This window comes from Vibrio penaeicida, from assembly GCF_002933855.1.
Lineage (GTDB): Bacteria > Pseudomonadota > Gammaproteobacteria > Enterobacterales > Vibrionaceae > Vibrio > Vibrio penaeicida_A.
Window position 1 is genome coordinate 57,672 of record NZ_BFAQ01000035.1, and the last position, 57,671, is coordinate 115,342.

Genomic DNA, 57,671 nt, shown 5'->3' on the forward strand with positions numbered 1-57,671 from the left:
ACTATGTATGGGACGAGAAGGTATGTCAGGATGACGAGCAACTGCTGATAATTAAAACTCAATCTAAACTTTACAAAAGAGTCGAGAATACAATTAAAAAGCTGCACAACTATGATGTTCCGCAAATTGTACAGCTTCCAATTCAATCTGGTTTGCCTGACTACCTAGAGTGGGTGAAAAATAATACCGTTGGTTAAGATTTGTTGAACTCAACTGAGTTATCCAAATTCTTGTAGTTGAATAAAAATACCCCCAAGGCGGTTATTGCTCCCAAGGTGTCGCACAGCATGTCACGTTGTGCATCCCATATGTCTCCTTGTGAACCTAGAAATGCGATCCCTTCATTCCCGCCTGCTAGATCCGCATACCACCACTCAATGATTTCGTAAGCAGCAGCCACGCTCATTAAGGCAAACAAGCCAAATAAAGATGAAACGACAAGAGAGGCGTGACCTTTTCTAAATAAGTATTCAGCAATTGGGTAAGCCCAAAATCCAATAGAGTAGTGTGCCACGCGGTCATAATGGTTGCGTTCAGAGCCGATTAGGTTGTTAAACCAATCGAAAGGAACCTCTGCAAAAGTATATTTCGCCCCAATGGTGTGCATGAATAGCCATACAAACATAAATAGATAAGCTGTGTTACTAAACTGGAATTGTTGATAGGTCAAAACAATAAGAAGAAATGCGAGTATTACCGGAATAATCTCTGCTGTCCAAACGGCCCAAGAAGCGGGATTGATCATAGAAAAGATAAGAATGGCGATATAATTGATGGACAAGAGAGCCAATAATCGGTTTTTTAAAATTAAGCGTATGGAATTCATTTTGTCACCTTAGAAACTGAATCAACGACACAATTATACATACAATCGAACACTGTGCAATTGTAGTATTTTAAAGGAAAACGGATAGAGGGTGGTAAGAGATTGTTTGATGTTTATACAAAGATGTTTCAAGGAAGGAGACTGATGTTACATCCACATTTGAGATTTTGATCCGAAAAAATAACTATAAACTGAACAAAACACTTAACTTATAACTACTTACGTAACTAAATTGTTTGCCTTTACCCCAAATTACATGAATCATCGCTTAAAAAATTATTACAAATGATAATTGCATCGCTTTTTATAAAGAAAGTACATTGAATGTCTATTTTGTGTATAAAATTCTGTGATAATCACAGGTTTGGGGTGAAGAAATCTAAAATTCACCTATAAATTCCGCACTTATCACTTAAGGAATAGAGCTTAATTAGAATTTCATAGATGGAATTCACTAACGGCTCAATATAAAGATATGGAGATTAATATGACGTTAAAGAAATCCGTATTGGCGCTTGCAGGTGCAACAGCATTGCTAGGCGGTCAAGCTTTCGCATCTAACGACAAACTGACTTTGGGCATTTCACAATTCCCTTCTACTCTTCACCCTGTTATCGATAGCATGGTTGCAAAAACTTACACTCATGGCTTTACACACCGTGGCACTATAGGATTTGATCAGCAATGGAAGCTGACATGTTTTCTTTGTGAAGAGGTTCCTACTTTTGAAAATGGTCTAGCAGTTGTTGTTGATCGCCCTCATGCGAAAGAGGGTGAAAGCAAGCAAGGCGTTAAGATGACCGTTAAATTCAAAAAAGATCTATTCTGGGGTGACGGTACGCCGATCACAACGAAAGATGTTGAGTTTTGGTACGAGGTTGCTACTTCACCAGATGTTCAAGGAAATGCTGGTCTTTCAACATATCAGCATATGGAAAAGCTTGAGATTGTCGACGACCACACGGTAAATGTTTATGTAGACCGCGTTTCTTACAAATATAACGCCTACTACATTCCTGATGCGTTACCACGTCACTTGGAAGAGTCTATCTTCCAGTCAAACCCGAAAGAATATCACCTAAATACAAAATACATTACCGAGCCGACTCACTCGGGTTTGTACAATGGCCCTTATACAATTAAAAACATCAAACAAGGGCAGTTTGTGCAGCTAGGTCTGAATGAGCACTGGAAAGGTAAACAACCACACTTCGGTAAAGTAACCATCAAAACCGTTTCAGATACGCAAGCACTCCAAGCAAACTTGCTGTCTGGCGATGTCGACTTTATTCCAGGTGAAATGGGTCTGACTCTTGACCAAGCGCTTCAATTTGAGAAGAAATTTGGTAACAAGTACAACGTAGATATTCGCCCAGCCGCGCTCTATGAGCACTTAGATGTTCAGCTTCAAAATGAACACCTGCAAGACGTACGAGTACGCCAGGCGCTGCTCTTTGGTCTAGATCGTGAATTGCTAACTAAAAAGTTATTCAATGGCAAAAACCAAGTAGCCAATTCAAGTGTAAGTCCGCTAGATTCTTCGTTTGACCCTAAAACTCTCTCATATAACTTCGATCCAGAGAAAGCTAAGGCACTCCTCAAAGAGGCCGGCTATAAATTGGTGAATGGCGTTCAAATGAAGAACGGCAAGCCTTTAGAAATCGAATTTATGACAACTTCCGGTAATAAGACACGTGAACTTGTACAGCAGTTTGCTCAGGGTCAATGGAAAAAGGTTGGTATTAAAGCTGTCATCAACAACCAAACAGCACGTGTTTACTTTGGTACAACGCTAAATGAACGTAAACACAAAGGTTTGGCGATGTTTGCATGGGGTTCTTCACCTGAGCAGCTACCAAGAACAACGCTTCATTCTGAATACATTCCAACGAAAGAGAATGGTTGGTCGGGTCAAAATTATGCGGGTTACCAAAGTGAAGAAATGGATAACCTAATTAATCTTATCGATGCTGAATTAAACTTTGAAAAACGTATGGAGTTATGGAAAAAATTCCAAAACCTATACGCGACAGACCTACCAGCATTGCCTCTTTACTACCGTTCAGACAGCTTCATTATGCCTAAATGGCTAAAAGGTGTGGCACCAACTGGTCATCAAACGTATTCAAGCTTCTGGGCTGAAAACTGGACTCGTGCAGAATAAGCGATTGGAATGTCTATGAGTGAAGTAATACTAGACGTTCGCAATATGAGTGTGGCCCTAGGGCCGCACTTAGCTGTAAAGGATGTCAATTATCAAATCAAAGCTGGTGAAATTCTAGGTATTGTTGGAGAGTCGGGCTGTGGCAAGTCTCTTACATCATTATCTGTTATGGGTTTACTGGATAAAAAATTAAAGCTATCTGGCGAAATTCTTTTCGAAGGTGAAAATCTTGTCGGAATGCCGGAAAAGCGATATCAACAAATCCGTGGTGAAGGTATTGGAATGATATTCCAAGAACCAATGACCGCACTAAACCCAGTGGTTACTGTGGGTGAGCAAGTGGCGGAAATGTTCATCATTCATGAAGGCGCTTCGAAACCAGAAGCGATGAACCGAGCAATTGAAATGCTCAAACAGGTTCATATTCCTTATCCGGAAAAGAGAGCCAAAGCATTTCCGCATGAGCTATCAGGCGGAATGCGCCAACGCGTAATGATTGCAATGGCGCTAGCGTGTAAGCCTAAAGTTCTCATTGCTGATGAACCAACAACGGCTTTGGATGTTACGGTTCAAGCTCAAGTGCTCGATTTGCTAGAAGAGTTACGTGAAACCACCGGAACGGCGATTCAGTTTATTAGCCATTCGCTTGGTGTTGTTTCTCAAATTTCGGACCGCGTTATGGTTATGTATGCCGGTCAAGTCGTTGAACTAGCAGACGTAAACGAAATTTTTGATAATCCTCAGCATCCGTATACACAAGCATTACTCGATACCATCCCACGTGTCGGCGTCAATGTAGACCGATTACCCGCAATTCCAGGCAGTGTACCTCCGTTGGATCAACGTGGTGATAACTATACGTTCCGCGACCGCTGTCCTGAACTATTCGACTATTACATTGATGTTGCAAAACAGCGTCAACTTAGCAAAGGAGGCGTATCCTGATGGCTCTTTTGGAAGTTAAAAATTTACAAAAACGCTATGTACTCGAAGCGGGGTCGATGTTTGGTGGTGAACCACAATATCTTCACGTGACAAAGAACATTTCTCTGAACCTTGAACCGGGTAAAACGCTTGCTGTTGTTGGCGAATCTGGTTCAGGTAAATCGACCTTGGGTCGAATGGTCAGTATGTTAGAAGTACCGGATTCCGGCGATATTTACCTATCAGGGCAAGAAATTTCGCGTCTTAGTGCGAGAGCCCAACGCCCGCTACGTCAACGCATTGGTTTGGTATTCCAAGACCCGTATTCTGCACTTAACCCACGTATGCCTATTCTTGCATCACTGATCGAACCTATGAAAGTGAACGGAATTGGCAACAAGGAAACTCAGCGCGCTCGTGCTTTGGAAGTGCTTGATTGGGTAGGGATGCGTGAAGATGTTTTGACCAAGTATCCTCATGAATTTTCTGGTGGACAAAGACAGCGTATCGCTATTGCGCGTGCACTGATGCTTAAACCAGAACTCATCATTGCAGATGAGCCCTTGTCTGCACTGGATGTATCTGTTCAGTCTCAAATCCTTAATTTGTTTAAAGATCTTCAAGAAGAACACGGTATCGCCTTTTTCTTCATTAGCCATGATATGGCGGTGGTTTACCACCTTGCACACGAAATTGTCGTTATGAAAGCTGGCGAAATTGTGGAGCAAGCTACAAAAGAAGAATTTTTTGCAAGTCCAAAACACCCTTACAGCCAAGAACTGCTGAACGCGGTACCGGACATTGGAAACGCTCGTCGTCGAAATCAATCGGAAAGGAAATCGGCGTAATATGGCAAGCAAGATTAAGAAGCTGAAAAAACAGCTCGGACGTTAATATGACTAGCTTTTTTATTTCACGGATACTGCAAATGCTATTGGTGCTTTTACTGGCCTCATTTGCAGCTTATAACCTTATGGGACTAATGCCAGGCGATCCTATTGATCTATTGGCCCAAAGTGACCCAAATATTACTTCTGAAGACATTGCTCGCCTGAAGGCAGAACAAGGGTTGGACAAACCTGTTTATGTTCGCTACTTCGTATGGCTGGGAGATGCTCTGCAGGGTGATCTAGGTTACTCACGTATGTTCTCACAACCAGCCATCGATGTTCTTTGGGACGCGATGAAAAACACCTTGATATTGGTGGGAAGTGGGACCTTACTGTCTATTTTTATTGCATTACCAATCGGTATCATTTGTGCAGTTAAGCAAAACAGAGCAACCGACTACATTATTAGCGGACTTACTTATGTTTTCCTTTCAACGCCAGCGGCTTGGTTAGCGCTTATGCTCATCATGATTTTCTCAGTCGTATTCCCAATCTTCCCTGCGGGAGGAACTGGTGAGGCTGACGGAGTAGAAGGTCTGGATAAATTAGAGTACATGATTCTGCCAATCTTGAGCTTAACACTGCTAAGCATTGCCTCTATTTCGCGTTTCATGCGATCCAGCATGCTTGAAGTGTTCAGACAAGATTTTGTTAGAACGGCAAAAGCAAAGGGTGCCTCTTCGACTCGAGTTTTGTTCAAGCATTGTATTAAGAACGGCATGCTTCCAATGATCACTGTTTTAGCTATGGATGTTGCAGCACTTATGAGTGGCGCTGTTCTTACAGAAACTATCTTTAGCTGGCCTGGAATTGGAAAGCTGACCGTTGATTCGATCAACGGCAGTGACTACAACGTTGCAATGTTGTGTTTCATGGTTGCTACCACGGCAATTCTCGTCATGAACTTCATTGCGGATATTCTTTATTCTAAAGTTGACCCACGTATCGACCTGACAAAAGGGGGTAATAAATGAGTCACGTTGCTAAACGCAGTCAAAACCCTTGGGTACAGGTGGCGCAACGCTTGTACCGTCACAAGCTAGCGATGGTTTCCATGGTTTTCTTAGCAGCTCTAACCATTGTTTGTTTCAGTGCAAACCCGATTGCAGGTTGGTTAGGTGTTGATCCGTACGCTGATGACCTCTTCAGCCGTTTTGAAGCTCCGGATGAAGATAATATTCTAGGAACGGACGAGTTGGGACGGGATATCTTCACACGTTTGCTTCTCGGTGGGCAGGTTTCTCTCACTTTCGCCTTTATGGCAGCAATTGCGACCTCCGTGATTGGCACTATATTAGGTGTTGTTGCTGGTTACCACGGTGGAAAAGTTGACGCATTCATTATGCGTGCAGCCGATTTCATTATCAGCCTTCCTGGTATCATGTTGTTGATTCTTATCCAAAGTATTGATATGACCAAGCTAGGTTTTTCAGAAGAACTTGTCCGTTCAGACAGCTTCAGTATTTACCGACTTGTTGTTGTACTTTCTTTACTGGGGTGGCCGTTTGCAGCTCGTCTTGTACGTTCGAATACGCTTTCTGTTAAGCACCGTGAGTATGTACAAGCAGCAATAGGTTACGGCGCGAGTAGCTGGTTTGTTATGACACGCCACATTGTGCCAAACGTAATTGCGCCAGTGATTACTGCAACCACACTGGGTATTGGTGGTGCAATTTTGACAGAAAGTGCACTTAGTTTTCTAGGTTTTGGTATTAATCCGCCAACTCCGTCATGGGGTAACATGCTTCAAAACGCTCGTGAAGCGATGTGGAGCTATCCAATGGCAGCGGTATACCCTGGCATCATGGTTTTATTTACCGTTATCACCATCAACTTTTTGGGTGATGGCTTACAAGAAGCTATTGATCCTAAATCGTAAAGCGCCAGTTTAGAAAATAATTCTTAACAAAATCCAAAGGCAGTCATTGTTGTGACTGCCTTTTTTGTTCTCTTACGAAGTTGTCTGAATTAAGGTAAAGCCAGAAGTTGAAATAAATGAGTCATTTGTCACATATATCAGTTAAACAAAGTGGGGTATGCATTCAAATGTTTGTCTTGAGTCACGTAGATGTCTAAACTTTTAACCTTCCAATAACCTTTATAACCAATAAAAGTAAAGACAGTCATGAAATTAGAAACTGTAGATTATCGTTCTCCAGATGCTGCTGAGCAATTCGTTAAATCCCTGCGTGAAACTGGTTTTGGCGTACTGAGCAATCATCCTATTCAAAAAGAGCTTGTAGAGTCGATTTACGACAACTGGTACAAGTTTTTTATGACAGATGAAAAAGCGCAATATCAATTTAATGTTGATACACAGGATGGCTATTTTCCGCCAAGCGTTTCAGAAATTGCAAAAGGGCACACAGTTAAAGACATCAAAGAGTACTTTCATGTCTACCCTTGGGGTCAAATCCCCCCTTCGCTAAAAGAGCAAATTTTAGATTACTACCAGCAAGCCAATGCTTTTGCACAAGAGTTATTGGGTTGGGTTGAAGCGCATGCCCCAGTTGATGTTCAAGAGAAATTCTCTATTCCATTGTCTGAGATGATCAACGGTAGCGAGCAAACTTTACTGCGCGTGCTTCATTACCCACCGATGACTGGTAGCGAAGAGCCGGGAGCGATACGCGCTGCAGCGCATGAAGACATCAACCTGCTCACCGTTTTACCCGCAGCAAACGAGCCGGGGCTGCAAGTCCAAGGTAAGGATGACGAGTGGCTAGATGTGCCTTGTGATTTTGGTAATTTGATCATTAACATTGGTGACATGCTTCAAGAAGCATCTGGTGGTTATTTCCCGTCGACAACGCATCGAGTGATCAACCCAACAGGTGAGCAACAAACCCATTCGCGCATTTCACTGCCACTTTTCCTGCATCCGAAGCCAGAGGTTGTTTTGTCAGATAGACACACTGCTGGAAGCTACCTAACGGAACGTTTACGCGAACTCGGTGTAATCTAAGAAATGTAGCCGAGCCATTTAACCTCAGCTTTGGATAGGCATTCTGTTATCCAGAACTGAGGTTACCTAAGATTCGTCGTAACCCAATACCTTTCAATCACTTCATTAAACACAGAAGAGTACACTTTAGAGTGATATTGCCCGCCATTCTTCTGGATCACTCGCTGTGAAGCAGTATTTTCTTCACTTGTTGTCAGCAACAACTCCGAGATTGAGAGCTGTGATGCAACGTCAATTGCCTTTGCCAGCATATCAGTAGCGTAGCCATAGCCACGAAAAGATGGCGCGATGTCAAAGCCGATGTGTCCTAGCTCGTTTCTATGAAAATCAGTGTCTAAACTGTGCCGAATTCTTATTGTTCCTACAATGTTTCCTTTTTTATTCAAGTACCATCGATGTGAGCAGGGAACGTATCCTTCTTTTAAATTGATGCCTTGTTCTTCATCTAACAGGTTTTTGATGTACTGACTGAAATCGTCAATGTTTTCACCGTAAAAGTCGCAGCTTAATGGGTCGTTAACTAAAATATCATCGTAAAATGCAACAAAGGCATCTAGGTAGGCTGTATCAGGCTGTACTAGCATAGGAATATAAGTGTCTGATTCGAAATCTTAAAGCAACATCTATCATAATACTGAGCTGTATACAAATTGAAATCTGTGATACTGGTTAACGTATAAAGAATGACAAAATCTTCTCTATAGCTTTGAATGTAAGTAGTAGATTAAATAAGAGTGCCTATGTCGAACAACGATTTAATTCATAGCCATGACCCACACATGGAAAACCCATTAGTGTGGCCGATTATGGAAGTGTTGAAAAAGAAACACGAAGGCTGGAAAGTCCATACTTTAGCCTCTCATCTATCCGAGTTGGGTATCATTCCTTTTTTGGACTCTTCACCAGAAAAAGACTTGTTTAAGCGTAACTTCCTAATGATGAACGCATTATACCAATTACAAGAAACGCTGTACCCAGACGCTTGGGTGCAAGTTCAAGCAATGGATATTCAACTAAAAAATGACACGCAATCTCGTGAATATGAAATTGACGTTGAAGATCCACTCCGCGATTACTACACAGACTGGAGTAATTACGAGGCAGAAAATGGTGAAGTAAAAAGGCTACTTAACGAATTTTGGACTCGATACCGAAATTTTGTCGGTTCTCACAGCGGAGATATGACTCGCCAAAAAGCACTTAGATTGTTTGAATTGGACGATACCTCTACGCAAACAGAAATACGTAAGCAATGGCGCAGAATGGCACTAAAATGGCACCCTGACAGAGAAGGGGGCAACACAGAGAAATTTCGAACACTGTGTGAAGCTTGGCACTTGTTACGAGATTAAAGCGTTATTGACGCACTTCCAATGACGAGCGGATCAACAAAATCCGCTTTTAATCTAATACCTGTCTTTACCTAAAGCATTCAAATACTGCAGGGGTTACTTTTGCCCTTAATTTCCTGCCTTCTCATCGGCATGGAATCTATCAGCTGATTGATGAAAGCCCAATCTGTGATTTTTCCCCATCGATATTTTTCTTCGCCGTCTTTGCCAATCAGTATCGCTGTGTGTGACTGTTTATCTACTTGGTACAACTTAGCCAATTTCGCAACGTCAAATTCACGCTGGAGCCATTTTGGTGCAGTAAAACCGTCTTGGGTCATCACAAGAGTGACAATGTCACGTGTCTTGAGTGAGCATTCGTTTGTTAGCGTTTCAAACAAAAACTGTTTTACGTATTCATCTTCAGAAGGTGCGAAGTATAAGATACTTCTGTGTGTCCAATGACTTTGATGGGCAGGGTATGAATGGAGACTAGCACTACTGATTACAGTTACGAGTAGAATTAATAAACGCATCATTTTCACACCTCCGTGTCAGACCAATTTGTCTGAATTTGCGGGTCTCACTGCGTAGAACACAAAAGCTGTGTACGCCGTAAGATTCTACAATTATGGGTCTTATACGAAGATGTCGCTGGGAATAGCGGTATTAAAGTCGAGATTTTCAAAAAATTCTGTATGCTGTTGCCTTCAACACATATATGGATGCCGTCGTGGAAAAAGAAAATCAAAAAGAGAAAATTGCCATTTTGGTTGATGTACAAAACGTGTACTACACCACCAGAGAGAAATTTAGAAAAAACTTTGATTACAACGAGTTTTGGTGGAGAGCAACGAATGGACGTCAAGTAGTTTGCGCGAATGCCTATGCCATCTCTAGCCAACAAGAAAAGCAGCGACAGTTTCATCATATCTTGAGAGGAATAGGGTTTACGGTTGTCCTTAAGCCTTATATTCAAAGAGCAGACGGCAGTACGAAAGCCGATTGGGACGTAGGCATTGCCATCGATGCAATAGAAATTGCGCCGGATGTGGATACGATTGTATTACTCTCGGGAGATGGGGACTTTGACATACTTGCAAAACGTATTTGCGAGAAATACAAAAAGCGAGTGGAAGTCTATGGAGTTAGAGCACTGACCGCTCAATCGCTTATAGACAGCGCTACTCAATACTTTCCAATAGAAGATGACATGCTTCTTTAACTGTTAGATTCTTCTTCTGCGACGGTCGCTGAATCTGTTTGTACTTGTTCTTCGGCTTCAAGCTTGGCTCGTTCGGCTTTAGAAACGTATTTAGGCTTATTACTCTTGTGCAGTTTTGAATTTTTCTTTTTCTGCTTATTTTTCAGAATTTGATTTATCTTCTTTTTGCGGTTCATTGCTGTATTCCGTCGACCTTGTTAAGGACGCGCAGAATACAGCGATAGCAGTGTTTTTACAAACTTAATTGTTTAGCCGCCAGCAACAAGTGTTGGCTTGTGTCTTGCGCTTGAAATCAACATGTAAATACTGGTTGCCAGTAAAGTGACAAACAAGTACCCCATTAACCCTTCCTCGTTGGTTAAGAAGGTGTCCGCAACCACCGGACCCAATACAGAACCCACACTGTAGCTAAACAACATCACTTGCGTTGCAGAGACGATGTAGTTATCTCCTAAGTTATCGCAGCCTAAATTTATAGCGACCGGATATAGGGCAAAACTTGCCATACCCAATACAAACAACGCACCAGCTAAAATAGAACGGGAATCAAATACCGCAATAAGCGCAATTGCGAATGCGCCCAATAAGCTGAATAGCGCCAGCAATAACGTTCTTCCAGCGTACTTTATTAGCCAAGAGGCGATTGGTTGAACAAGCATACCTCCTAAAATGATTAAAGCCATTAAGCTGCCAATTTGATTCAGCCCAACATTTCTATTGGTTAGCTCAAGGGGCATGAGGCCATAAATCGCACCCAACACAAGCCCTGATACCACACAGCCCACGAGTGCTGGTTTACTTAAGTGCATAATCTGCTTTAGCGACATAGCATCATGTTGTTCACATTCTGGTTGAGTAGATTGGATAACCACTAAGGCAATCGCAGCCAACACCATCAGTGACAAAATAACTGCAAACGGTAGTACTCCCGTTACGCCAAACACGTTGATACCCAATTGCCCTAGGGAAGAGCCTCCATATAGAGACATCATGTAGATTCCCAATCTTTTCGCTCTTCCGGATGCATCTCCAGCAAGTAGCCAAGATTCCACGATAACAAAGATACCAGCGACAGCTATACCCGCGACTAGGCGCGAAAACATCCAAACTTCAGCTTGTGGGAACACAGGCAAAAGCACAATGGTGCTACTAAGCACTGCCAAGCACAAAAGGAACCCTTTACGATGCCCAGTTTTCGCAATCAATGGTTCTGTCGCTGTCGCACCAATCAGTAAGCCGGCATAAAAACTGCTCGCGACCCAGCTTGCAATATCAGAACTCATACCATACTCGTTCAACATCAAAGGAATGATGCTCATTAAGTAGCCTGATGCGATAGCAAACAAAGACAACGCGACCACTGGAGCGACGATTTTTAGTGGTGCAGTAGAGGTGTTTTCCAATGCCGGAATCTCCTGAAAAATAGGTTAGTTAGGAGCGGCGACTATCGGGTTTTGGGAGGTTTTAGTAAAACGAAAAATATTGATTCTGACGACAAATATTTTTTGATTTAGGAAGAACAAAAGCCCCATTGAAATGACCATTCAATGGGGCTTTCTAAGTAATTTCAGATTTGAATTACTTTACTAAGGCTTGATTGAGCCATTGATCGAACTGAGATTTTGGTAACGCGCCATTAATGACATCAACTCGCTTACCATTCTTAAATACCATAACGGTAGGAATACTTCGGATTTGGTATTTTGCTCCGAGATTTTGCTGAGCTTCGGTATCGACTTTCACAAATCGAACATTACCTTTTCTTTCTTCTGCTACATCGCTAAATACTGGGGCGAATCCAACACATGGGTTACACCAAGGAGCCCAGAAGTCGATCACAACAGGCTGGTCACTTTGTAAAAGTGCATCAACATTGTTCTCGGTGCCTTCAATTGGAGAGCCATCAAACAAGTGAGATTTACATTTACCACATGTTGCAAGATCGGAAACACGCTCAACGGGAACTCGGTTAACGCCACGACATGAAGGGCAGGGTGTATTAAAACTAGACATACATTCTCCTTTTTTAGGCATCTTACCAAGCTTTAGCTTCGGGTTTTAAACTTATCTTTTTCTATCCCATGCTTTTTCATTCTAAGGTACCGCTTTTTTCTTAGAACTTGTAAGTCGTTTTTTGCTTCAGAAACCTTATCAGAATCAAAAAACAAGGTGTCTTTAAAACGAATTTTGTAGACAGAAAAGTTTACAGTTTGATGAATCTATATATGCTTGAGTATACTCAAAATGAAAACCCTATTTGGGTAAAAGCCATATAAATAAAATCACAGGTGAAATAACATGCAATCGAATTTTGCAGAAATTACTGGCTGGGGTAAGTGTCTACCTCCATCCAAGCTCTCCAACCAAGATCTTAGTACCTTTTTGGAAACCTCAGACGAGTGGATTAAAACAAGAACAGGTATTGAAGAACGTCGAATTAGCCATGTGAATACCTCCGATCTTGCCACTGTGGCAGCACAGAGAGCCATAGCATGTGCTGGGTTAGAACCAAAAGACATTGATTGCTTAATCGTCGCGACTTGTTCACCAGACACGCTTATCCCAAATATTGCTTCAAAGGTGCAAGCTAATTTAGGGATTCAAAGCTGTGCATCTTTTGATATGAATGCCGCTTGTACTGGCTTCGTATATGGCCTCGAAACGGCAACGCGGTTGATTCAAGCTGGAAACTACCGGCATGCACTTGTTATTGGTGCTGAGCGCTTAACCTTCTACTTGGATTGGACACAGCGAGATACAGCGGTCTTATTTGGTGATGGAGCAGGTGCTGTAGTTCTCAGCAAAACGACCAAGCCTGTGGGCTTGCAACAAGCTCAGTTAGGCTGTGATGCAGAAGGGCGAGATATCCTGTCTGTACCAAAGTACGGCACGGCAATGGATCGCTTTGCTGCAGATAATGGCTATTGGAGTTTTGAATTTGTTGGCAAGGAAATATTTAAACGCGCTGTTAGGGGAATGGGCGCAGCTGCTCAAACCGTGTTGAGCCGTTCTAACTTAAGCACTGGCGATATTGATTTGGTGGTCCCTCATCAAGCTAATGTCCGGATTATTCAAACTTTGTGTGATCACGCTGAAATCGACCAAAAGAAAGCGTTTATCAATATACATAAATACGGCAATACATCGGCGGCTACTGTTCCTATTGCGTTATGCGAAGCGGTTGAAGAAGGCAGAGTGAAACCAGGAAGTGATATCCTTACGGCTGCTTTCGGTGCGGGCCTTACATGGGGAGCAGGGCATATAAAATGGGGTGACAGGGTAACTCCAATAAATGAATCCGAAGCTGAATTGCCCGCAACAGACAAAAACGCACTGGAGCTATTAGCGAGTGCTATCGAGCACTGCAAGTCACGCCACAAGTAACACAACAATAAAACACTATTAAAGAGCCACTTAGATGGCTCTTTTCTTTAACGTTAACCAAAAGGTAAACATTTTCAGCTGTTAACATGCAGCTCTAACAAGCTTAGCGATTTCTACGATACATTTAGCCAGTATTTAAATCAGAGATCATTCAATAAATGCATTGAGTGCTTCAATCGTCGGTAACGCTGTCATCGCTCCCTTTTGCGTCGTGGCGAGTGCTCCGCATCCATTTGCCCAGTTAACCGCTTGGATAATATTGTCGTGTTTATTCCAGTCTTCACTTTTAGCGAGATAAGTGAGCAGTCCACCAACGAAAGCATCACCAGCGCCTGTAGTATCAACGGGGGAAACGGCTTTTCCTGTAATCAAGGTTTGCGTATTTTCATGGACAACTAACGCACCTTTTGCGCCTTGAGTAACTAGAATCAGCGGCAAGTTTAGGCGCTCTAAACTCGCCAAACCTTCATCTATTGAGTCGGTGTTTGTTAGATAAAGCAATTCATCATCGGAAAACTTGACGACATCAGATAGCTCGATTGCTTTCATTACAGTCGGAATAATGTCTTCTTGACTCGCCCAAACTTCGTGGCGCAAGTTCGGATCAAAACTCACATAGCCACCAGCTTTCTTAACGCGTTCCATTGCTAATAACGTGGTGCTTCTAGCGGGTTCATTGGCGAGTGCGATTGAACAAACGTGAAGCCATTCTCCTACCTGGAAACTGGGTATATCTTCGGGCTGTGTGAACTGGTCTGCACTAGGACGAACCATAAACGTAAAGGTTCTTTCACCAGAGTCGTCCAATTCAACCACAACAGTGGATGTTCGTTGATTTTGATCCTTTTTTACAAGGTTATTATCGACATTTTCTTCTGTTAGCGTTTGCTTTAGAAATCCACCAAAAGGGTCGTCGCCGACTCGTCCAAAAAATGCACTTTGACCACCTAGTCGAGCAATGGCTACTGCAACATTTGCTGGTGCGCCTCCGGGGCATTTTAGGTATGTGCTATCTGTATCCGGAATCAAATCTACTACCGCATCTCCAGTCATCCAAACTCTGTTCATTCTTTATTCCTTTAAACAACTCATAATCAAACTTAACCAACAAGCTCAGACAACTCAAGAGATAGCCCCATTTGGGCACAAATAGCGTGAGCAAACTGAATTTAACCCCATTGTAAAAAGTAAAGGGGGACAAAACGTCTGTAAAGTGCTGTTTTGTATATATTTGGTGCAGAATTTACGGTTACAAAATTTAAATATCTCAGTACATTCAGTTGAATAATATAGATAGGTTATTGATTGTTATATCTATTTCATTTTGATGACGGAGTCTGCGCGAACATATTTGAAAGTGATCTCTTTTCTGACTTGTGTTGTTTAAAAAAACTTACTTATAAGTGACTTTCTAAACAAAATGGCGTTCTACGTGAATCTTTTTAAAACTCATGCTAATTAAGCACATCCTTATATTGACTATTTTATATTAATTAGTAAAATCTAAATTAGATTGTATTGAACTGAGAGGTATCGATGAGTCTCCAACAAATGAAAACGAGCTCGGTGGAAGTAGCAGAAATACTAAGAGTAATGTCGCATCCGGAACGCCTTTTGGTTCTTTGTCAGTTAGTTGATGGCGAAATAGGAGCAGGGCAGTTACAGAGCAGCTCTACACTTAGTCAGTCTGCGTTTTCACAACACCTAACTGTTTTAAGAAAAAACAATCTGGTGAGCGTAAGGAAGGAATCTCAACAAGTTTTCTATTCACTCGCTGATAAGCGAATAGAAAGATTGATTCATAACTTACACGACATTTTCTGCTCGTAAGCTATTTTTCCTTGTAAATAAATTTTCTATTTAACTAAAGCATACGCGCCTAGCGTGGGTGTTATGACGTGTATAAAAAAAGGAACTGGTAATGAGGTCTGATACCAATAGAGGGTTTGTTCATTCTGTAATGAACAGCTATTTCCCTCCGATACTCATCACTTTCGCGCTTATCATTGGGGGTGTGGCTCTATGGCTTACGCCAAAAGAAGAAGATCCACAAATCGTTGTGCCAATGGCAGACGTTTTGATCGATGCGCCCGGGTTAAGTGCGAAACAAGTTGAAAAGCAAGTAACGGAGCCTTTAGAAAAGCTACTTAGCCAAATAGATGGTGTGGAATATGTTTATTCCACATCTATGGAAAACAAAGCTCAAGTGGTTGTCCGTTACTACGTGGGCGAGAATCGTGAAAACGCTTTGGTAAAACTTTATAACAAGCTTTTTTCAAACCAAGATATTATTCCTCCCTCGGTTACTAATTGGGTGGTAAAACCCATAGAGATAGCTGATGTGCCCATAGTGGTTGCAGCTCTGTATTCAACGGACCCCGATCAGCTTGGAACATTCGAGTTAAAACGTATTGCTACTCAGGCAACGCAAAGGCTGAAGTCATTAGACGACACCAACATTGTTAAAGTATCTGGAGGTCAGTCGAGAGTCGTTGAGGTGAAATTAGACGCATCAGCAATGGCAAGTCGAAAAACCACTATAGACGATTTACAGAGTGCTTTCCGTTTAAGTCATGCCAAACAAAGTGCGGGCACTTTCCACCAACGCGGAGAGGTTTACTATCTTGAATCGGGGCAGTTTTTTCGCGGTGCCGATGAGCTAGGTAGTCTAGTCGTTAACGTTATTGACGGAAAGCCAGTCTATCTACGAGATGTTGCCCTGATCAGTGACGGACCAGAAGAACCCACTACCGACACGTGGATTCAATATGGTGCCGCTGATGACGCTTTCTATCCTGCTGTGTTTATTTCTGTCGCCAAGCAAAATGGTTCCAACGCAGTTAGCGTAGCTGACGAAATTATTGCAGAGTTGAATTTACTCAAGTCGACCCAATTCCCTGACGCTGTCCAAATTGACATCATTCGAAATTATGGCGAAACAGCAAATGATAAAGTTGGCAATTTAGTATCTAGCCTTGGTATCTCAATTATTACGGTCGTCGTATTTGTTGGATTATTTTTAAATTGGCGAAGTGCGTTAGTAGTCGGAATAGCGATACCAATTAGTTATGGCGCGGCGTTAGGGATGGATCTTGCGTTTGGTTACTCTATAAACCGAGTCACACTGTTCGCATTAATCTTAGCGCTCGGTCTTATTGTTGACGACCCAATCGCCAGTATAGATAACATAGAAAGGTATCTGAAACGTAAAGATATATCTCGGACCAAAGCGATCGTTTTAGCTATGGGAGAAATACGTTCAGCGCTTCTTATGTCGACAGTTGCTATCGTCATTGTGTTTACCCCAATGTTTTTCATAACAGGGATGATGGGGCCTTATATGGCACCGCTTGCCTTTAACGTTCCTGTTTCAGTGATATTCAGCACCATTGTCGCCTTCATGATCACGCCTTGGCTAGCAAGGAAGATTCTAAGAACGGCAGAACAAAAAGGAGTGTATCAGTTAGAAAAAACATTGCTTTATCGCAGTTATAACAAGTTGCTGACGCCTATATTGTCATCTAAAAAGAACAGTTGGATGTTTTTAGGCTTGGTAGCAGCCTTGTTTATTGGCGCAGCGCTATTACCGGCCTTACGTCTCGTCCCACTAAAGCTTTTGCCCTACGACAATAAAAATGAATTCCAACTGATTGTAAACATGCCTGAATCGACGAGCTTTGTGAGTACGTCAAATGCTCTGCGCGAATTTTCAGACTACTTGATTCACCAGCCGGAGATTAAATCGGTCTCTGGTTTTGCTGGGTTAGCTTCGCCCATGGATTTTAATGGCATGGTTAGGCACTATTTTATGAGAGAGATGCCATACCAAGGCGAACTAAGAATTGTCTTAGTCGACAAAGACAAGCGCAGCCATCAGTCACACCAAATTGTTACGCGAGTTAGGGCAGACATCGAAGCCATTGCTGATCGATTCGACGCTTCAATCCAGCTGGTTGAAGTTCCGCCAGGTCCGCCTGTTATCGCCACACTAACAGCAGAAGTATATGGAGAAGAGACAACTTCATACGAAAGGTTGCAAAGCGAAGCTCAGAAAGTAGCGGCTCGCTTGGAACAAGAACCGTTTGTTTCAGAAGTCGATGCGAGTATTCAAGGAAAAATAGAGATCTGGCAATTTGTTGTTGATAGGGAAAAAGCGGCGCTTTCTGGCATCTCAGTTAACGATATCAACCAAACTATTGTTGCAGCCAATCAGGGACTTTCCTTAGCCAATCTTAAAATGGAGCGAGAAATAGAACCACTTACAGTGGTCATACGGCTACCTGAATCAGAGCGAGATAGCCTAAATAACCTGCTTTCATTGTATGTTCGAGGTCAAGCAGGAATCAGTAAACAAAACGTGAATGGCAGCCTTGAAGATTCACCACAACCCCTTGTTCAACTTTCAGAGCTAGGACATTTTGAGAAAAGAGCGAAAGATCAACCGATCTACCATAAGAACTTAAAACCGGTCGTTTATGTATATGCTGAAGCAGCAGGAAGAGTTCCGGGAGAAATTATCGCCGATGTCATTTCCGATGAGGGTAGGGAGCCGTCTGACGAATCACGTGAATTGTCCGGGAGGCATTATTTGTCGAACGGTGGGCATCAGGGGTGGTCAGTAAGCGAAGAAACGAATGTGGTATGGAGTGGCGAAGGCGAGTGGAAAATCACCGTCGACGTATTCCGAGATTTGGGTATTGCTTATGGTGCCGCTTTATTAGGCGTTTTCATCATTATGCTGATTCAGACTGGGCTCCCAGCTGTTTCTGGGATCATCATGCTAGCGATTCCTCTTACTGTGATAGGGATAATGCCGGGCTTTTGGTTCCTCAATACAATGAGTGATGATATCAACGGTTACCCAGATCCCGCTTTGTTTACTGCAACAGCAATGATCGGAATGATCGCCTTAGCGGGTATTGTAGTGCGGAACTCACTCGTTCTTATCGAGTTCATTCAGCAATCCTTGGCTCAGGGTAAAGAGCTCAAACAATCTTTGATTGAATCTGGTGCCGTCAGGCTTCGACCAATACTGCTTACTGCCGGTACAACACTACTAGGTAATATCGTAATAACGCTGGATCCCATTTTTAATGGTCTAGCATGGGCAGTCATATTCGGAATAACAGCTTCTACAATCTTTACACTACTGGTTATTCCAGTCGTGTATCACCTAGCGTATTCAAATGTAAAAGGGCATGGTTTGCCAGTAAATAACGGAGAAGAGATATGAAATCGTCAAAACTTCTACTTGGAGCAGGTTTGTTTGCGATACTCGCTGTTCTGTTTGTTTATATGGCTGGTGGATTTACAGAAAAAGTTACCGCCAAACCTACACAAAAAGGTATTACAACAGACTTCAATACCGTTGTCGTGAAGTACACTGAAGCGCCTCAATTACGCGAATTCACTGGTACAGTGATTGCTGACCAGCAAGCGCAGCTTTCCGCCAGAGTTACAGCTAAAGTGATTGAACTAGCCACTGATGTCGGTGACATTGTAACTAAAGGCGATGTGTTGATGCGTCTTGAAAGCGATGATTTGGATGCAAGAGTTAAGCAATCAGAGCAACGGTTGTCTTCCGCTCAAGCGTCGATGAATGCAGCCTCTAAAGAGTATCAGCGGGTATCAGAGTTGGTGAAGAAGAAGCTGTTACCTCAGTCAGAATTTGACCGTGTAGAATCACAGCTAGAGTCTGCCAAAGCATCGTTTAAGCAGAGCCAAGCAGCGTTAAAAGAAGCACAAACCACATTTGACTATAGCGTTATTAGAGCGCCTTTTGACGGAGTTATAACCACTAAGACTGTTGGTGTTGGTGATACGGCAATAATTGGAACCCCCTTGATGACCCTATATAACCCTCAATCATTGCAGTTGGAAGTAAATGTTTCTGAATCTCTGATAAATAGGGTAAAGCTTGGTGCTGAACTCCAGTTTGAATTGCCTACATCCCATTATTCAGGTAAGGCCAATGTGGTTGAAATATCACCTTCTGCTGACCAATCCTCACGGAGCTTTGTAGTGAAGCTTGCGTTATTAAAGAACCCATCGATATATCCTGGTGTGTATGGAAAGGTTTTCATCTTTAGCCACAAAACCCGTGTTCTAAGTGTTCCAGAAAATGCTCTATATCAGGTTGGTCAGCTTGATTACGTGAAGGTATACAAAGACGGCAAATTAAAGACGCAATTGGTACAACTTGGGCAAGGTACGCAAGTGAGAAAAGGGCTGAAAGAAGGGGATGCGGTAGTCGTTAACCCATTGGGGCTCTAGCAGAGTTGTATCGCTAAATCTGTTTAACCATCAATATTGCATTAAGCGAGGTTCGTTAAGAACTTCGCTCTTTCATTCAATACGCAGTGTATCTTACAACGATTTCATAAAGACGCTAATCCTTGGGAGATACGTTGAACCATGGCGATAGATTCTGGATTATCACCGTGAACACAAACCGTATCCGCTTCAATCTGAATGGCATTACCATTTTCGCTGGTTATGCTTCCGTACTTTGCGAGTTGCATAACCTGATAGAAAATATCTTCTTCTTTGTGGTGAACGGCGTTCGGTTGGCTTCTTGGGACTAAAAGTCCGTTATCTTGATACGCTCTATCTGCAAAGGCTTCAAAAAGGAGAGGTACATTAAATTGATCGGCCAAATCGAGATAACGAGTATTGTCGTTAGACGCCAAGATCATAACTGGGAGGGAAAAATTTTCAGCGGCCGCTAAAACACCAATAAACACACTTTCATTTTGCATCATATCGTTATACAGCGCGCCGTGAGGTTTTATGTATTCTACGTTCACGTCATTTAACAATGCCAGCGATTTTAAAGCGCCCACTTGGTACACAATAGAGTGTACTAATTGATCTTGAGTCATTGGAATAGAGCGTCTCCCGAACCCAATGAGATCGTGATAGCCCGGGTGAGCACCTATTTTTACAGAATGGCTTTTTGCGAGCTTAAGAGTTTTGGACATGACATCAGGATCTGAAGCGTGAAATCCACACGCGATGTTAGCCATATCAACCCACGGCATGACATCTTCATCAAGCCCTTTAGTCCATGTGCCAAAACTCTCTCCCATGTCGCAATTCAATTTTAACCTTTCCTTGGTCATCTGAGGTATTCCTCCTATTTTAAACGTATACCCAAGTTACCTTGGATACTTAGGTATAAGAGTAATGGGGTTTAAGTGAATTGAGAAGTCGTTAGATTCAGCTGAGATTTTCCCTATGATTCATGGCGATGAATATCTGTATCACTTTAGCGAACAAAATTAAAAAAACTCGGAAGATTTTTCTATAAAATCCAGTTACTTTGATTTTTGAGACTACTAATTTGAGTCTATCGAAAGTAGAATTACATTAATCTCACCATTTAGGAATAATGATGAAAGTACTTGTTACTGGTGGCATGGGCTATATCGGCAGCCACACTTGCATTCAAATGATAGAAGCTGGAATGACACCAGTTATTCTAGACAACTTGTACAACAGTAAATCCAGTGTATTAGATAGGATTGAGAAAGTTTCTGGGACTAGACCTGTTTTCGTAGAAGGTGATATACGAAACAAAGCACTATTGGTCGAAACCATGAAAACACATGATCTTGAAGCGTGTATTCATTTTGCGGGGCTTAAAGCAGTTGGTGAATCTGTTGAAAAGCCCTTGGAATACTACGATAACAACGTTCATGGTACTTTAGTCCTTGTTGAAGCTATGCGCGAAGCGAACGTGAAAACATTGGTATTCAGTTCTTCTGCTACTGTCTATGGTGACCCAGCATCTGTTCCGATTACAGAGGACTTCCCAACCAGTGCGACTAATCCATATGGCCGAAGTAAGCTCATGGTAGAGGAGTGCCTAACCGATTTTCAAAAGGCAAACCCAGATTGGAGCATTACACTGTTGCGATACTTCAATCCCGTTGGTTCACATCCGACTGGCGACCTCGGTGAGGACCCACAAGGTATCCCTAACAATTTGATGCCTTTTGTTTCTCAAGTTGCAGTAGGGCGCCGAGAGTTTTTATCCGTTTTTGGCAGTGATTACCCAACAAAAGACGGAACTGGCGTACGTGACTACATTCATGTAATGGACTTAGCTGACGGACACCTTGCTGCATTGAATACCGTTGGCAGTAAAAACGGGCTACATATCTATAACTTAGGTACTGGTAACGGGTACAGCGTGATAGATATGGTGAAAGCTTTTGAAAAAGCCAGTGGCAAAGATATCCCTTATAAATTAGTCGACCGTAGACCGGGTGATATAGCAGAATGTTGGGCTGACCCTAAGAAAGCCACTGACGAACTTGGCTGGAAAGCCGAGCGTTCTTTAGATTTAATGACTGAAGATACGTGGCGTTGGCAGTCACAAAACCCAGAAGGGTATTCTGACTAACAAATTTAACAAAAGGAGCGATTTCGCTCCTTTTTTGATCTGAATCGATATTTTTCGTAAAAATCTCGTTAAGGGCTTTCGCTCAATCCATAACCTGTTAGAATACCCGCGTTGCTTAATTTTGAGCGTTAAAAAACATTTTCTTAACCCAGTAGGCAACAATTCTGTAATTCAATTTTCAGGGGACACCGATGGAGCTAGCGCTTATCATCACTTTCATCGTTGCAGCTGCTGTAATGGTCAAGAAAGAGATGGCAGAAAACAAATAATCTCGAAATATTTCAGTCACTTTTTGATTACTTTTTAGAAATTTTCGAACTTGTAAAAATCCAGCCTTTGCTGGATTTTTTGTTTTTAATCACCTGTAAATATGATCCTATAAACGCAAAAAAGACCGATTTCTCGGTCTTTGTTTTTTGCATCAAACACTAAGCTTAGAATTCGTATTTTGCAGTGATCGCAAAATTACGCTCTGGTTGAGTGAAATCCAAGTCCGCTTCGTTAAGGGAACGAACATCATTCCAACGGTAGTATTCTTTATTTCCTACGTTGAATACACCAGCTCGTAAAGTCAGGTCTTCAATTGGCTTGTAGTATGCAGTTATGTCTACAATCGTAGCTGAAGGCATTTCAAAGACTTGTAGTGTTTTACCGGATCTTGCATCAACCGCCGGTGTAATGTCTTTAGCTTTTTTGTTTGCTGTATAGACAACTTTTAGTGATGTACCCCAGTCAGATGTAGGCGCATCATAGCTAAGCTTTGCAACTGCTTGCCATGGGCTTACAGAGTTTAGCGGGTCACCTTCACCAGACTTACCTTCTGTATAAGCTGCAGCAATACCCGATGAGAAACCTTCTGGTAATCCAACAAGACCAGATAAGTCTTGCTTGCTCGCGATTTCTGCACCTTTGATCGTCGCTTCTGTAACATTAACGTATTGCAAGATTCTTGGTGTTCTTGTTGTACGATTGGCTTTCTGAACTTCTTTATGCTCAATAAAGTTGTCGTAATCATTGTAGAAAACGCTGAACTCCAAGTCAGAATGTTCAAAGTTTGAACGGAAACCAAGCTCATACGAAATACTATCTTCTGCCTTAAGGTCTGGGTTTGGTTTGTTCATGTAACCGTGTGTTAGGTTAGAGAACGAGTAAAAAAGTTCTTGGAAGTTAGGAGCACGGAAACCCTGACTCACCTGAGCAAACAGTTTGTGATTGTCTACTACTTCGTATACAGCTCCTATTCGACCTGTGACAGCGGAATTACTGTATTTATCATAGCTATCTGGTGTGTAGCCCGCTGAGTTAGAAGGCACATTCCCTTGTGGATTGGTTTTGAAAGAATCAAAACGAACACCAGGTGTTAGGCGAAGCTTCCCATCCAACATGGCCATGTCATTTTGAACAAATGCACCGAATCGAGTTTCAGAAGCATTTGGCATGTAATAAATGACTTTATCTGGACGACTGCTATTTTTTTCTTCGTTTACATTGTGTATATCTTTGTTCTTGAAAGACAGACCATAAACTAAGAAATGGTCGATGCTATCGCCAGAAATAAACTTATCCGCCTGAATGTATCCTTGGAATCCTTTCTCACGATAGATGTAGTCTTTGTGTTGCACGTTTCCATCAGACAAATATTCACGATGAGTATCTGCATTTTCTTTCTGACTTAACCAGTCTACTTGCCATGCAAGATTATCAAAAGCACCGAAATTAGCATTCCAAGTATGCTTTAGACCAAGGCTTTGGGAGTCAGAAACGTCTTGAGAGTTAAAATATTTGTAGCTCGTACTTTGTAATTGAGTCTTGGTGTCACCTTTCACATAGGTTCCACGCAGTTCTACAGTATGAGCATCGTTCACTTCATAGCCAAGTTTTACTAATAGGTTGTCTGTGGCATAGTCTTGCTCATCTGGCTTACCAAAGTTATCTACTTGTTTGCCATCTTTACGCGTGTAAGCCACGAGGGTCTCAAGCTGCCCAGAGCGATTTGCTAACGCAACAGACTCACTTAAAGTCTTATCGGCAGAGTAGTAACCTAGTTTTACATAACCACCAAAGTCATCGCCAGATGGTGCTAAGAAATCAGAAGCTGATTTGGTTGTAAAGGCTGCGATACCACCGATAGCATCACTACCGTATAGGCTAGATGCCGAACCTTTAACAACTTCAACTGATTTGATCATTTCAGGATCAAAGTTCAAACGTCCTGAACGAACAAAACCAGGACCACCTGGATCGTATTGATCGGGTTGAATTACACCATCAACAACGATTTGTACACGATTTCCAGACAGACCTCGGATATTGACGCCTTGGATACCCTGGCGACCAGAGCTTTCAATAGTAACGCCCGGTGTGTAGTCAAATACGTCTGCGATATTACCAGACATATTCGATTCAATATCAGCATCCGTTATCACTGCTACTGACGCGGCAACATCTTCAAGTGCTTGATTAGTTTTGGTGGCTGTTACAACAACGGTTTCGTTTACTTGCTCGTTTGCCAAAGTAGGCGTAGAAAGGGCAATTAAGATTGAAGCCGTGAGCAAAGGCTTCTTAAAGTTAGGTTGCGACATTTTTGTTTTTCCATGAATCGCTTTAAATGGTGCGAGGATTGTAATTGATCATAATGATAATAACTATCATTACACTTCTCATTACGGTAAAGGATCAATCGATAAAGGAAATATGCAAATACGCTAACTCTTTGTTTTAATTTCAGTATAAAGTTCGGTATTCGAAGTGTAAGAAAGCGTAAATTTTTAGTATTCGTGATCTTAATCACGCTTATCTAATGCACTAAGACAATGAAAAGTAAGGTGTCGTATTGTAAATATGATTACCATTGAACAGAGATCTTTTCTTGAACAGCCCAATTACCCTAGAAGCCTTACATATTCTTGATGCCATTGACAGAAGAGGCAGCTTCGCCGCCGCCGCAAATGAGCTTAACCGAGCACCATCTTCTCTTAGTTATCAGATTCAAAAACTGGAACAGGATTTAGACTTAGTTATCTTTGACCGGTCTGGACATAAGGCGACATTTACTCACGCCGGAAAGCTACTACTGGAACGTGGAAGAATGTTATTAAGTGCAGCAGAAGATATGGTATCGGATGCAAACGTCCTTGCGCATGGTTGGGAATTGGATTTAACCATCGCTCACGATGGGATAGTACCTGTAAATACGTTTTTTCCGCTGGTTGAACACTTGGGAGCGGTCAGTAAAACACGTGTTAAGCTACAAGAAGAAATCTTAGCTGGGTGTTGGGAATCACTTGCTTACGATCGCGCAGACCTTCTTATCTGCCCAAAACCCGATACTTACCCGCAAGATGTAAAAGCAGAGCCAATCGGCGAGATGTCGATGACTTGGGTAGCGGCTTACGATCACTATATACATCAGAGAAAAGGCGAGTTTGATAACGATTCTCGTAGCCACTATCGCGCAATTGTAATCGCAGATACCGCAAGAGAAGCACCAGCGCTGAGCCGAAATATTTTGGATGAACAACCAAGACTAACGGTGACAAGTTTTCACGCGAAAGTAGAAGCGTTAACTGCAGGTCTTGGCATAGGAACCATTCCAACCCACATAGCGAAAGAGATGATTGAAAAGAAACTTCTAAGAAAAATAGAAGGGACGGAAGACGCCCCTGTAGAAATCGTTCTTGCTTGGCGAAGAAATAAGATGGGTAAAAGTAAATCTTGGTGTATTCAATATATTAAGAAAAACTGGAAAGTGGACTACTCATTCAAAGGAAGCCTCATATCGGCAATGCCGTCTTCAAACTGAATGTCCAATTCAAACCCCATTTTCTGAGCTAACATGATCATGCCACGATTTGTCGGCATGGTCATACCGGACACCTGTTTGGTTCCTCTTTCTCTACAATACCTTATCAACTTATCCATTAATACTCGTCCGAGCCCACACCCCTTGAGATCAGAGCGCACTAAAATAGCAAATTCAGCATCAAAGTTTTCTGGGTCAGAGAGTACTCTTGCTACGCCAATGATTCTTTTCTTACCTTCATGAACTTGTTGAGCAACAAATGCCATTTCTCTATCAAAATCTATCTGTGTGAAGTTAGCTAATGCCTCGTGATTAAACTCACCGACATCACTGAAGAAACGTTTGTAGAGATCATCCTTCGAGACATTTGAAATAAACTCAGCGTGGTCAGGCTCGTCTTCAGGAAGGATAGGGCGTAACAAAACATCGCTGTTATCTTTTAACACGACGTGTTCTTCGTGTTCGATAGGATAAGGGCGAATGGCCAAACGTTGGTGAGAATCACCGTCAAATTCTTCGATAGTCAAGTCCGCATCTAAGATTGTAAAATCTTCACCGTTGGCGAGGACTGGATGTATATCCAGCCCTTTGATTTGTGGGCAATCTATTATCATTTGAGAAATACGGACGAGGAATTCACTGAGTCCATCGACACTCATTGGGTTTGGCAATTGCTGGACTCTGAGCTTGTTTCTTTTTATTGCCCGAACGATTAGATAGCGAGCAAGAGTCATATTCAAAGGTGGGATTGCAGCTGTGGCGTCCATTGCTTCATCCCATTCGGAACCACCTTCTCCCAGCAATATGACAGGACCAAAGGTTGGGTCTGATTTCACTTTGATTCGAATCTCTTGAGCGCCCGCCCGGTTGGCCATGCCTTGAACCAATAAACCCTGTATACGAGCACTAGGATAAGTAAGAGAAACCCGATCCAGAATAGACTGAGCCGCAGAGGCTACCTCGACGCTGTTTCTTAAATTAAGCATAACCCCCTGAACATCAGATTTGTGGGCGATGTCGGGTGAACGAAGTTTAACAGCAACGGGATAGCCAATATTCTCCGCGATATGTACTGCTTCGGATGGATCGCTTGCGAGCCAAGTTGGTAAGGCATTGAACTTGTATTGCTTAAGTAAGAAATCTATTTGGTGGGTATCCAAATGTGTGTTCCCTTCCGACAACTGGTTATTTATCCAGTCCCTAGCAAGATCAACATCATTGTGCTCAATTTGACCAGCTGAAGCTGGTGTTTCCATTAGTTGTTTCTGATTTCGTCTGTATTCCACCAAGTGCATGAATGCGGTAACAGCACTTTCTGGCGTTCTGTATGTTGGTATGCCTGCTTGTGTAAAAAGCTGACGCGCATCTTTTGTGCTTTGTTCGCCACACCAATTCGTTAAAATGTTAAAACGTCTAGCGTTAGGGTGATTTTTGACACAATCGATAATAGCTTGAGCGGTCTCAGTCGAATGCGCGACAGCAGATGGACTGTGCATGATCAACAACGCATCGAATTCATCCCCATCCATTAATGTACCAATAGTGTCAATGTATCTTTGGCTATTGGCATCACCAATCATATCAATAGGATTACAACCAGACCAACTAGCGGGTAGCAACGCTGAGAGCTTGTTGGTCGTATCTTCGCTCAATTCAGCTAACTTGCCACCTTTATCCATTAAGGTATCAATGGCCATGATTGCTGGTCCACCGCCATTCGTCACTATAGCGAGTCGCTCACCTCGAAGGGGGACAGAATGAGTCAGTGTTTCTACTGCTGCGAACAGCTCGTGGGTATTTTTTACCCTCAGCATTCCAGAGCGCTGTATCGCAGCATCATATATGACATCCAAACTTGGTATGCTACCGGTATGCAATGTTGCTGCTTTTTGTCCTGCAATCGAACGACCGCCCTTCAAAACAAGTATACGGCGATTTCGGCTAGCCGCTCGAGCTGCAGACATGAAACGTCTAGCGTCTTTAATGCTGTCTATATACAACAATATTGCTTCAGTTTTGCTATCTGTACAAAGTGTATCGAGTAATTCATCAAAATCGACATCCGATCCATTACCAATTGAAATAAATGCAGAAAAACCAATCTGCTTGTCATTTGCCCAGTCTAAAACAGTGGTGCAAACAGCGGCGGATTGAGAAATAAATGCAATTTTCCCCGGAAGGGCTGTAACAGGAGAAAAAGAGGCATTGAAACGGTGCCAAGGTAGAATTAAACCTAGGCTATTAGGTCCCAGAATTCTTACGTTGTAACGTCTGGCTAACTCAATACATTTTTTTTCATAAGATTCACCATTCGGATCGAGGCTATGCATATCAGACGAAAGAATGACTACCGCCCCAACACCTTTTCGTGCAATTTGCTCAAACAGTTCTACGTTTCGGGATGCATGAGTACATAATATGGCTAAATCAGGAATAATTGGTAGTGACTCAACTGTCGGGTAGGCTAACACACCACATACAGACTTGTATTTTGGAGACACTGGCATAATTGCCCCCTGAAATCCCCCTTGGAGCAAATTGTTCATCACGATATAGCCAGCTCGAGTAGGTAATTGTGAAGCACCGATAACCGCAACTGAAGTTGGATTGAGAAGCTTATTTAACCGATTCATCAACGCTCCATAAATAAAATACATAAAAAACAATTTAGTAAGGACTTTATTTAGTATATACCGATGTAATCTGTGATTTCAGGTTCTAACACTAAATTCTGAAGCTAACTCTTTGAGTTGGCGTAGTATAAGTGTAAGCAATTTAAGCTATCGTATAGATAGATTTCAGTATGTGATCTACCACAGTGTTTGGTGTCGTTCGTACCATGTTGTTCGCAAAAAAACTAAACACTAATTCCTCTAGAGCGAATATTGTGGGAATCATCACGAGTTGAGTTACAATTAACTGGGGACTGCACTTGATTCTGCGTGAATCAATGTGCATGATTTGAAAAGAATAAATTAGCGTAAGCATTACACATGAAAAAAATTTCAATTATCAGTCTTTCGATACTATTGGCAGCTTGTGCCTCGGATACATACGAGAAAGGGGTGACCAGTGAATCTTATTCCGAAGATTACAAAGTAGATTCGATCCAAGCTCCGATTACCCAGCAAGCACAAATACAAGAAGTTTCGATCAATGAAACACCTAAGATGGTCGCTCAAACTGCAACACCAATGGTAGCCGTCCAAGAAGAAAAGAAAGTGGTGAAACTTGCACCTAAACCTCAAGTTCAAAAGAAGAAGATTAAGATTCTTCCTCCTACACATAACCAACTAAAATCAAATCCACGCTATGGCTACACTATTCAAGTTATTGCGCTGGATAGAGAAAGTAAGCTTGAAAGGTTTGCAAACAGGCTCCCTAAAGGTCAGCCGATTTGGGGCAACTATAAGCAAGTAAATGGAACAAATTGGTACACAATCTTGTATGGCGACTATGCGACATCGGCAGAAGCCAAAGCCGCTATTGCTACTTTGCCAGAGGATTTTAAAAAGTTGAAACCTTTCCCTAAGAGTATTGACGCAATAAAGAATTCTGACTATCCAGTTATGGATAAATTGAATTAAGTTCCATACGTATAAAAGAGGGCGAAAGCCCTTTTTTTGTACTTGAATTTTATAAAGGGCATCAAAATAGCCAGTAAGGCTTAGATGCTGACCAGTTGCATGGCAAATTACCTAAAATTTACTGAATATTGATATCCAAACCTTTAGAATGATATCAGACAGTTTTTCATGGAAAGACCCCATAAGATGACTAAAAAAAATATCCTTTTACTATGCGGCGGGGGATCCAGTGAACATGAAGTTTCTCTGGTGTCAGCCAATTTTATTCAGCAGCAGCTAGAGTTAAATAATTGTTTTAACGTCATTCGTGTTGAAATGACAAAAGAAGAATGGCGTTTAGACTGTGGTACAAAAACAGAGTTAGATATAGCGCATTCAATGCTGAAAGGCGATGACCACGAATTCCGTATCGACTATATTGTTCCGTGTCTACACGGGTACCCAGGCGAAACGGGTGATGTTCAGTCTATGTTTGAACTCGCAAAAATTCCGTACCTTGGATGCGGTCCAGAAGCAAGTACAAATAGTTTTAATAAAATCACCTCAAAGCTTTGGTATGACGCGCTAAATATTCCCAATACACCTTACGTTTTCCTTTCAGACAATAACGAAAATTCTTATCAAAAATCACTCGATGCTTTTAAGAAATGGGGATCTTTATTCGTTAAAGCGGCAAGGCAGGGTTCATCTGTAGGTTGTTACAAGGTCACTAATGAATCCGACCTTGAAGAAGCCATTGATAAAGCGTTTTCGTTTTCTGAACAAGTACTAATAGAGAAAGCGGTTAAACCAAGAGAATTAGAACTCGCAGCTTTTGAATATCAAGGCGAACTAATCATCACTAAGCCTGGCGAAATCATGGCTCCTGAAAATGGCTTTTATACGTACGAAGAAAAATACGGTGCAGATAGCCATTCTATAACGGAAGTTGAAGCCAAAGACTTAACGGTACAGCAAGTAGAAGAGATTCGTGTACACGCTAGAAAAGTATTTGAGCATATGGGACTCAAAGACCTCTCTAGAATAGACTTCTTTTTAACAGAAGATAACGAAATATACTTGAATGAAGTTAATACTTTCCCTGGAATGACGCCCATTTCAATGTTTCCTAAAATGGTTGAGCATTGCGGTATTAGTTTTACTGATTTTTTAAGTGATGCCATCAGTAAGTCACTCCGTTAATCCCAAGGTTTAATCGTTACAAACTTCAGCTTTTCTCTATCCGCGGTGCCTAGTCTTCCTAAATACTGAGCAGGCATTGCGGGACTCAGCCACCTTCCAAAATCTTGAATTTCTTTCAGTTTATAGCCTTGTGATGCCAGTTCTTTCACTGCACCTATACGACTGGATTGGCCTGAAAAATTCTCAACTCCCGACAATCCGAGTAGTTGGCTGCCTCTTCTAAAAATACGATAGATCGAAGAATCATCTAATGTGGATTCATACAGGTTTTCATGTTTATCGATGCGGCAAAATAGAATATTTGTGTGATTCTTTTTCATCCATTTGTTTAGCGCAAGAGAAGAGTTGGTACTTAACTCATATACCTTGTCGCCTAAATGAACAATCGCGACATCATTTTTAAAAGCGATATTGTCCATATTCATACTTCGAAGCTCAGACCGTTTAAGCGCACATTCGAACATGACGCAATAAATCGCTAGATCTCGGACATCTTTGGCAAGAATTGATGAAGAGAGAAGATTGTCTAAATCATGTAGATGCTCACTTGTAAAAGCGCGTGCACTTTTAGTATCCCCATGCTTTTGAAGACGCAGTTCGTTTAGTACAAACTTTACCTGACGATGATTCGTTGGATCTGGATAGGAATGAATTCGATGTATCGTCCCAATGGTTAGGCAGCTTCTTCGTATTGAAGCAAACTTTTTCTTAGAGGATTCTTTTTCTAGGAAGCGCTTAACTGCAGTAATAGAAGCGGGTAGGGAAGTAACACCATTCTCGGAACAAAATGAAACAAAATGATTCCAATCATTAACCATAGACTTCAAGGAATTAACTGAATACTGATTATTTGTTATTTCGTCTAACGTGTTGAGGTTAATTTGTTGTGAAAACAGTTTTACACTTGTGGCTCTAATTGATGAATCTGTGATCGGAGATATGTTTTTCTTCATTTTAACGCACTATAACATACAATAATGTTACTAATTCTACTTGCGAATCCAAGGATTACAATTATTATTAATAGAAACAAAGAACTAAGAGTTCAGTAATATGGCAACGAGTATGCACCGAGGCTTTACTTTGCAGTCATCCAACGGCGAAGTATGGCAAGTTAAAATTAAAAACAGAGTACTTTCTGGGAACTTGGCTTCTGTAAAGAAAAGTATTGATTGGTGGTGTGATACAGCATCTCTAATTGATCCCAAAGAGTTTGCAACTTTGGAAGCTAAGAAAGTCGCTGCCGGGACAGAAGAAAACTACAATGGTTTCCAACTTAAAAATGATACTGGTGCACCTAACGCTTGGTATTGCTTCTTTAATGGAAGACTAATTAAGGGTGGTAAACTAGCCATTCAAAAACACATTGATGCACACTTGGCTGCTGCAGCCAAAAAAGGATAAAATAATTTTTTGTCGATAGGATTGAGAATCAAGCATGTCTCTCGTGTATTCAACGGAAGTTGGGCGAATTAAGCCTGAAGAAGTCAAAGAACAACGCCCTAAAGGTGATGGCGTGGTTAGAATCCAGCGCCAAACTAAGGGACGAAAAGGTAAAGGCGTATGTATTGTCACTGGACTGGATTTAGATGATGCACCTTTAAAGCTGCTAGCGGCAGAACTTAAAAAAGTATGTGGCTGTGGCGGCTCAGTCAAAGATGGGGCGATCGAAATTCAAGGTGACAGCCGGGATAAAATTAAAGCACATTTAGAAAAGAAAGGTCTTACAGTCAAATTAGCCGGCGGCTAAGACAGAACTCATTTTAGAAAATCAAAAGCCAAGTTTTAGCTTGGCTTTTTTTGTGTTTGCCATACACGTAATTTAAAGGCTAATTGTCATGCCTTAATCTTTGATTAAAGTAATGATTATTAGCTATTTTATGGTAAATAGGATTATGGTTAAATAGCTCGAGTTTTGGTGGGATAGGACAAAGCAAGAAGCATAGTTCTTACGTAGACTCACACATAATTTAACATAAGATAGATAATGCGCACTTAGTGATATTTAATGAGTGTTGTGAAACTAGTTCTTATCTGTACAGAGCCATCTCTTTAGAATTAGCACTAGAAACACAAAGTAAACCATGTTTAGGACTAAATGTTTAATTTACAAATATTGAAAACATACAAGTCAAATGATTGAGAATCAAGAACATATAGTTACTGGTTAATTGTCAATTAGCTGATCGAAAATCAGGCTTTGGGCTCAATGTCCCATAAATTTCCGGATCAGTATCACATCTAACAGTGGATATCCCTATACATTTTTTATTTGGAATCGCATACTTAAATAAACAAACCAATAGGTTTATTTAGAAGCAATATTAACGAGAATATTATAATTATGAAGTGTCGTTTCGTTCTGATTCTTGGAACTTTTATCTTGCAAGGATGTGCCGCTACAACAGATAGCAATGATGGTACACAATCAACATTACAATCTCATATCTCTACTTCACTAAAAGATAGCATCAAATATTACCCTCATGCTTGGACGACACAAAAGTTCAATGCCTATTTGGAACTGCCATCAAACAAAGCTTTTGCGGTCCATTGGAAAGGCAACCGAGCAATGGCGTTTGGTTTTGCTAGTAGAAAGCTTTCTATAGAAGCTGCTAAAAAAGAGGCCTTACTTCTTTGTTCAGCAAGGTCAAGCGATCCAGAAAAATGTAAGATTGCCGCTTTTGAAGAAACAGCCATAAGCATCGATACCAAAGGTTACCCTGCAGAAGTTTCTAGCACTAAAGATATAGAAACATTTAACAAGTTTAATTCTAGTAGTGGTCATTCTGCGATAGCAGGAAATCAACTTGGGCTGTTAGGCTTTGCGAATGAAGTAAACTCTCAGGCTGAAGCCGAAGAAATGGCTATGAGGCAATGCCTTAAAAGAACTCATTACACCTTGCCAAAATGTAGAATAATCGCTTCCAAGTAACGACGATAAGTAACTAACTCGCTAGTAAGGCTCCTTTTGTAAGGAGCCTTTTTTATGCTTCAAACACACCTTGTAATTATATTACCAAATGTGGATAAACTGTTATTAACATGACTTTGAATGGACTCAGCCTGAAGCAAGCACTTACACACGTAAGTTGTTAATTTGCTTAACCTATAACTAGTCAGGAATACGCTATCAAGATAACCTATTGTAATTAAAGAAATAAATTGAATATCTAGATTTTTATTCTAGCTAGCTTTAGATATTTTTAGTATATAGCTCACCGTGTAACGCTCTAACCGCGTAACAGAATCTTTAGGGAAGAGTGAGGGTTAGATGTGTAACCTGTGACCTTATTTTTGTGAGTGGTTTAATTGAAAGCGTTTGTATGAAAAGAGAAAAACTGAGAGGTATAAGATGGATGGGATGACAGGCATAAAAAAAGCTAGGTTGCCCTAGCCTTTCTTTTCTTCCCGGATTTCGTCTGCAATGATTTTTATCGCTTCTGCGGTGCTCATTCCTTTCGCCATAAGAATTTGTATTCTCTCCACGGCTTCTTGCTGCTCTTTATGAGTCAACGTAGGTAAATCTTGGAACATGGTTTGGCTCCCGTTTTTTATTGGAAGCCGAGAATAACGAAATAGTTAGTAACTGCCAAGGAAATTAACGTAAACACCCATTGAATTTGCATTGGTATAACTCGCGCCTAAGTCCATAGTGATTATGCCCAGAGGAGTTAACCCTATACCCGCAGTAATTGTGCCTTCGTCATTTTCTTTAGCAAGATTGGTATAGTAACCACCACGAAGTTGAAGTTGCCTCATGATATCAACTTCAATGCCTGCTCTTAGCATCTGCGAGTCATCGCCGCTCATGCCTTTGAATTTGTCTCGTTTTACTATGTCGTAGTCGACACTAAAGGTATAATAATCTCCAACCAATCCAGCACCAACTGTGTAATTTGGTCTCATTTCATAGGTATCACCTATTTCAACAACTCGACCACCAACATTTACGCTCTCTTGATTAGTGACAATGTCACGGGTCATGATATTCATTGCTGACGCGCCAATTCTAAAAGGTCCGTAAAACCAAACAGCCCCTAGGTCTAGGTTAAATGCGGTTTCACCAGCCGTTGAATCAGTGATTCGTCCGAATCCAAAATTAGAAAAAGAAGCGTGACTTGCAACCGAGTACACCCTTTGAATTTTTGGCGACGCCCCGATAGAAATATGTTGTCCAAACAGCGTGTAATATTTTGCGAACGTTACTCCAAGTTCTGTTACACCAATCCCCATGACTTTTATTAGTGATTGATCGAGTTTATTGATATCAGGAACGGTACTAGGTGCCATGTCGGCAGTGATATAAGATTCTGTATAAATTTTGCCAAATACGTTCATCGATACGAATTGATTAGGAATGGCGAATGCTGCTGTAAGACCTATATCTAAGGCTATTTCGTCGCCGACGAGCTCATCGTAAACAGACAAGATTTCAGTTGGATCACCAGCATCAATTGCGTCTGCTGCGTTTTTTATATCTTGCAGCATTTTACCATTATCGGTGTAAGTTAAACCTACACCAGGTATGATCATACCTGCGTTGTCGTCTCGTCGATACAACGCGGCAAGAGAAGGATTATAGAATGGTGCCGATAGAAAATCAGCAGATACAACCCCTACTCCTCCCATGGCGTCACCTCGACCATCAACAGAATAGTTTGCAGCATTGGCAGAACCTGCAGCGAGTACGAGTGCGATAGTGGTGGATAAACTGACTTTTTTCATAATCAAACCGTAACATTGTCCTTTTGATCGTTATCGGCTTAAATTATCAGATCTTTAGTATTATTAATCCACCGAAATATCGTAGGTTTTGCTAATTACTTGTTGATCTTCAATAGAAACTGCACCTTGCCATCGACGGTGTGTAATTGATACGGCTAATACATATCTATCTGGGTCCAAATCTCTTAAAGGTATAGAGCTGGGGTAGTCACTTTCATATTCTTGTGACCATACCTTCTGATACTTCCCCTCAAGAAAATCGAAAAGTGAAATATTAAGTACAGGAAGCGGACAATGCTTATTCAGAAGACCGGTCTTTTCCACTTTCCAGTTATCCTTGGATTGCCATCTAACGATTTGCTTCGCTTGCGGTTCCGACATAACCGCCCACGTAACCCAAGGCTCCTCATTTACGGGCTTTATCTTTAATAGATATAATCCGCTAGCTAACCGCGCATTCAAGCTATATCGTTTCTGAAATATGTTTTGTTTAGACGATTCGGAGCTGAGTTTGTCAAATGACGACTCGTTAGACACACTTTGTTCGCCCCAACGATCTAATTCAATAGATTCAATTTCTTTATCACCTAATACATCGATGATCACGCTAGAATTATTTCTACCTGGAGATTGGATCATCTGACGCCGTATAACCACCTCATCGATCCAACCTGGAAGCCCCTCTGCATTCAATGAACGACCACAATCTCTCTCGATAGATTTAAGAAATAATTGATCTAAATGATTGGCAACGTATTTTGATGGATTTTGTTGCCATACTTCGACTATTGCAGCAAATGCTCCCTCTAAATCATCTTCTAGAAGTTTTTGGTGCGCACTTGTCAGGGAGGTTTGCTGCTCAAACCACTGATTAGTAGAGTGAGCAGTTATCGGTAAAACGCAAATTAACCCCGTAAGTAAATAGCGGAACATTAGCTTTTCATCTTATATCCGACACCACGCAACGTTTCAATGTCGATGCCTGGCAGTTTTTGCCTAAGTTGCAATACGTGTGTATCTACAGTTCGAGTGGTAGGAAAGTGGTTGTATCCCCAAACGTGATCAAGTAGCTCATCTCTGGTAAAGACACGACCTAAGTTGGTTGCCAAAAACAACAGGAGGTCAAACTCGGTACGAGTTAGAGTAACGTTTTCTTCTTGGTAGATGACATCACGAGTGTTTTTATCGATGACTAAATGCTCGGTCGTTACGCGAGATTCATCTAACTCTTCTCCATCTGGTGCTCTCATCTGTGCGCGAATACGAGCGAATAACTCAGCTTCCGCGAAAGGCTTTGTCAGATAATCATTTGCGCCAGCATCAAGCCCATTAACTTTATCTTTTACGGAAACCAAAGCAGTTAACAAAATCACAGGAACTTGTTTAATTTTCTTCCACTCTGGCAAATGAGTTACGGAATCACCATCTGGTAACTGTCTGTCTAATATGACAAGATCAGCTTTGTCCCATAATGGACTTACTTCAGAAATTGTTTCTGCGTGATGGCATTCATAACCAGCTTGCTCTAGGCTAACAAGCAGTCCATCCGCTAAGTTTTTATCATCTTCAACCAGAAGCAGTGTCTGTTTCACAGGGTATCTCCAATATAAATGTTGTTGGCGGGCCTTGAAGAGACATTTTGCCTCCCATTCGTTCAACCATTGATTCGACAATTGTCAAACCTAGCCCGAGTCCACTTTTACTCACAAAAGGCTTTCGAAGTGTCTTCCAATCTCTCTTAGTTAAATTACCTTGGTCGGTAACCTTAAAAATCACACAATTCTTTTTTGTTTTAACACTTAAACCTACAGGTGCGACGCCATATTTGACCGCATTGTTTACTAGATTGTCTAAGCATGTACCCAACCAATAGATATTCACTTTTATAGCGCTATCTTTATCTAGCTCGATATGTATTGGTTGTTCTAATTCCTCAAATCTGTACTCTAGCCATTCCTTTACAGAAGGAAGCCATTCACTAGAAAGTTGTTGATTATCCGACTGCAAATAGTCCTTACTTGCTTCAGCCAATTGGCGTAATCGCCTAGAGTCTTCACATAATCGTCGAAATTCGTCGTACACCGTTTCAGGAAGATTCTCGAACTCTCGTCTAAAACCTTCAACGGTTAGTGACAGGCTGGCTATCGGCGTTCGTAACTCGTGGGTCAGAATTTGTAAAACTAACATCCGACTTTGCATTTCTTTACGCTTACTGTTCCAGCGTGTAACAGCCCAGCCAAGAATCAAAACAACATTGAATATCGCCAGCCCAATCATGATATGCAATAGCAAGTCAGAATGGTTTTCTACTTCCCAGCAAATATTACCGCTTTTAACAAAACAGCTGCCTTTGCCGTTGTATAGCGTCGCCTTTATTTCTTGTTGTTTCAGTAATGTTTCCCACAAATCTTGGGGGAATATTAAATATTGGTCACCTTGTCGCAGCCAAAGTTCACTATCATGCATTAACATTTCAGAACCTGAGAGCAATGCCTTCATAGTGATGTAATCCATTCGCTGCAACTTACCCAACAAGCTAGATGTACTCGATTCAGGTCTCTCTTCGATATGCATGTAGTCTTTTAACTGTTCATACATATCCGGATGCGTTACAGCGTAACGAGCTGCATATGTACCGCCACCTGGGTGAATTAGGCCAGATCGCGCAAACCATTTAATGGGAAGCTTGGTTCCTTTACAAATAGCACGTGTAAAAACAAGAGGTTCTGTAATTAGCGGACTTAAAGGAAGCTTGCCTTTACAGGTTTCAGATAAGCTGTATAGCCTTTGTATATCTTTCAAAGGGTAATTCGCCGTTTGAGGTAGCATCGACTCAGGCGTTAGAAGCTTGTTGGGGAAATCCGATTGAATGATACGCATGTCATAGGAATCAATTGCCTTAGAGGTATCAAATTGACTTTTAAATTCCTCAATTCTCTCTGGCAAGCTTTGTGCGTAAACGGCGGATGTAAAAACGCAGCCTAAAGTCAAATATACGATATTTCTTAGCAAAGCTGTTTCGTTCTCTATGGCATTTATCGGTGAGTTCGCAATATAACACTAATAAGAATGTGATTATAACTGCGGCTCTACGTTATTAACCAATTGCTGACATTCGTGATGATTATATTGGAAGTGTTTACACTACTCATACATAGTGACATTGTCACATAATTACATAATGACAAAAAACAAAAAGGGAAGCCTGAGCTTCCCTTCTATCACTTAGTTTTTCTAAAGTACTTAGATTTTCTATTGCATCTAGTTTCGATTACAAGTGAGCAGATATTTGTACACACGACTCTTTGGCATCCCCAAAGAGCATTTGAGTATTATCTTTAAAGAACAGTGGGTTTTGTACACCTGCATAGCCTGTATTCATCGAACGTTTAAATACGATAACGTTTTGGGAGTTCCAGACTTCAAGAACTGGCATTCCTGCAATTGGGCTATTTGGATCTTCCTGTGCAGCGGGGTTAACCGTATCGTTCGCACCAATAACCAAAACAGTATCGGTTTCTGGGAAGTCGTCATTGATCTCGTCCATTTCAAGAACAATATCATATGGGACTTTAGCCTCTGCCAATAGCACGTTCATGTGTCCTGGTAATCGACCCGCTACAGGGTGAATCCCAAATCGAACTTCCACTCCATGAGCACGTAATTTTTCCGTTATTTCATGAACTGGATATTGAGCTTGTGCTACTGCCATTCCATATCCTGGAGTGATAATGACCGACTTAGAGTTTTTAAGCATTTCTGCAACTTCTTCAGCCGATGTTTCACTATGCTCTCCGTGCTCTTCATCACCGCTAGAAACTGAGACTTCCTGACCAAACCCACCTGCAATAACACTAATAAATGAGCGATTCATAGCCTTACACATTATGTATGAAAGGATAGCGCCTGAAGAGCCTACAAGTGCACCGGTTACAATCAGAAGATCGTTTGCTAGCATGAAACCTGCTGCGGCTGCCGCCCAACCAGAGTATGAGTTGAGCATGGAAACAACAACAGGCATATCAGCACCACCAATCGACGCAACGAGGTGATAGCCAAATACAAAAGCAATTAGCGTCATCAGGATGAGAGCGAACATGCTCCCATCAGCTTCTACAAAATGCACCAACAGATAAGCCGATACGACTAACGCAGCCAAGTTCAGTTTGTGTTTATGAGGTAAATTAAGCGCCGACGAATTTATGACCCCGCGCAATTTACCGAATGCCACAATAGAACCAGTAAATGTAACAGCACCAATAAAGACGCCTAAAAATACTTCAACCATGTGGATGACGTGTTTTGCGTGTGCATCAACATCAGTTACCGCAATAGCTGGTGGATCAATGTAGCTATTGTAGCCAACTAAGACAGCAGCCATACCAACAAAGCTATGCAAAATGGCAACCAGCTCGGGCATCTCGGTCATTTCAACTTTTTTGGCATAATGTATACCAATGCCACCACCAATAACCATTGCGAGAATGATCCACACTACGCCAGATGTTTCTGGTCCAAAAATGGTTGCGATAAGAGCAATTGCCATACCAGCAATGCCATAATAGTTACCTGCTCGCGCAGATTCTTGTTTAGATAGTCCCGCTAGACTCATTATAAAGAGTATTGCGGCGACAATGTATGCGGCTTGTACTAATCCTGCAGACATGTGATTACTCTCCTTTAGTCTTTACGGAACATTTCAAGCATACGTTTGGTGACGGTAAAACCACCAAATATATTAATGCTTGCAATTAGAACGGCGATAAAAGACAAGAAAGTTACGACTCCACTCCCTTGCCCTATTTGCAATAAAGCACCTACAACAATGATTCCAGAGATAGCGTTGGTAACAGACATCAACGGAGTGTGTAGTGAATGCGAAACATTCCAAACGACGTAATAACCTACAACGCAAGCTAAGACAAATACCGTAAAGTGAGCAAGGAACGAAGCCGGTGCGACAGAGGCAACCCATGCAAACGCACCTACGCCAATAACCAGTGCCGCGACCTTTTTCACAGGTGATGTTGGCTCTTCTGCCTTAACGGCTTCTACAGATTGGGCTTTTGGTTTCACTTCTGGTTGAGCGGATACTTGTATTGGAGGAGCTGGCCAGGTGATTTCACCCTCTTTGACTACTGTTACTCCTCTTAAGACAACATCTTCGAAATTGATGTCGATGTTACCGTCTTTCTCTTTGCATAGCAGTTTTAGAAGGTTGACAAGGTTGGTTCCGTAAAGCTGTGAGGATTGAGTTGGGAGCCTACCGACCATATCGGTATAACCCACGATTTTTACGCCATTCGGGGTGGTGATCACTTCGTCGGCTACTGTGTACTCACAGTTACCGCCATTTGCTGCAGCAAGATCGACGATGACACTGCCCGCTTTCATGCTATCGACCATTGCTTTTGTAATTAGTTTAGGTGCCGGTCGACCAGGAATAAGAGCTGTCGTAATAATAATGTCGACGTCTTTGGCTTGAGCAGCGTACAGCTCTTCTGCCTTTTTATTAAATTCATCGGACATTTCTTTGGCATAGCCATCACCAGACCCTGAGTTTTCTTGAAAATCTACTTCTAAAAACTCAGCGCCCATAGATTGGACCTGCTCTTTTACTTCTGGGCGAACATCAAATGAGCGTACAATCGCACCTAAGCTACCTGCTGCACCAATGGCTGCAAGACCGGCAACACCCGCTCCAGCTACCAGCACTTTTGCAGGAGGTACTTTACCTGCGGCAGTAATTTGACCAGTAAAAAAGCGCCCGAATTCATGCGCGGCTTCTACCACTGCACGATATCCTGCGATATTTGCCATAGAACTTAATGCATCAAGTGCTTGTGCTCTCGAAATTCTTGGTACGGCATCCATCGCCATCACGTTGATGTTTTTGCTGGATAACTTCTCCATGAGAGCTTCATTTTGTGCAGGCCAAATAAAGCTGATAAGGCTCGCACCTTCTTTAATCAAATCAAATTCATCAACGCCAGATTCAGGATCGACCTGAGGAGCATTTACTTTTAGAATCAGGTCGCTTTTCCAAACGTTATCTCGAGAGACAACAGTTGCGCCAGCTGATTCAAAAGCTGCATCATCAAAACTTGCCAGAACCCCTGCTTGGCTCTCAACCGAGACATCAAATCCCAGTTTTAATAACTGCTCTACCGTTTTCGGCGTTGCAGCCACTCGCCTTTCACCTGCGAGTGTTTCTTTAGGCACACCAATTTGCATAGTTATTCCCTACTAAATGCACAATTAATAATCAGTTTTTATCTAACGATGAGATTAACTTCAACTAAAACGTATTGAAAACACTAAGTTTCATTAGATATAACGTTAAAGAATGAAGGAGCCTCATCTTTATCTTAAAAAATTATCGCAATTAAATTCAGTTATGTTTTCAACTTTCAAAAAGTTTTTAATTTTTCAAAACAAATGAAAGAGCCATTAAGCATACTGCTTAATGGCTCTCAAAAAGGTGACTAAAATCAATTCGATGTGCTGCAAAAAAACTATTTAGTTGAAAATATTATCGCCCATTTGGTCAATAAACATCTGCGCCTTTTTTAGCATGAACTCATTTGCATCGGATTCAGTGGCTAAAACGTCAGATCGAATAAATGTATGCGTTTTGGTTTCGCCTGATTCAAAGGTTTTAGTTATTCGCCCAGCTATTCGATACTGACCGCCTTCAGGTTTTGGTTCTTGGTAAATCAGATAACCATTATACTCAACAGGTTCTGCTTCTTGCACGACGGTTTCTTTTGAACCACCAAATAAACGAGAAAAGAGTCCCACAAATTACTCCTTATTCTTCTTTCTTTTTTAGGATAGGTACTTCGTACCACTCTAATTCATCGTCATCATGTCGTCTAGGTTTGGTAAAAATAACGGGAATGCTATCTTCAGTCCGTTTACGGCGATCATCTTTTATCATGCTTTCCGCAGCTATAAGCGCATCGTCAACCTGTTTTCTCAAGACAACAAGCCGTTCCTCAGGTAATGCGGACAAAAAATCTATATCATGTCGAATATAAATTGGACGTAATTGGTTTAGTGCAATACAAGCCAAGTCGGCAAGTTGCTCACTATCATAACTTTCTGAATAGTCAGGTTCTCCTAGACGGTTTCCGACTAATGTCTCCATATAGTTGTGCACATCGACGCTTATTTTCATTTATGTACTTCCCTATGTTTCAATCATGACGTCTATTCCGACATAAACGCGTAACCAATGACAACTCCAATGGACTTATCTCTGTTACAGCAACTTATTCATTTTGTATCATAAAAACTAGCCTAAATGCGCAGTAGTACGCTATTTTTCATAATAAGTTTAGCAAAACGCTTGGAAATTATGTGAATAAAAGTATCCTGTTCCTTTATGCTGATCCGGCTATATGTAGCTGCTGTTGACGGATTTTTTGAACCCAAATGACTTTACCTGCGATTAACGCAAACCTGGTCCGATTCCTATTTCCTTTGTTCCTGGTAACAGGCATTCTCCATGGTATCGATCAACTTACCCCTCTTATAAGTCAAAACCAAGGTGCCATTGGTTTTCTTCCTTACCTATTGTTTTCTATCGCGCTGATTTTGTGCCACAGCTTTAATCAGGGACGGATGGGTATGATAGCGGTATCCATGATGCTGGCATATTTAGTGATCCAAGAAAGGCTACAGGTTCCACTTAATTTCGGAACGACTAAACTTGAATTCTCAATCTTGGCATTTTTAATGCCAGTATCATGCATGACCGTTTACCTTTTTCCAAACAAGCGCTTTTTTTCGAAAACGGGCATAGCTTATTTGCTTTTACTCACTTTGTTTATTGGTTGGGCATACCTTACCGTTGAGCATTTTTCACAAAATGGGATGGATCATTTATGGGAAGGCATCCTATTTTCGATACCACAAATATCCAAGCTTCCATTTTTAGCCGTTTTGTACAGTGTAATTTTTGTCGGTGTGTCTGCCATTATGGTGCTAACACGTCGGGAAGCTCTTGATTATGCGGTATATAACTGCCTGTTGCTGTCTACCGTTACCTTTGGATTCTTCCAACTGTCGTATATATCAGCTGTGTTTTTCTCTCTTGCTGGCATCTTGCTAATATATAACATTATGTCCACTAGCCATTCGCTGGCTTTTATTGATCAACTTACTGAAATACCCAGTCGCAGAGCGTTAGAGAATGAGATGGGACATTTAGGTCGAAATTATTCGATTGCTATGCTGGATGTTGACCACTTTAAAAAATTCAATGATACCCATGGGCATGATACTGGAGATGACGTGCTGCGCTTGGTCGCGAAGACACTGAAAAAAGTTGAAGGAAAGGCTAAAGTCTACCGTTATGGTGGTGAAGAGTTCACGGTATTATTTAAAGGAAAAACCGCCGATGAATCTTTTCCTTTTCTTGACGAGTTAAGAGAAAACGTTGCGAGCTATGACATGGTTGTACGAAATCGCTCTGATCGACCGAAAGACGATAAACTAGGCACGAAAAAACGTGGATCAAATAATTCAGAGAAAACGGTGAATGTGACGATCAGTATCGGTGTCGCGGATAGCTCAAAAATCAAACACCCTAAAAAGGTACTTAAAGCAGCCGACGAGGCATTATATCAAGCGAAGAAAAGTGGGCGAAATTGCGTCGTTACTAGTTGAGTCTTTTGATATCTCTCTTTTTAAGCACATATCCTTTCATTGTTGTTCCAAAAATGGTCTAAGATCACACCTTTATATTGTTCATTCATTATTCGCTAGCCTACTCTTTTAGTTTACGGTAACTTCGATTTTGCAGGAAACAATCTGCATCAATTTGTATATATAAAGAGTTTAATTATGAGTCAAAAAGTCAATGGCACGGTAAAGTGGTTTAACCAAGATAAAGGTTTCGGATTTATCACTCCTGAAACAGGGGGTAAAGACGTATTTGTTCATTTTTCTGCAATTCAAGGGACGGGTCGCCGTAACTTAGAAGATGGGCAGAAAGTATCGTTTGTTGTTACAGACGGACAAAAAGGACCACAAGCCGAAGACGTCAACGCCATCTGATTCTTAGCTTGCTGCTAGATAGAAGAGCCACCTAAATCAGGTGGCTTTTTCATACCCATAATTTGCGCGAGTATTTGTGGTAAAAACCTTGTGGTAAGATTTTAATGTAACCACATTTACCTAGGTTTAAATATGCATACTTGGAAAGGCGCTAAACTCGCTCAACCCTTTACAAAATTACCTCAGCACTTTTTTACTGAGGTTGATCCAACTCCGCTAGAAAATGTGCGTTGGGTTGATTGGAATGCACCGTTAGCATTGCATTTAGGATTTCCAGAAAAACCAGATGAAGAAATGCTGTCCATACTTTCAGGATCAACATTACTTGAGACATACCCTTCTGTTGCAATGAAGTATGTAGGGCATCAGTTTGGCTCGTATAACCCCGATCTAGGTGACGGTCGTGGTTTGCTGCTGTGTCAGGTTCGCACTGAAGATTCTCAGTATGATATCCATATAAAAGGAGCTGGTTTAACGCCCTATTCTCGTCAAGGTGACGGAAGAGCAGTTTTACGTTCCAGTATCCGCGAATATCTAATGTCCGAGGCTATGCATAGCCTAAAGATACCGACTAGCCGAGCGCTAGGTTTAATCGTGAGCGATACACCCGTTTATCGGGAGGAGTTGGAACAAGGTGCTATTTGTATCCGTATTGCAAAAACACATATCAGATTTGGTCACTTTGAATACTTATATTATACCAACCAACATGACGATCTTAAATTGTTCGCCGATTATGTTATCGACCAACATTTTCCATTGGCTAAAGTGTCTAACTCCCCTTACCTTTCATTTTTTAAAGACGTAGTCTCTCGCACAGCCTCTATGATCGCTCACTGGCAGTCCATTGGTTTTGCTCATGGTGTGATGAACACAGATAACATGTCAATCTTAGGGGAAACGTTTGACTACGGTCCATTCGGAATGATGGAAAAATTTGACCCATCCTTTATTTGCAACCACTCAGATTACCAAGGTCGGTATGCATTTGATAATCAACCATCCATCGGTTTGTGGAACTTGACTGCATTAGCTCAGTCGCTATCACCATTAGTTGAAAAGGAAGACCTAGAAAATGCTCTTGAAGACTATTATTCACAGCTGACTAAAGAATATAGCCTGCATATGAGAGCAAAATTGGGTCTTGTTGAATCTGAGGCTGCCGATACCGAGTTGTTCAATGAGCTGTTTGCTTTAATGAAATCGCAAGAAGCGGATTATACAAATACGTTTCGCGCCCTTTCTAATGTAGACAAAGTAGGGCCTGCAGACTTTTTAGTACAGTTTACAGACAGTTCATCTGCAAAAACTTGGTTTGATAACTATGAACAAAGGCTAGAAAGAGAATCCAGTGAGGCTGGATTGCGTTGTTTAACAATGCGTGCAGTCAACCCAAAATTCATTCTAAGAAATTATATGGCTCAACATGCAATCGATATGGCGAATCAAGGAGACTACTCAGAAGTGAAGCGTTTGAAACAACTGCTTGAAGCACCTTTTTCAGAGGAATCAGGTCTGGAAAAAGATACACATCCCGCTCCTGAATGGGCTCAAGGCTTGGCGCTTAGTTGCTCCTCTTAAATTATGACAATCAGCAAGACAAATTAGCTAAGAGCTCTAGCTTGTCGCGTATCTATCGCGGCCTTCTGCTTTTGCTTTGTAAAGCAAAACATCAGCTGCGCTGTAAACATCTTCAATTGTCTCTCTACCTGTGGGGATAAAAGAATACACACCTTGTGACAATGTCACGCAATGATTGGTAGAAGACTTAGAATGGGGGATTTCTAATGCATTAATTGATTTTTGAACTCTAATAGCCTGTTTTAATGCATCTTCTTCATTGGCATTACTTACAATAACAACAAACTCCTCTCCACCATATCGACCGACCAATTCTCCGGAGCGAGCAAAACATTGGTCTAAAGTGGAGGCTATTTTTTGCAGGCAGGCATCACCTTCTATATGACCGTAATGATCGTTATAAGCTTTAAAGTGATCAACATCTAGAAGTATGACGGTTAACGGCAACTGGTGCCTACCGTGCCAAGATACCATGTCTCTCAATTCTTTATCGACATACCGCCTGTTGTAAACTTGTGTAAGACCATCTTCATTCGCTTGCTGTTGAAGATGCATGTTAACTTGTTCTAGTTGAGACGAAACCAATTTTAATTCTCTACGCATTTGAGCAATACGCTGCATGGCATTCATCTTTGCGCCAAGAACGACTTTATTTACTGGTTTGACCAAATAGTCGTCGCCACCAGTTTCAATGGCTTTTGCAATCGTTTCAGGCTCTTCGTGGCTACTCAAGAATATAATGGGAACCCAATCATCATCACGAGCTCGAATCTCTTTCGCTACCTCGAACCCATCCATATCTGGCATATTGATATCAAGTAAAACCAATTCAGGATCAAATGACGAATAAACATCAAGTGCACGTTCCCCACTCTCAACAACCTCTACAACATGACCAAGCTGCTTAAGGCGAATAGCAAGCTGCATGCGCTCAAATTGTAGGTCATCGACAAGTAACACCCTCATTGACGTATTCGGAGATTTCATAGACTCAAGCTGTTATTATTCTGGCGGTATGAGCTAAATATAGCATGTTGGACGTCGTGCACCCTATATATTGTCAGTAATTTATTGACTTTTATCGCGATATTCCTAGCATGTGCTTTTTGAACATTGGAAGAAAAAATATGTCAAACGAGAACACCACACCACAACAGAAAGTCGACCTCACGACCGTATCAGCTGAGTTACGCCAAGTTATTGAGTTTGACAATGTTCCAGAAGAAATGCATTTGATGGTAACTTCGATTCACGAAGTTTCTGAAGAAGCAGTAAGAGAAGCATGGGACGCGTTGCCAGCAAGTGCACAGAACGTGTTAGACAATTTTGAACAATTTCATGCGTTAGTTTCTGTGAGCCAAGCATTTGCAGGATTAAACGTAATGGAAGAATTCCCTAACATGAATCTTCCTGAAGATATGTCAGAACAAGATAAAGAAGAGTATCGAGCTTCACTATTAGATCAAGTTTTACACAATTGTGTGAAGGACATGGTGAAACAACTGAAAAAGGCGAGAAGAGATGCCATCCTGAAACGTGATTTCAATCAGGTATTTCTAAAGTAACCAAGGAAACTTTCATTAAAAGGTCGCTTTTTGCGATCTTTTGTCTATTTTGAGCTGTATAAAGAACGTGTCTTGATTGTGAGATTGGAAATACAATTCTCATTTGGAGTTTTGCTTTCCTGAAAATGGATTCTCATAATGATGCTGATTATAACAATCTACCCAAATAATCGCATTGTATATTATAAAAAGGAATTATCTATGAAAAAGCAGTTAGTTGTACTTACGCTACTTTCTTCACTTCCATTTACTGCCAGCTCTCAAGTTTATCTTGGTGGTAAAGTGGGTGCTTCATCTTTGTCAAACTCTTGTGCTGTAGCAACCGGATGTGATGATGACGGTACCGCATTGGGTGTGTATCTTGGATATCAGCTACTGGATAATGTCGCACTAGAACTGGGATATGATGATTACGGTCAATTTAAATCAAACTACATTGATAGCGGTTCTCTAACCAATTTAGAAGGTTCAATGACAGCAATTACATTCGCACCAAAATTCAATATTCCATTAAGTGAAGATGCTGATTTTTTCAGTAAAATTGGAGCAGGTTACTCCACTTACGACGAAGCTAAAGATGACTTAAACCTTTTGGTTGGGCTTGGCGTCGAAGGTAAAATCACAGAAGCACTTCGGGCTAGAATCGAGTATCAATTAATGACAGAAATTAATGCGGGTCCAGCCGACGACAGCACAGCAAGCATGTTCACGTTAGGCCTTAATTATCATTTCGGTGCCAAAGCAAAACCAGCTCCTGTAGCAAAAGCAGAACCACGTCCTGTTGCAGAGCCAGCTCCTGCACCAGCGCCTGTCGTTGAAGAGAAGAAACCAGAGCCACCTAAAAAGCAAACTATTACTTTCCAATCTCAACAAGATGTCAGCTTGTTTGAAACAGGAAGCAGTAAGTTAAGTGCTGCTGGGACTCGTCGTTTTGAGTCAGTAGCAACTCTTCTTACCACTTACCCTCAATCAAAAGTAGACGTTGTTGGTCACACCGACAGTCGTGGTAGCGCCAAATTCAACCAGAAACTATCTGAAGAACGCGCTCAAGCAGTCGCAGATTACTTGGTTGCTAAAGGTGTAGATTCGAACCGTATTACTGTTAAAGGTGATGGCGAGTCTAACCCAATCGCTTCTAATGACACTGCAGCAGGACGTGAGCAAAACCGTCGTGTTGAAGTAACGATTGAAGAGTTTACCGTAGAAGAGTAAATATAACTTCTAAATAGGAAATGGCTTCCAGTCTTGGAAGCCATTTTTTTTGCTACCACCATTCTCGTTGGCACTTATCAACCGCGAGAACATGGATAATTTGGTCAAAAATTTAACATGCAATAAACGCACTATTCAACTCCAATACTGGGAAATACCCTCAGCCTTGGAGCTTTAAGTTATATTTTTTTGACCTGTTAGAACTGATAGGCAACAGACAGCTTAACGTTTCGACCTGGTTCTAAGTCGTCTAGGCTAAATACCTTGCCCGAACGGGATTTAGATGTACCGGATGTGGACGCGTGTGATACGTACGCCGCATCAAATAGGTTATCGATACCGAACGTTAGAGATAGCCCATCTACTTGACTAGGCGCCCATTGGGCATAGATTTTGTGAACATCGTAGGCTTCCTTAATTGGGTTACCTTCAAGTACATTTTTTTCTTCCATTACATAGTTTGAATTCCAACCAAATATTGCATCAATATCATAGGCTATGTATTCGAGGTTAAGAGATACACTGTCTCCGATATCCGTACTGCGAGCACTTCGATCTGTTGCGTTGATCGGATCTCCTGATTCCAAGAACTTATTGTTTGAGCGTGAGTACGCCAAACGCGAATTGAACGCATCATATCCATAATGGAAGCTTGCCTCAAAGCCAGTAAGCTCAGCATCTTCACCGTTGAGCAACAGGTATGGTTTGGACCCACCCTGATATTTTTTGATGATGTAATCATTTATTCTGGTGTTAAACACCGTTAAGTTGGCAGCTACAGAGTGATCGTTGACACTTCTGGCGAACTTAATACCGCCTTGATGGTTGAAACCCGTTTCTGGCGAAATATTATCAGAGAGCTTGTCCTCAAAATTAATAAAGGTTTCTAGAAGTTCTGGTGCTTTAAACAATGTACGGGTGCTTGCAAATAAGGTAATAGATTCAGAAATATGCCAATCTACACCACCAGCCCATGTAACTTTATCGTATGAAGAGTCATCTAGGTTAGTTTTACGGTTCACATTGTCATAGCGGACACCCACAGTTACATCGATTGAATCCGTTGCAGTAGTTTTGTCTTCAACATACAGTGAATGCGTGATTGCTTTGGAAGCATTGGAGTCACCTAAGGCGTATTCGTTCTCACTGTTTTGCTGTTTCACTTCATAGCCATAAGTCAACGTTTTGGCGAACCCGAGAGCTGACAGTTCAGACTGCCCTTTTATGCTTCCTCCAGTATTCGTGCTTTCAGCTGTGTTCTCTCCAACTCGATCTTTAGGCCAGAACCCAGGGACACCAACTTCGTTACGGTAAAGGTTAATTTTGTTTTGATAGACAGCCGCATTTACAACTGTATTCTCTGTCACTAATTCATAACCTAACGTGTATGTGTGACGTGCGTATTTAGTGTCGATTAAAGCATCAGACGACCTGAATTCGTTACCTTCGGCACCCCAGTTTGGACGAGGGTTATAATCTCCATGATCTCGATAGTAGTCGTATGAAAACTCTACACGCTGAGTTTCATCAATATCCCAGCCAGCTTTTGCTAACAGGTTATTGACTTGCCCTTCTGAACCAATTGTTTCTACACCATCACCATCTTCAAAATTGTCGCGTTTAATGCCATAAAGATACACAAGAGCATCACCACTATTAGAAAGCTTTCCGTATGCGGTCAAAGAACCTGTAGTGAATGCGTTGGAACCGAAACCTCCATAAACTCGAGCACCATATGTTTCGTCGTAACGAAGTAAGTCTTTTGCATCTTTGGTTTCAAAATAAACCGAACCACCTATAGCGCTACTTGTTACAGAATTTGCACCGACTTGAATATCGGCAGATTTTATGATGTCAGGGTTCAGGGTAAGGTTCCCAACATGATGGAACATGTTGGCGTTCTGAGATGCACCATCTAGACGAATGTCAAGGTCGGTTTCATCCAAACCACGAATGTTAATACGTTGGTTTACTGAATGTGTTCCACCAACGTCTACGCCCGGAATATCTCTCAAAAGATCCGACATATGATCAGCTTGTTTTAGCGCAAAATCATCGGAATTTAATGATTCAGAGCTACTCTTTACACTTGCACCCCATACCATAACTTCTTCTATATGAGACTTTTCTTCCTCTGAGGCAAATGATATTGCAGGTGTACATACGCCTGCAATGGCAAGGCTAATCAATGTTCTTCGAGCTGTAAAAGCACGCAACTTATCCATGGGTACCACATCCTAATGATTTATAAATGATAATTATTCGCAGATATGGTATTTGCTGATAGTATTATTGAAAAGAATAAACAGTTATCCAAAATCGCTAAACGCTTATTAGGAACAATATAGAATGCCACCCGCAAAAATAGAACGGAGTTCCCGCTCTCATGATACTTTCGCTATTACTCAGTTTGTGAATAACGGAGGTGATCAACAAAGCGTTATCAGTTCCAACCGTTCATCTAAAGATGTGATTGTAAAGGGAGAGTTTGTCGACTATCGCTCGAAAGCGGGTATCACAGTGCATGGCGGAGTCACTTCAGACTTAACAGATTGTCATATAGTGGCAACCGCTCCAGCGTCAGTGATTATCACGATTTTACTAGAGGGTAAACTGGTCTTCGGTTATGACGATTTGCATTTTGAGCTTGATGCTGTAGATACACCTCGGGCACTTATCGCTAATCTTAAAACGCCTGCCACTTTCCATAAGCGAACTCAAAGTGGCAATAACGTTAAAAAGATCAACATAATGATCAAGCCCGAGTGGTTTAATCAGAGATTAAATTTATCTCCAGAAGACAATATGTCGGATTTTCTTAATACGGACAAAGCAAATGTTCGCTTTGAGCCCACGAGCGATATCTTAGAATTACTGAACGACTTTCTTCAAATAAAGAATCCTCAAACGCTTAGTGAAATGCTCAAATTTGAATCGAACGCTTTGCTGGTTATGTCAAACGCCTTCGAGCAAGTTTCTTCTGAGATTCATTCTGCGTTACCTTCTAATCTACCTCTTAATTTCAACGGTAATATTTCGCACCTAATTAGCTACCTTGAAAGCAATTTAGAGAAAGAACTTTCGCTGGAAGATATTGCTTCTTACGCAGCAATGAGCACGTCAAATCTGCAGAGGCGTTTTAAACAAGAAGTCGGTTACACTGTACTTGGGTATGTTCGTTATCGCAGATTGGCTCGCGCAAAACAAGCGTTAGAGCAAGGTTACAAAACCATCACGGAAGCAGCTTATGACGCGGGCTACCAGCACCCATCCAATTTCACTAATGCGTTTAAAAAGCAGTTTGGTTATTCACCAAGCGACAGCGTAGCAGGTCAGTGTTGAATAATATCCCGCTGTGTAACGCTTACCCCTTTAACTTGAGCATAGAGCTTTTTGCCAACCTCAAGCTCAAGATCATCAACAGCCCATTGGGTAACGTTACACCACAATGAACACTGGTCACTTAACTTCAGTTTGATGGCTACACTTTGCTTGTCTGGCGAGGGCGATTGAACTTCCATATCTGCAATGATAGCTGGGATAATATTTCGGATAGATGTGTCATGTGGTTCTGATAGGCATAAAGACACATCATTTGCTCTTACTTGGACACGGACTGGATCTGAAATCTCTGCGTCTATTTTCTGAACCCAAAGTCGCGTTTTGTCGCATAGCTTAAGTGCGGTCAGCGCATATTGGGGGTGATGAGAGTCTACGAGTGCATCAAACAATGTACTTTGTTCTGAAAAAGACTGCCAAGGTCGCATTGCTTGCGAATCCCACACGCTCTCAAGCGAACCTACTGCTTCAAGCTTACCTTGGTTCAATATGACCATATGGTCGGCCAAGCGAATGATTTCATTTAAACTGTGGCTCACATACAGAATCGGAACATCAATATCATTGGCGAGTCGTTCTAAAAAAGGCATAACTTCACGTTTACGGGGAAGATCCAAAGATGCCAATGGTTCATCCATTATCAATAAAGAGGGTTTAGATAACAGAGCACGCCCGATGGCCACACGTTGTTTTTCTCCACCAGAAAGGTCGATAGGCTTCCTGCCTAGTAAACTGTGTAGCTGTAACAAATCGCAAATGACTTTGAAATAAGCGTCGTCTTTTGTAGCGGTACCGTACAGTAAATTTCCTTTCACTGAATAGTGAGGGAAAAGCCTTGCATCCTGAAAAACATAACCGATATGTCGTTTTTCGACAGGTAGATTTTGATTGGATTTTCGGCAAAATAGCGTTTTACCATTAACCTCTATTCGCCCATCATCCGGAATAGATAGACCCGCCACAGCATTTATCAAAGACGTTTTTCCAGCGCCAGAACGCCCAAAAACAGCAGTAATGCCTTTAGAAGGGATAGACAAATCAACGTCTAAATGTAGCTGACCGAGTTGCTGTTTCACCTTTATCTGAATCATTTACTCACCCTAGAGGTTAATCCAATTTTTTGATTGGCTTTTTTGCTAAGAACTTCAGATATGAGTAAAGAAACCAGCGCGACAATAATTGAAATAACGCATAAACGAGCAGCTTCGTGTTCCGCTCCAGGTGTCTCTATAAAGGAATACATGGCAAGAGGTAACGTTTGAGTTTCACCGGGTATACTTGAAACAAAACTAATCGTCGCCCCAAACTCTCCTAGACTTCTCGCAAACGCAAGTAAAGCACCAGTAATAACACCAGGCAGTGCTAAAGGTAGAGTAATCGTGAAGAAAACCCGCATTGGGGTTGCTCCTAAAGAACGTGCGACTTGTTCTAGTTTGGTGTCGATACTTTCAATACTTAACCTGATGGCTCTAACCATTAAAGGCAGCGAAACCACAGCTGAAGCCAACACAGCTCCTTTCCAGTCAAAGCTGAAAACGATACCAAACGTATCGAACAACCATTTCCCGATTATCCCTTGCCTACCCATTCCAACAAGAAGTAGATACCCTATGACGACTGGAGGCAAAACAAGCGGAAGGTGTATACACGCATCGAAAGCACTCTTGCCCCAAAAAGATTTGCGAGCAAGTACCCAAGCAATGATGACACTAATAGGAGTAAGCCAAAGAACCGCATAGAAGGCGACCTTTAAGCTTAAATGGAGTGCTTCCAATTCAAAATCTGTCAGCATCAGTTTTCCGTTACGAAGCCGTATTGATTCAGTATGGCTTTACCCTGGTCTGAATGTAAATAGCGAGAAAATGCAATAGCCTCAGAGCTCATACTTAAGTTAACCAAAGGGTAAACAATAGGGTCATGCCATTTATCATTAAAAGACGTTAAAGCAGTGACATTGTCACTACTTAGAATGTCCGTTCTATAAACGATTGATAATGGTACTTCTCCCCTTTCGGCAAGAGCCAGTGCAACTCTTACATTGTTGGTTTGTGCCATATGTCGCTTTACTGAATCCCAAACACCCAATGACTCCAAAGCCTGCTTTGCATAAATCCCTGCAGGAACAGATGTTGGGATACCCATTGCTAGTCGCTCACCATCCAATTGCGTCGACCACCAATTGGGGTCTTTTAGATCGAATGATGAAACATCTCGTTTCGCAGGGGAAATTAGGACAAGCTGGTTTCTTGCGAGCGTTTTCATTCGGCTTGGTGGTAATGAGCGTTCAGCAAGAACGTATTCCGCCCATCGAATATTTGCAGACAAGTACAAGTCAGCAGGCGCACCTTGCGTAATTTGACGCGCTAACGAAGATGATGAACCAAAGACTGTTTTTACATCGATCCCCGTTTGCTTTTGAAAATCCTGCTTCATATGTTGCAAAACATTCGTCATGGACGAAGCCGCTAAAATGCGAACTTCAGCATAGGCATTACTCGTAAAAAGTAAAACTGCAACAATAGCAAATAGAGCTATTTTCATTCCTGTTCATCACGCCTTATTGGTAAATGTCGCCCAAAGTTTATCCAAGTCCATATACTCTTCAATCGCATTCGCTATCCGATCAATTGCGTCTTCTTTCATTTTTTCAAAGTCTACAGGTTGAATCTCTTCGCTACCTGCCCACTCTAGGAGCAGACCCGTAGCCCCTGCTTCTTCAAAAATACCATGCAAATAACTGCCAAAAATTTGATTACAGTTACTGATAGCTCCATCACTTACTTGATGTTCTAGCGAAATGGGTTGAGTTTCGTTGACTTGTGTCACGCCAGCATGAATTTCATAACCTAAAACAGGAAAAGATTGGTTTTCAAGTCGAATCGTACCTTTAACGGTTTTAAGCTGCTTTTCAGCGTGGAGAACTGTTGTCATATCCAGTAAACCAAGACCATCGCTATCACCAGCTGCACCTTCAATACCTTCGGGGTCAGAAATAGTATTGCCGAGCATTTGATAGCCGCCACATATTCCCATGACCTTACCACCCAACCGAAGATGCCTCAGAATATCTTTATCCCACCCTTGTGAACGAAGGTAATCAAGATCTTGCCGAACAGATTTGGTTCCAGGAAGAATGATTAAGTCGGCTCCTTTCAACGACTCTCCTTTACTAACGTATTCGAAATCAATGTTCGGGTTTAACCTCAAAGGATCAAAATCCGTATGGTTACTAATTCTTGTAAAAACCGGTACTTTCACTTTAAATAGGTGCCCTTTGGTCTTCACCTGTTCATTAGTAATAGCGTCTTCCGCTTCGAGATTTAAACCATGTAAGAATGGCAATACGCCTAATACTGGTTTCCCTGTTTTTTCTTCAAGCCAATCTAGACCAGATTCAAGCAGTTTAATGTCACCTCTGAAGCGATTGATGACAAAGCCAATCACTCGGTTTTGTTCCGATTGCGACAGCAGCTCTAACGTGCCATATAGATGAGCGAATACACCACCGCGATCAATATCAGCCACAATGATGACCGGCACATCGGCATTCTCTGCAAATCCCATATTGGCAATATCATTTGCCCTTAAGTTAATTTCTGCTGGGCTTCCCGCACCTTCAATCACGATAGATTCATAGTCACGTTGCAGCCGTCCAAACGAGTCCATCACACTGTCCATCGCGACCTTTTTGTAGTCATGATAGCCTTCTGCTTCCATATTGGTTATCGCTTTTCCCTGAAGAATAACCTGAGCACCAGTATCAGAATTAGGTTTAAGCAAGACGGGATTCATGTGGACTGATGGTTCTACGCCACACGCTTGCGCTTGAACAGCTTGAGCTCGCCCTATTTCGCCACCATCTTTTGTTACAGCGCTGTTCAGTGCCATATTTTGAGGTTTAAAAGGGGCAACCTTTCTCCCCTTTCTGGCAAGTACGCGGCATAAGCCTGCCACTAGAACAGACTTTCCTGCATCAGAAGTTGTTCCTTGAACCATAAGAGCTTGAATAGAAGGGATCATAATCGATTCATTTTATTGTTTATTTTGATTGAGCGTATAGTAATGCTTATCACTGATTCACCTCAAGCTACATAGCGCCCTTAAGCTAAATGAATTCAAAATGAACTCCCCCATCAGCCATTGTTAAGGCTGTTCTTGTTTAACTGTATTCGAACTCAAGTAATAAGGATTACAAAACATGAAAGCCATCACTTTATCCATCGCTGCTGCACTTATCACATTACCTACTCTTGCGCTTGCAGGAGACAAAGATCAAGAGGAAAAGTACGTAACATATAGTGGTCCAGTGGATCTGACCCCTGTTGCAGAAATGCTAAAAGATACCAGTTGGACAACCGAGAAAGACGTTGTTACCGAAGGACACCTAATAAAACAGATCAGTAAAGACACGTTTATATTTACTGATGGGCAGGCGCAGATCCAAGTAGAACTAGACGACATAGTATTGACACAACCTCTTAATGCCGAGTCAAAAATCCGTCTTTATGGTGAATACGAAGGTGGTTCAACGCCAGAAATTGAAGTGGAACACCTACAGATCCTTTAAGATCTCATTGAAATATCGCTGCATTTAAATATTGGTCTGCTTTTTGCAGACCTTTTTGTATACCCGTATTTTTGGCACTAAGCCGAAGCGTAAAATGGATGGAATACATATGTTTGGACGTAAACGCCACTTAGCACTACTTTTCATGGCTCTAAGCCCGATGACAACTCTTGCTAACAATTTCAACTACTCTTCTGTTGAATTTAGAGTCGGCGCAAGCCCCACTTCTTATGGTGCAGAAGGTAATTTGACGTTTACCGAAAATACCCATTTTATAGGTCGTTTAGACAGCCGATTCGAAGGAGATTACGACATCGCTGTGGGTGTTGGTTTTAATGGACCAGCAACAGGATTTGCCGACATCTTCGGTCAGATGCTGATTCACAATATCAAAACAAGCGACGACAAATTTGTTGGTAATCAGTTTGTCCCTGAATTAAATATTGGCGCTCGCATATGGGTGTTAGACAACATTGAAGCCAATGTAAAAGTGGGTCAGTTGGTTTACAGTGACACCACCGAACTTACTTATAGTTTTGGTGGTCGTTTCCACTCAACCGATCAGCTTTCAATTGGTGCGAACATCGCTGACAACGGGGTTTATGGATCTCAGCTCATTATGGGCGCAAGGTTCATGTTCTAACTCGGGTAACCAATAAAAAAGCCCTCACTTTAAGATTAAAGTGAGGGCTTTTTAAATGTTATTCAAATACTCGAATATATCTCGTTACTTTACTTTCTTCTGCACGTACTTTTTGCTGACATCTACAACAGCGACATCTCTAAAAAAGCTTCTTCCCAAAAGTACTGGAAAAGTAAGATGAGATCGATCTGCTAAGGTAAACTCTGTCTTTGTTTTCAAATCACCAATTTGAATATCGCCCTCTACCACCGCTCTTCTTTGGTAAGAATCTTGGCTAGATTGTTTG

At 41.6% G+C, this 57,671-nt stretch carries 55 protein-coding genes (2 of these 55 cut by a window edge); 28 read left to right on the forward strand and 27 right to left on the reverse strand.

From position 1 onward, the window contains the following. Nucleotides 1-197, forward strand: partial view of a divalent-cation tolerance protein CutA gene (gene cutA / locus VPNCDNU1_RS20810; protein ID WP_104402113.1) — the 3' portion only. 127 nt of this gene lie to the left of the window's left edge; 197 of the gene's 324 nt are visible here — the last part of the coding sequence; its start codon lies beyond the left edge, outside the window; it ends in the stop codon at nt 195-197. Here cutA and VPNCDNU1_RS20815 read toward each other — a convergent pair. Then, nucleotides 194-826, reverse strand: a complete 633-nt coding sequence (locus VPNCDNU1_RS20815) for a DUF2238 domain-containing protein (RefSeq protein WP_104402114.1) — start codon at nt 824-826, stop codon at nt 194-196. The two genes, cutA and VPNCDNU1_RS20815, sit on opposite strands and share 4 nt — an antisense overlap. A gap of 487 nt (nt 827-1,313) precedes the next feature. Here VPNCDNU1_RS20815 and VPNCDNU1_RS20820 point away from each other — a divergent pair, with 487 nt between their 5' ends. The 6 genes from VPNCDNU1_RS20820 to VPNCDNU1_RS20845 all read left to right on the forward strand — a co-directional run bounded on the left by VPNCDNU1_RS20820 (nt 1,314) and on the right by VPNCDNU1_RS20845 (nt 7,769). Beyond that, complete coding sequence (locus tag VPNCDNU1_RS20820) at nt 1,314-2,990, forward strand: peptide ABC transporter substrate-binding protein (RefSeq protein WP_104402115.1); 1,677 nt, start codon at nt 1,314-1,316, stop codon at nt 2,988-2,990. Between the two features lie 15 nt (nt 2,991-3,005). Further along, complete coding sequence (locus VPNCDNU1_RS20825; RefSeq protein WP_104402116.1) at nt 3,006-3,935, forward strand: ABC transporter ATP-binding protein; 930 nt, start codon at nt 3,006-3,008, stop codon at nt 3,933-3,935. Next, nucleotides 3,935-4,762, forward strand: coding sequence for an ATP-binding cassette domain-containing protein (locus VPNCDNU1_RS20830; RefSeq protein ID WP_104402117.1), 828 nt, complete (start codon nt 3,935-3,937; stop codon nt 4,760-4,762). The genes VPNCDNU1_RS20825 and VPNCDNU1_RS20830 overlap by 1 nt, the downstream gene beginning before the upstream one ends. A gap of 47 nt (nt 4,763-4,809) precedes the next feature. Continuing rightward, entirely contained in the window at nt 4,810-5,778 is a 969-nt protein-coding gene (locus VPNCDNU1_RS20835) for an ABC transporter permease (protein ID WP_104402118.1), read from the forward strand. Further along, nucleotides 5,775-6,683, forward strand: a complete 909-nt coding sequence (locus tag VPNCDNU1_RS20840) for an ABC transporter permease (RefSeq protein WP_104402119.1) — start codon at nt 5,775-5,777, stop codon at nt 6,681-6,683. The genes VPNCDNU1_RS20835 and VPNCDNU1_RS20840 overlap by 4 nt, the downstream gene beginning before the upstream one ends. 246 nt (nt 6,684-6,929) lie before the next feature. Continuing rightward, nucleotides 6,930-7,769 (forward strand): isopenicillin N synthase family dioxygenase, encoded by an 840-nt coding sequence (locus VPNCDNU1_RS20845; RefSeq protein ID WP_104402120.1) that lies wholly within the window; start codon nt 6,930-6,932, stop codon nt 7,767-7,769. 62 nt (nt 7,770-7,831) lie between these two features. Here VPNCDNU1_RS20845 and VPNCDNU1_RS20850 read toward each other — a convergent pair whose 3' ends face one another. Next, nucleotides 7,832-8,353 carry a GNAT family N-acetyltransferase gene (locus VPNCDNU1_RS20850; RefSeq protein WP_104402121.1) on the reverse strand — a complete coding sequence of 174 codons (522 nt, stop codon included), beginning with the start codon at nt 8,351-8,353 and terminating at the stop codon, nt 7,832-7,834. A gap of 156 nt (nt 8,354-8,509) precedes the next feature. On the opposite strand from VPNCDNU1_RS20850, the gene VPNCDNU1_RS20855 reads away from it, so the two are divergent. Next, nucleotides 8,510-9,121 (forward strand): DNA-J related domain-containing protein, encoded by a 612-nt coding sequence (locus VPNCDNU1_RS20855; protein ID WP_104402122.1) that lies wholly within the window; start codon nt 8,510-8,512, stop codon nt 9,119-9,121. Between the two features lie 80 nt (nt 9,122-9,201). Here VPNCDNU1_RS20855 and VPNCDNU1_RS20860 read toward each other — a convergent pair whose 3' ends face one another. Continuing rightward, nucleotides 9,202-9,636, reverse strand: coding sequence for a DUF4174 domain-containing protein (locus VPNCDNU1_RS20860; protein WP_371410807.1), 435 nt, complete (start codon nt 9,634-9,636; stop codon nt 9,202-9,204). Nucleotides 9,637-9,821: 185 nt separating this feature from the next. Here VPNCDNU1_RS20860 and VPNCDNU1_RS20865 point away from each other — a divergent pair, with 185 nt between their 5' ends. Next, nucleotides 9,822-10,325, forward strand: coding sequence for a LabA-like NYN domain-containing protein (locus VPNCDNU1_RS20865; RefSeq protein WP_104402124.1), 504 nt, complete (start codon nt 9,822-9,824; stop codon nt 10,323-10,325). Here the strand turns inward: VPNCDNU1_RS20865 and VPNCDNU1_RS20870 are convergent. From VPNCDNU1_RS20870 to trxC, 3 genes are all read right to left on the reverse strand, one after another. Further along, complete coding sequence (locus VPNCDNU1_RS20870; protein WP_104402125.1) at nt 10,322-10,501, reverse strand: DUF2986 domain-containing protein; 180 nt, start codon at nt 10,499-10,501, stop codon at nt 10,322-10,324. The two genes, VPNCDNU1_RS20865 and VPNCDNU1_RS20870, sit on opposite strands and share 4 nt — an antisense overlap. A gap of 72 nt (nt 10,502-10,573) precedes the next feature. Beyond that, nucleotides 10,574-11,728 carry an MFS transporter gene (locus VPNCDNU1_RS20875; protein WP_104402126.1) on the reverse strand — a complete coding sequence of 385 codons (1,155 nt, stop codon included), beginning with the start codon at nt 11,726-11,728 and terminating at the stop codon, nt 10,574-10,576. Between the two features lie 175 nt (nt 11,729-11,903). After that, on the reverse strand, nt 11,904-12,338 hold the full coding sequence (gene trxC / locus VPNCDNU1_RS20880; protein ID WP_104402127.1) for a thioredoxin TrxC: 435 nt from the start codon (nt 12,336-12,338) through the stop codon (nt 11,904-11,906). A gap of 285 nt (nt 12,339-12,623) precedes the next feature. On the opposite strand from trxC, the gene VPNCDNU1_RS20890 reads away from it, so the two are divergent. Beyond that, on the forward strand, nt 12,624-13,709 hold the full coding sequence (locus VPNCDNU1_RS20890) for a ketoacyl-ACP synthase III (protein WP_104402128.1): 1,086 nt from the start codon (nt 12,624-12,626) through the stop codon (nt 13,707-13,709). A gap of 147 nt (nt 13,710-13,856) precedes the next feature. Here the strand turns inward: VPNCDNU1_RS20890 and VPNCDNU1_RS20895 are convergent, their stop codons facing one another. Beyond that, nucleotides 13,857-14,777: an aminoimidazole riboside kinase gene (locus tag VPNCDNU1_RS20895; protein WP_104402129.1), complete on the reverse strand. Its 921-nt coding sequence runs from the start codon at nt 14,775-14,777 to the stop codon at nt 13,857-13,859. Nucleotides 14,778-15,245: 468 nt separating this feature from the next. Between VPNCDNU1_RS20895 and VPNCDNU1_RS20900 the strand changes: the two genes are divergently transcribed. The 3 genes from VPNCDNU1_RS20900 to VPNCDNU1_RS20910 all read left to right on the forward strand — a co-directional run bounded on the left by VPNCDNU1_RS20900 (nt 15,246) and on the right by VPNCDNU1_RS20910 (nt 19,982). After that, the gene (locus VPNCDNU1_RS20900; protein ID WP_101115080.1) at nt 15,246-15,539 is read left to right on the forward strand and encodes an ArsR/SmtB family transcription factor; all 294 of its coding nucleotides are present in this window, start codon (nt 15,246-15,248) and stop codon (nt 15,537-15,539) included. 91 nt (nt 15,540-15,630) lie between these two features. Further along, nucleotides 15,631-18,942, forward strand: a complete 3,312-nt coding sequence (locus VPNCDNU1_RS20905) for an efflux RND transporter permease subunit (RefSeq protein WP_237324184.1) — start codon at nt 15,631-15,633, stop codon at nt 18,940-18,942. Beyond that, on the forward strand, nt 18,939-19,982 hold the full coding sequence (locus VPNCDNU1_RS20910; RefSeq protein ID WP_104402130.1) for an efflux RND transporter periplasmic adaptor subunit: 1,044 nt from the start codon (nt 18,939-18,941) through the stop codon (nt 19,980-19,982). The genes VPNCDNU1_RS20905 and VPNCDNU1_RS20910 overlap by 4 nt, the downstream gene beginning before the upstream one ends. 104 nt (nt 19,983-20,086) lie before the next feature. Here the strand turns inward: VPNCDNU1_RS20910 and VPNCDNU1_RS20915 are convergent, their stop codons facing one another. Beyond that, entirely contained in the window at nt 20,087-20,830 is a 744-nt protein-coding gene (locus VPNCDNU1_RS20915; RefSeq protein ID WP_104402131.1) for a 5-oxoprolinase subunit PxpA, read from the reverse strand. Nucleotides 20,831-21,102: 272 nt separating this feature from the next. Between VPNCDNU1_RS20915 and galE the strand changes: the two genes are divergently transcribed. Next, nucleotides 21,103-22,116: a UDP-glucose 4-epimerase GalE gene (gene galE / locus VPNCDNU1_RS20920; protein WP_104402132.1), complete on the forward strand. Its 1,014-nt coding sequence runs from the start codon at nt 21,103-21,105 to the stop codon at nt 22,114-22,116. Nucleotides 22,117-22,550: 434 nt separating this feature from the next. Here galE and VPNCDNU1_RS20925 read toward each other — a convergent pair whose 3' ends face one another. Next, nucleotides 22,551-24,698, reverse strand: a complete 2,148-nt coding sequence (locus VPNCDNU1_RS20925) for a TonB-dependent hemoglobin/transferrin/lactoferrin family receptor (RefSeq protein ID WP_104402133.1) — start codon at nt 24,696-24,698, stop codon at nt 22,551-22,553. Nucleotides 24,699-24,985: 287 nt separating this feature from the next. Here VPNCDNU1_RS20925 and VPNCDNU1_RS20930 point away from each other — a divergent pair, with 287 nt between their 5' ends. After that, a complete protein-coding gene (locus VPNCDNU1_RS20930; RefSeq protein WP_104402195.1) occupies nt 24,986-25,918 on the forward strand; it encodes a LysR family transcriptional regulator in 933 nt (310 codons plus the stop codon). Here the strand turns inward: VPNCDNU1_RS20930 and VPNCDNU1_RS20935 are convergent. Next, nucleotides 25,870-28,551 (reverse strand): bifunctional acetate--CoA ligase family protein/GNAT family N-acetyltransferase, encoded by a 2,682-nt coding sequence (locus tag VPNCDNU1_RS20935; RefSeq protein WP_104402134.1) that lies wholly within the window; start codon nt 28,549-28,551, stop codon nt 25,870-25,872. The two genes, VPNCDNU1_RS20930 and VPNCDNU1_RS20935, sit on opposite strands and share 49 nt — an antisense overlap. Nucleotides 28,552-28,911: 360 nt before the next feature. On the opposite strand from VPNCDNU1_RS20935, the gene VPNCDNU1_RS20940 reads away from it, so the two are divergent. After that, nucleotides 28,912-29,505 (forward strand): SPOR domain-containing protein, encoded by a 594-nt coding sequence (locus VPNCDNU1_RS20940; protein ID WP_104402135.1) that lies wholly within the window; start codon nt 28,912-28,914, stop codon nt 29,503-29,505. A 186-nt stretch (nt 29,506-29,691) separates the two neighbouring features. Beyond that, nucleotides 29,692-30,687 carry a D-alanine--D-alanine ligase gene (locus VPNCDNU1_RS20945; protein WP_104402136.1) on the forward strand — a complete coding sequence of 332 codons (996 nt, stop codon included), beginning with the start codon at nt 29,692-29,694 and terminating at the stop codon, nt 30,685-30,687. Here the strand turns inward: VPNCDNU1_RS20945 and VPNCDNU1_RS20950 are convergent. Further along, complete coding sequence (locus VPNCDNU1_RS20950) at nt 30,684-31,640, reverse strand: tyrosine-type recombinase/integrase (RefSeq protein WP_104402137.1); 957 nt, start codon at nt 31,638-31,640, stop codon at nt 30,684-30,686. The two genes, VPNCDNU1_RS20945 and VPNCDNU1_RS20950, sit on opposite strands and share 4 nt — an antisense overlap. 100 nt (nt 31,641-31,740) lie before the next feature. On the opposite strand from VPNCDNU1_RS20950, the gene VPNCDNU1_RS20955 reads away from it, so the two are divergent. The 3 genes from VPNCDNU1_RS20955 (at nt 31,741) to VPNCDNU1_RS20965 (ending at nt 33,622) form a co-directional block, all read left to right on the forward strand. After that, nucleotides 31,741-32,091: a DUF3319 domain-containing protein gene (locus VPNCDNU1_RS20955; RefSeq protein ID WP_104402138.1), complete on the forward strand. Its 351-nt coding sequence runs from the start codon at nt 31,741-31,743 to the stop codon at nt 32,089-32,091. A gap of 34 nt (nt 32,092-32,125) precedes the next feature. Next, the gene (gene yciH / locus VPNCDNU1_RS20960) at nt 32,126-32,437 is read left to right on the forward strand and encodes a stress response translation initiation inhibitor YciH (RefSeq protein ID WP_104402139.1); all 312 of its coding nucleotides are present in this window, start codon (nt 32,126-32,128) and stop codon (nt 32,435-32,437) included. Nucleotides 32,438-33,031: 594 nt separating this feature from the next. After that, nucleotides 33,032-33,622, forward strand: a complete 591-nt coding sequence (locus VPNCDNU1_RS20965) for a hypothetical protein (protein WP_104402140.1) — start codon at nt 33,032-33,034, stop codon at nt 33,620-33,622. 458 nt (nt 33,623-34,080) lie between these two features. On the opposite strand, the gene VPNCDNU1_RS20970 is transcribed toward VPNCDNU1_RS20965, so the two are convergent. From VPNCDNU1_RS20970 to VPNCDNU1_RS21010, 9 genes are all read right to left on the reverse strand, one after another. After that, nucleotides 34,081-34,224 (reverse strand): YoaH family protein, encoded by a 144-nt coding sequence (locus VPNCDNU1_RS20970; RefSeq protein ID WP_104402141.1) that lies wholly within the window; start codon nt 34,222-34,224, stop codon nt 34,081-34,083. 45 nt (nt 34,225-34,269) lie between these two features. Then, on the reverse strand, nt 34,270-35,415 hold the full coding sequence (locus VPNCDNU1_RS20975; protein WP_104402142.1) for a conjugal transfer protein TraF: 1,146 nt from the start codon (nt 35,413-35,415) through the stop codon (nt 34,270-34,272). 63 nt (nt 35,416-35,478) lie between these two features. Next, the gene (locus VPNCDNU1_RS20980; protein WP_104402143.1) at nt 35,479-36,348 is read right to left on the reverse strand and encodes a DUF2861 family protein; all 870 of its coding nucleotides are present in this window, start codon (nt 36,346-36,348) and stop codon (nt 35,479-35,481) included. Further along, the gene (gene vxrB / locus VPNCDNU1_RS20985) at nt 36,348-37,007 is read right to left on the reverse strand and encodes a response regulator transcription factor VxrB (RefSeq protein ID WP_104402144.1); all 660 of its coding nucleotides are present in this window, start codon (nt 37,005-37,007) and stop codon (nt 36,348-36,350) included. Before vxrB ends, VPNCDNU1_RS20980 begins: the two co-directional genes overlap by 1 nt. After that, complete coding sequence (gene vxrA / locus VPNCDNU1_RS20990; protein ID WP_305848806.1) at nt 36,982-38,427, reverse strand: sensor histidine kinase VxrA; 1,446 nt, start codon at nt 38,425-38,427, stop codon at nt 36,982-36,984. The genes vxrB and vxrA overlap by 26 nt, the downstream gene beginning before the upstream one ends. Before the next feature lie 259 nt (nt 38,428-38,686). Further along, nucleotides 38,687-40,081, reverse strand: coding sequence for a Re/Si-specific NAD(P)(+) transhydrogenase subunit beta (pntB, locus tag VPNCDNU1_RS20995; protein ID WP_104402145.1), 1,395 nt, complete (start codon nt 40,079-40,081; stop codon nt 38,687-38,689). 14 nt (nt 40,082-40,095) lie between these two features. After that, a complete protein-coding gene (locus tag VPNCDNU1_RS21000; RefSeq protein WP_104402146.1) occupies nt 40,096-41,649 on the reverse strand; it encodes a Re/Si-specific NAD(P)(+) transhydrogenase subunit alpha in 1,554 nt (517 codons plus the stop codon). Nucleotides 41,650-41,934: 285 nt separating this feature from the next. Further along, nucleotides 41,935-42,216, reverse strand: a complete 282-nt coding sequence (locus VPNCDNU1_RS21005; protein ID WP_104402147.1) for an HlyU family transcriptional regulator — start codon at nt 42,214-42,216, stop codon at nt 41,935-41,937. 10 nt (nt 42,217-42,226) lie between these two features. Further along, complete coding sequence (locus VPNCDNU1_RS21010; RefSeq protein ID WP_101115058.1) at nt 42,227-42,595, reverse strand: late competence development ComFB family protein; 369 nt, start codon at nt 42,593-42,595, stop codon at nt 42,227-42,229. 257 nt (nt 42,596-42,852) lie between these two features. Here VPNCDNU1_RS21010 and VPNCDNU1_RS21015 point away from each other — a divergent pair, with 257 nt between their 5' ends. The 3 genes from VPNCDNU1_RS21015 to VPNCDNU1_RS21025 all read left to right on the forward strand — a co-directional run bounded on the left by VPNCDNU1_RS21015 (nt 42,853) and on the right by VPNCDNU1_RS21025 (nt 46,059). Next, the gene (locus VPNCDNU1_RS21015) at nt 42,853-44,088 is read left to right on the forward strand and encodes a GGDEF domain-containing protein (protein WP_104402148.1); all 1,236 of its coding nucleotides are present in this window, start codon (nt 42,853-42,855) and stop codon (nt 44,086-44,088) included. Nucleotides 44,089-44,265: 177 nt separating this feature from the next. Then, the gene (locus tag VPNCDNU1_RS21020) at nt 44,266-44,478 is read left to right on the forward strand and encodes a cold-shock protein (RefSeq protein ID WP_101115056.1); all 213 of its coding nucleotides are present in this window, start codon (nt 44,266-44,268) and stop codon (nt 44,476-44,478) included. Nucleotides 44,479-44,610: 132 nt separating this feature from the next. Next, nucleotides 44,611-46,059 carry a protein adenylyltransferase SelO gene (locus VPNCDNU1_RS21025; RefSeq protein WP_104402149.1) on the forward strand — a complete coding sequence of 483 codons (1,449 nt, stop codon included), beginning with the start codon at nt 44,611-44,613 and terminating at the stop codon, nt 46,057-46,059. 36 nt (nt 46,060-46,095) lie between these two features. Here the strand turns inward: VPNCDNU1_RS21025 and VPNCDNU1_RS21030 are convergent, their stop codons facing one another. Next, on the reverse strand, nt 46,096-47,046 hold the full coding sequence (locus VPNCDNU1_RS21030; RefSeq protein ID WP_104402150.1) for a GGDEF domain-containing response regulator: 951 nt from the start codon (nt 47,044-47,046) through the stop codon (nt 46,096-46,098). A gap of 140 nt (nt 47,047-47,186) precedes the next feature. Between VPNCDNU1_RS21030 and VPNCDNU1_RS21035 the strand changes: the two genes are divergently transcribed. Both VPNCDNU1_RS21035 and VPNCDNU1_RS21040 read left to right on the forward strand, forming a co-directional pair. Further along, entirely contained in the window at nt 47,187-47,624 is a 438-nt protein-coding gene (locus VPNCDNU1_RS21035) for a DUF3069 domain-containing protein (protein ID WP_104402151.1), read from the forward strand. 201 nt (nt 47,625-47,825) lie between these two features. Continuing rightward, on the forward strand, nt 47,826-48,836 hold the full coding sequence (locus tag VPNCDNU1_RS21040) for an OmpA family protein (protein ID WP_167404851.1): 1,011 nt from the start codon (nt 47,826-47,828) through the stop codon (nt 48,834-48,836). A 197-nt stretch (nt 48,837-49,033) separates the two neighbouring features. Here the strand turns inward: VPNCDNU1_RS21040 and VPNCDNU1_RS21045 are convergent, their stop codons facing one another. Further along, nucleotides 49,034-51,061 (reverse strand): TonB-dependent receptor domain-containing protein, encoded by a 2,028-nt coding sequence (locus VPNCDNU1_RS21045; protein WP_104402153.1) that lies wholly within the window; start codon nt 51,059-51,061, stop codon nt 49,034-49,036. A 124-nt stretch (nt 51,062-51,185) separates the two neighbouring features. Here VPNCDNU1_RS21045 and VPNCDNU1_RS21050 point away from each other — a divergent pair, with 124 nt between their 5' ends. After that, nucleotides 51,186-52,178, forward strand: a complete 993-nt coding sequence (locus tag VPNCDNU1_RS21050) for an AraC family transcriptional regulator (RefSeq protein WP_104402154.1) — start codon at nt 51,186-51,188, stop codon at nt 52,176-52,178. On the opposite strand, the gene modC is transcribed toward VPNCDNU1_RS21050, so the two are convergent. Genes modC through VPNCDNU1_RS21070 form a run of 4 tightly spaced genes read right to left on the reverse strand, consistent with a single transcriptional unit; the run spans nt 52,169 to nt 56,195 of the window. After that, nucleotides 52,169-53,266, reverse strand: coding sequence for a molybdenum ABC transporter ATP-binding protein ModC (gene modC / locus VPNCDNU1_RS21055; RefSeq protein WP_104402155.1), 1,098 nt, complete (start codon nt 53,264-53,266; stop codon nt 52,169-52,171). The genes VPNCDNU1_RS21050 and modC overlap by 10 nt on opposite strands. Then, nucleotides 53,263-53,970 carry a molybdate ABC transporter permease subunit gene (gene modB / locus VPNCDNU1_RS21060; RefSeq protein WP_174715163.1) on the reverse strand — a complete coding sequence of 236 codons (708 nt, stop codon included), beginning with the start codon at nt 53,968-53,970 and terminating at the stop codon, nt 53,263-53,265. The genes modC and modB overlap by 4 nt, the downstream gene beginning before the upstream one ends. Beyond that, entirely contained in the window at nt 53,967-54,716 is a 750-nt protein-coding gene (modA, locus tag VPNCDNU1_RS21065) for a molybdate ABC transporter substrate-binding protein (RefSeq protein WP_104402157.1), read from the reverse strand. The genes modB and modA overlap by 4 nt, the downstream gene beginning before the upstream one ends. Before the next feature lie 9 nt (nt 54,717-54,725). Next, nucleotides 54,726-56,195 (reverse strand): cobyric acid synthase, encoded by a 1,470-nt coding sequence (locus VPNCDNU1_RS21070; RefSeq protein ID WP_104402158.1) that lies wholly within the window; start codon nt 56,193-56,195, stop codon nt 54,726-54,728. Nucleotides 56,196-56,373: 178 nt separating this feature from the next. On the opposite strand from VPNCDNU1_RS21070, the gene VPNCDNU1_RS21075 reads away from it, so the two are divergent. Both VPNCDNU1_RS21075 and VPNCDNU1_RS21080 read left to right on the forward strand, forming a co-directional pair. After that, nucleotides 56,374-56,742, forward strand: coding sequence for a YgiW/YdeI family stress tolerance OB fold protein (locus VPNCDNU1_RS21075; RefSeq protein ID WP_104402159.1), 369 nt, complete (start codon nt 56,374-56,376; stop codon nt 56,740-56,742). 109 nt (nt 56,743-56,851) lie between these two features. Continuing rightward, entirely contained in the window at nt 56,852-57,385 is a 534-nt protein-coding gene (locus VPNCDNU1_RS21080) for a hypothetical protein (RefSeq protein WP_104402160.1), read from the forward strand. 84 nt (nt 57,386-57,469) lie between these two features. Here the strand turns inward: VPNCDNU1_RS21080 and VPNCDNU1_RS21085 are convergent, their stop codons facing one another. Continuing rightward, nucleotides 57,470-57,671, reverse strand: partial view of an ATP-dependent zinc protease family protein gene (locus VPNCDNU1_RS21085; protein WP_104402161.1) — the 3' portion only. 365 nt of this gene lie beyond the right edge of the window; only the last 202 of its 567 coding nucleotides appear in the window; its start codon lies beyond the right edge, outside the window; its stop codon occupies nt 57,470-57,472.

Bases quoted from the DNA above. Each gene is read 5' to 3' on its own strand.
- VPNCDNU1_RS20975 (WP_104402142.1), bottom strand. From the start codon at position 35,415: ATGAAAAAAGTCAGTTTATCCACCACTATCGCACTCGTACTCGCTGCA.
- VPNCDNU1_RS20820 (WP_104402115.1), top strand. From the start codon at position 1,314: ATGACGTTAAAGAAATCCGTATTGGCGCTTGCAGGTGCAACAGCATTG.
- pntB (WP_104402145.1), bottom strand. From the start codon at position 40,081: ATGTCTGCAGGATTAGTACAAGCCGCATACATTGTCGCCGCAATACTC.
- VPNCDNU1_RS20905 (WP_237324184.1), top strand. From the start codon at position 15,631: ATGAGGTCTGATACCAATAGAGGGTTTGTTCATTCTGTAATGAACAGC.
- galE (WP_104402132.1), top strand. From the start codon at position 21,103: ATGAAAGTACTTGTTACTGGTGGCATGGGCTATATCGGCAGCCACACT.
- VPNCDNU1_RS20915 (WP_104402131.1), bottom strand. From the start codon at position 20,830: ATGACCAAGGAAAGGTTAAAATTGAATTGCGACATGGGAGAGAGTTTT.
- yciH (WP_104402139.1), top strand. From the start codon at position 32,126: ATGTCTCTCGTGTATTCAACGGAAGTTGGGCGAATTAAGCCTGAAGAA.
- VPNCDNU1_RS20830 (WP_104402117.1), top strand. From the start codon at position 3,935: ATGGCTCTTTTGGAAGTTAAAAATTTACAAAAACGCTATGTACTCGAA.
- VPNCDNU1_RS20825 (WP_104402116.1), top strand. From the start codon at position 3,006: ATGAGTGAAGTAATACTAGACGTTCGCAATATGAGTGTGGCCCTAGGG.
- VPNCDNU1_RS20950 (WP_104402137.1), bottom strand. From the start codon at position 31,640: ATGAAGAAAAACATATCTCCGATCACAGATTCATCAATTAGAGCCACA.
- VPNCDNU1_RS21015 (WP_104402148.1), top strand. From the start codon at position 42,853: ATGACTTTACCTGCGATTAACGCAAACCTGGTCCGATTCCTATTTCCT.
- VPNCDNU1_RS20865 (WP_104402124.1), top strand. From the start codon at position 9,822: ATGGATGCCGTCGTGGAAAAAGAAAATCAAAAAGAGAAAATTGCCATT.
- VPNCDNU1_RS20925 (WP_104402133.1), bottom strand. From the start codon at position 24,698: ATGTCGCAACCTAACTTTAAGAAGCCTTTGCTCACGGCTTCAATCTTA.
- trxC (WP_104402127.1), bottom strand. From the start codon at position 12,338: ATGTCTAGTTTTAATACACCCTGCCCTTCATGTCGTGGCGTTAACCGA.
- VPNCDNU1_RS20900 (WP_101115080.1), top strand. From the start codon at position 15,246: ATGAGTCTCCAACAAATGAAAACGAGCTCGGTGGAAGTAGCAGAAATA.
- VPNCDNU1_RS20970 (WP_104402141.1), bottom strand. From the start codon at position 34,224: ATGTTCCAAGATTTACCTACGTTGACTCATAAAGAGCAGCAAGAAGCC.
- VPNCDNU1_RS21040 (WP_167404851.1), top strand. From the start codon at position 47,826: ATGAAAAAGCAGTTAGTTGTACTTACGCTACTTTCTTCACTTCCATTT.
- modA (WP_104402157.1), bottom strand. From the start codon at position 54,716: ATGAAAATAGCTCTATTTGCTATTGTTGCAGTTTTACTTTTTACGAGT.
- VPNCDNU1_RS20855 (WP_104402122.1), top strand. From the start codon at position 8,510: ATGTCGAACAACGATTTAATTCATAGCCATGACCCACACATGGAAAAC.
- VPNCDNU1_RS20945 (WP_104402136.1), top strand. From the start codon at position 29,692: ATGACTAAAAAAAATATCCTTTTACTATGCGGCGGGGGATCCAGTGAA.
- VPNCDNU1_RS21075 (WP_104402159.1), top strand. From the start codon at position 56,374: ATGAAAGCCATCACTTTATCCATCGCTGCTGCACTTATCACATTACCT.
- VPNCDNU1_RS20890 (WP_104402128.1), top strand. From the start codon at position 12,624: ATGCAATCGAATTTTGCAGAAATTACTGGCTGGGGTAAGTGTCTACCT.
- VPNCDNU1_RS20935 (WP_104402134.1), bottom strand. From the start codon at position 28,551: ATGAATCGGTTAAATAAGCTTCTCAATCCAACTTCAGTTGCGGTTATC.
- VPNCDNU1_RS21080 (WP_104402160.1), top strand. From the start codon at position 56,852: ATGTTTGGACGTAAACGCCACTTAGCACTACTTTTCATGGCTCTAAGC.
- VPNCDNU1_RS20845 (WP_104402120.1), top strand. From the start codon at position 6,930: ATGAAATTAGAAACTGTAGATTATCGTTCTCCAGATGCTGCTGAGCAA.
- VPNCDNU1_RS21020 (WP_101115056.1), top strand. From the start codon at position 44,266: ATGAGTCAAAAAGTCAATGGCACGGTAAAGTGGTTTAACCAAGATAAA.
- VPNCDNU1_RS21025 (WP_104402149.1), top strand. From the start codon at position 44,611: ATGCATACTTGGAAAGGCGCTAAACTCGCTCAACCCTTTACAAAATTA.
- VPNCDNU1_RS20980 (WP_104402143.1), bottom strand. From the start codon at position 36,348: ATGTTCCGCTATTTACTTACGGGGTTAATTTGCGTTTTACCGATAACT.
- VPNCDNU1_RS21050 (WP_104402154.1), top strand. From the start codon at position 51,186: ATGCCACCCGCAAAAATAGAACGGAGTTCCCGCTCTCATGATACTTTC.
- VPNCDNU1_RS20955 (WP_104402138.1), top strand. From the start codon at position 31,741: ATGGCAACGAGTATGCACCGAGGCTTTACTTTGCAGTCATCCAACGGC.
- VPNCDNU1_RS20835 (WP_104402118.1), top strand. From the start codon at position 4,810: ATGACTAGCTTTTTTATTTCACGGATACTGCAAATGCTATTGGTGCTT.
- VPNCDNU1_RS20940 (WP_104402135.1), top strand. From the start codon at position 28,912: ATGAAAAAAATTTCAATTATCAGTCTTTCGATACTATTGGCAGCTTGT.
- VPNCDNU1_RS21000 (WP_104402146.1), bottom strand. From the start codon at position 41,649: ATGCAAATTGGTGTGCCTAAAGAAACACTCGCAGGTGAAAGGCGAGTG.
- VPNCDNU1_RS21070 (WP_104402158.1), bottom strand. From the start codon at position 56,195: ATGATCCCTTCTATTCAAGCTCTTATGGTTCAAGGAACAACTTCTGAT.
- VPNCDNU1_RS20860 (WP_371410807.1), bottom strand. From the start codon at position 9,636: ATGCGTTTATTAATTCTACTCGTAACTGTAATCAGTAGTGCTAGTCTC.
- VPNCDNU1_RS20895 (WP_104402129.1), bottom strand. From the start codon at position 14,777: ATGAACAGAGTTTGGATGACTGGAGATGCGGTAGTAGATTTGATTCCG.
- VPNCDNU1_RS21010 (WP_101115058.1), bottom strand. From the start codon at position 42,595: ATGAAAATAAGCGTCGATGTGCACAACTATATGGAGACATTAGTCGGA.
- VPNCDNU1_RS20910 (WP_104402130.1), top strand. From the start codon at position 18,939: ATGAAATCGTCAAAACTTCTACTTGGAGCAGGTTTGTTTGCGATACTC.
- VPNCDNU1_RS21030 (WP_104402150.1), bottom strand. From the start codon at position 47,046: ATGAAATCTCCGAATACGTCAATGAGGGTGTTACTTGTCGATGACCTA.
- VPNCDNU1_RS20965 (WP_104402140.1), top strand. From the start codon at position 33,032: ATGAAGTGTCGTTTCGTTCTGATTCTTGGAACTTTTATCTTGCAAGGA.
- VPNCDNU1_RS20815 (WP_104402114.1), bottom strand. From the start codon at position 826: ATGAATTCCATACGCTTAATTTTAAAAAACCGATTATTGGCTCTCTTG.
- VPNCDNU1_RS20870 (WP_104402125.1), bottom strand. From the start codon at position 10,501: ATGAACCGCAAAAAGAAGATAAATCAAATTCTGAAAAATAAGCAGAAA.
- VPNCDNU1_RS21045 (WP_104402153.1), bottom strand. From the start codon at position 51,061: ATGGATAAGTTGCGTGCTTTTACAGCTCGAAGAACATTGATTAGCCTT.
- VPNCDNU1_RS20850 (WP_104402121.1), bottom strand. From the start codon at position 8,353: ATGCTAGTACAGCCTGATACAGCCTACCTAGATGCCTTTGTTGCATTT.
- VPNCDNU1_RS21035 (WP_104402151.1), top strand. From the start codon at position 47,187: ATGTCAAACGAGAACACCACACCACAACAGAAAGTCGACCTCACGACC.
- VPNCDNU1_RS20840 (WP_104402119.1), top strand. From the start codon at position 5,775: ATGAGTCACGTTGCTAAACGCAGTCAAAACCCTTGGGTACAGGTGGCG.
- modC (WP_104402155.1), bottom strand. From the start codon at position 53,266: ATGATTCAGATAAAGGTGAAACAGCAACTCGGTCAGCTACATTTAGAC.